This window comes from Vibrio sp. Vb1574 (assembly GCF_033338675.1).
Window position 1 is genome coordinate 1 of record NZ_JAWOTC010000040.1, and the last position, 48080, is coordinate 48080.

General features: G+C 43.6%; 47 protein-coding genes. 26 read left to right on the forward strand and 21 right to left on the reverse strand.

The features are described from left to right. The coding region (locus R7O12_RS19090; protein WP_318074770.1) for a citrate synthase at positions 1-1005 on the forward strand (1005 nt) is incomplete at its 5' end. A gap of 93 nt (positions 1006-1098) precedes the next feature. Here R7O12_RS19090 and R7O12_RS19095 read toward each other — a convergent pair. Next, positions 1099-1857: a Nif3-like dinuclear metal center hexameric protein gene (locus R7O12_RS19095; RefSeq protein WP_139060338.1), complete on the reverse strand. Its 759-nt coding sequence runs from the start codon at positions 1855-1857 to the stop codon at positions 1099-1101. Between the two features lie 232 nt (positions 1858-2089). On the opposite strand from R7O12_RS19095, the gene R7O12_RS19100 reads away from it, so the two are divergent. After that, positions 2090-2863, forward strand: coding sequence for a DUF1853 family protein (locus R7O12_RS19100; protein ID WP_318105037.1), 774 nt, complete (start codon positions 2090-2092; stop codon positions 2861-2863). 61 nt (positions 2864-2924) lie between these two features. Here the strand turns inward: R7O12_RS19100 and pgm are convergent, their stop codons facing one another. Together pgm and seqA are read right to left on the reverse strand one after the other, a co-directional pair. Continuing rightward, positions 2925-4571: a phosphoglucomutase (alpha-D-glucose-1,6-bisphosphate-dependent) gene (gene pgm / locus R7O12_RS19105; RefSeq protein ID WP_318105039.1), complete on the reverse strand. Its 1647-nt coding sequence runs from the start codon at positions 4569-4571 to the stop codon at positions 2925-2927. A gap of 92 nt (positions 4572-4663) precedes the next feature. After that, complete coding sequence (seqA, locus tag R7O12_RS19110; protein ID WP_005382149.1) at positions 4664-5206, reverse strand: replication initiation negative regulator SeqA; 543 nt, start codon at positions 5204-5206, stop codon at positions 4664-4666. A 92-nt stretch (positions 5207-5298) separates the two neighbouring features. Here seqA and R7O12_RS19115 point away from each other — a divergent pair, with 92 nt between their 5' ends. From R7O12_RS19115 to fldA, 3 genes are all read left to right on the forward strand, one after another. Further along, positions 5299-6066, forward strand: a complete 768-nt coding sequence (locus tag R7O12_RS19115; RefSeq protein ID WP_017819953.1) for an alpha/beta fold hydrolase — start codon at positions 5299-5301, stop codon at positions 6064-6066. A gap of 112 nt (positions 6067-6178) precedes the next feature. Further along, positions 6179-6400, forward strand: a complete 222-nt coding sequence (locus R7O12_RS19120; RefSeq protein ID WP_005393038.1) for a DUF2788 domain-containing protein — start codon at positions 6179-6181, stop codon at positions 6398-6400. 48 nt (positions 6401-6448) lie between these two features. Continuing rightward, positions 6449-6982, forward strand: a complete 534-nt coding sequence (gene fldA, locus R7O12_RS19125; RefSeq protein ID WP_005382146.1) for a flavodoxin FldA — start codon at positions 6449-6451, stop codon at positions 6980-6982. 52 nt (positions 6983-7034) lie between these two features. On the opposite strand, the gene R7O12_RS19130 is transcribed toward fldA, so the two are convergent. After that, the gene (locus tag R7O12_RS19130; protein ID WP_005382144.1) at positions 7035-7538 is read right to left on the reverse strand and encodes a DUF4442 domain-containing protein; all 504 of its coding nucleotides are present in this window, start codon (positions 7536-7538) and stop codon (positions 7035-7037) included. A gap of 200 nt (positions 7539-7738) precedes the next feature. On the opposite strand from R7O12_RS19130, the gene fcrX reads away from it, so the two are divergent. Next, positions 7739-8188, forward strand: coding sequence for a ferric iron uptake transcriptional regulator FcrX (gene fcrX / locus R7O12_RS19135; RefSeq protein WP_005382141.1), 450 nt, complete (start codon positions 7739-7741; stop codon positions 8186-8188). Between the two features lie 222 nt (positions 8189-8410). On the opposite strand, the gene glnS is transcribed toward fcrX, so the two are convergent. Beyond that, positions 8411-10081, reverse strand: coding sequence for a glutamine--tRNA ligase (gene glnS, locus R7O12_RS19140; RefSeq protein ID WP_005382124.1), 1671 nt, complete (start codon positions 10079-10081; stop codon positions 8411-8413). Positions 10082-10357: 276 nt separating this feature from the next. Next, entirely contained in the window at positions 10358-11851 is a 1494-nt protein-coding gene (gene nagE / locus R7O12_RS19145) for an N-acetylglucosamine-specific PTS transporter subunit IIBC (RefSeq protein ID WP_005384985.1), read from the reverse strand. Between the two features lie 489 nt (positions 11852-12340). On the opposite strand from nagE, the gene nagA reads away from it, so the two are divergent. The 4 genes from nagA to asnB all read left to right on the forward strand — a co-directional run bounded on the left by nagA (position 12341) and on the right by asnB (position 18260). Further along, entirely contained in the window at positions 12341-13477 is a 1137-nt protein-coding gene (gene nagA / locus R7O12_RS19150; protein ID WP_005384983.1) for an N-acetylglucosamine-6-phosphate deacetylase, read from the forward strand. Positions 13478-13479: 2 nt separating this feature from the next. Next, entirely contained in the window at positions 13480-14694 is a 1215-nt protein-coding gene (gene nagC, locus R7O12_RS19155) for a DNA-binding transcriptional regulator NagC (protein ID WP_053307520.1), read from the forward strand. Between the two features lie 81 nt (positions 14695-14775). Further along, positions 14776-16365, forward strand: a complete 1590-nt coding sequence (locus R7O12_RS19160; RefSeq protein WP_047102890.1) for a cation:proton antiporter family protein — start codon at positions 14776-14778, stop codon at positions 16363-16365. A 230-nt stretch (positions 16366-16595) separates the two neighbouring features. Beyond that, positions 16596-18260 (forward strand): asparagine synthase B, encoded by a 1665-nt coding sequence (asnB, locus tag R7O12_RS19165; RefSeq protein ID WP_005384979.1) that lies wholly within the window; start codon positions 16596-16598, stop codon positions 18258-18260. A 129-nt stretch (positions 18261-18389) separates the two neighbouring features. Here the strand turns inward: asnB and rfaH are convergent, their stop codons facing one another. Then, positions 18390-18890, reverse strand: coding sequence for a transcription/translation regulatory transformer protein RfaH (gene rfaH, locus R7O12_RS19170; RefSeq protein WP_005382098.1), 501 nt, complete (start codon positions 18888-18890; stop codon positions 18390-18392). 333 nt (positions 18891-19223) lie between these two features. On the opposite strand from rfaH, the gene R7O12_RS19175 reads away from it, so the two are divergent. Then, positions 19224-20612, forward strand: coding sequence for a peptide MFS transporter (locus R7O12_RS19175; RefSeq protein ID WP_005382097.1), 1389 nt, complete (start codon positions 19224-19226; stop codon positions 20610-20612). A 49-nt stretch (positions 20613-20661) separates the two neighbouring features. Here the strand turns inward: R7O12_RS19175 and hemH are convergent, their stop codons facing one another. From hemH to htpG, 3 genes are all read right to left on the reverse strand, one after another. Further along, on the reverse strand, positions 20662-21624 hold the full coding sequence (hemH, locus tag R7O12_RS19180; RefSeq protein WP_151514579.1) for a ferrochelatase: 963 nt from the start codon (positions 21622-21624) through the stop codon (positions 20662-20664). A gap of 167 nt (positions 21625-21791) precedes the next feature. Further along, entirely contained in the window at positions 21792-22436 is a 645-nt protein-coding gene (gene adk / locus R7O12_RS19185; RefSeq protein WP_005382094.1) for an adenylate kinase, read from the reverse strand. A 320-nt stretch (positions 22437-22756) separates the two neighbouring features. Continuing rightward, entirely contained in the window at positions 22757-24661 is a 1905-nt protein-coding gene (gene htpG, locus R7O12_RS19190) for a molecular chaperone HtpG (RefSeq protein ID WP_017819957.1), read from the reverse strand. Positions 24662-24932: 271 nt separating this feature from the next. On the opposite strand from htpG, the gene R7O12_RS19195 reads away from it, so the two are divergent. The 4 genes from R7O12_RS19195 to R7O12_RS19210 are packed head-to-tail and all read left to right on the forward strand — an operon-like array spanning position 24933 to position 27440. Next, positions 24933-25811, forward strand: a complete 879-nt coding sequence (locus R7O12_RS19195) for a transcriptional regulator (RefSeq protein ID WP_017819958.1) — start codon at positions 24933-24935, stop codon at positions 25809-25811. A gap of 11 nt (positions 25812-25822) precedes the next feature. Continuing rightward, positions 25823-26338, forward strand: coding sequence for a transmembrane regulator ToxS (toxS, locus tag R7O12_RS19200; protein ID WP_005382091.1), 516 nt, complete (start codon positions 25823-25825; stop codon positions 26336-26338). A 46-nt stretch (positions 26339-26384) separates the two neighbouring features. Next, positions 26385-27140, forward strand: coding sequence for a sulfite exporter TauE/SafE family protein (locus R7O12_RS19205; protein ID WP_315956901.1), 756 nt, complete (start codon positions 26385-26387; stop codon positions 27138-27140). Between the two features lie 21 nt (positions 27141-27161). Continuing rightward, positions 27162-27440 carry a SelT/SelW/SelH family protein gene (locus R7O12_RS19210; protein WP_151514577.1) on the forward strand — a complete coding sequence of 93 codons (279 nt, stop codon included), beginning with the start codon at positions 27162-27164 and terminating at the stop codon, positions 27438-27440. Between the two features lie 39 nt (positions 27441-27479). On the opposite strand, the gene yfcE is transcribed toward R7O12_RS19210, so the two are convergent. From yfcE to R7O12_RS19240, 6 genes are all read right to left on the reverse strand, one after another. Continuing rightward, complete coding sequence (gene yfcE / locus R7O12_RS19215) at positions 27480-28025, reverse strand: phosphodiesterase (RefSeq protein WP_138939153.1); 546 nt, start codon at positions 28023-28025, stop codon at positions 27480-27482. A 75-nt stretch (positions 28026-28100) separates the two neighbouring features. Further along, complete coding sequence (locus tag R7O12_RS19220; RefSeq protein WP_005382086.1) at positions 28101-28310, reverse strand: hypothetical protein; 210 nt, start codon at positions 28308-28310, stop codon at positions 28101-28103. 149 nt (positions 28311-28459) lie between these two features. Further along, entirely contained in the window at positions 28460-28867 is a 408-nt protein-coding gene (locus tag R7O12_RS19225; protein ID WP_031781352.1) for a CBS domain-containing protein, read from the reverse strand. Then, positions 28864-29214, reverse strand: coding sequence for a P-II family nitrogen regulator (locus R7O12_RS19230; RefSeq protein WP_054578025.1), 351 nt, complete (start codon positions 29212-29214; stop codon positions 28864-28866). Before R7O12_RS19230 ends, R7O12_RS19225 begins: the two co-directional genes overlap by 4 nt. Then, complete coding sequence (locus tag R7O12_RS19235) at positions 29204-29995, reverse strand: DUF1538 domain-containing protein (protein WP_005382078.1); 792 nt, start codon at positions 29993-29995, stop codon at positions 29204-29206. Before R7O12_RS19235 ends, R7O12_RS19230 begins: the two co-directional genes overlap by 11 nt. Then, complete coding sequence (locus R7O12_RS19240) at positions 29992-30726, reverse strand: DUF1538 domain-containing protein (RefSeq protein WP_005382077.1); 735 nt, start codon at positions 30724-30726, stop codon at positions 29992-29994. The genes R7O12_RS19235 and R7O12_RS19240 overlap by 4 nt, the downstream gene beginning before the upstream one ends. A gap of 255 nt (positions 30727-30981) precedes the next feature. Here R7O12_RS19240 and R7O12_RS19245 point away from each other — a divergent pair, with 255 nt between their 5' ends. From R7O12_RS19245 to R7O12_RS19270, 6 genes are all read left to right on the forward strand, one after another. Next, positions 30982-31896, forward strand: a complete 915-nt coding sequence (locus R7O12_RS19245; RefSeq protein ID WP_047102894.1) for a TIGR01777 family oxidoreductase — start codon at positions 30982-30984, stop codon at positions 31894-31896. 44 nt (positions 31897-31940) lie between these two features. Next, on the forward strand, positions 31941-32768 hold the full coding sequence (locus R7O12_RS19250; protein WP_025766996.1) for an SDR family oxidoreductase: 828 nt from the start codon (positions 31941-31943) through the stop codon (positions 32766-32768). Positions 32769-33240: 472 nt separating this feature from the next. Further along, the gene (locus R7O12_RS19255) at positions 33241-34095 is read left to right on the forward strand and encodes a co-chaperone YbbN (RefSeq protein WP_318126278.1); all 855 of its coding nucleotides are present in this window, start codon (positions 33241-33243) and stop codon (positions 34093-34095) included. A 159-nt stretch (positions 34096-34254) separates the two neighbouring features. Then, the gene (locus R7O12_RS19260; RefSeq protein WP_005382060.1) at positions 34255-35172 is read left to right on the forward strand and encodes an SPFH domain-containing protein; all 918 of its coding nucleotides are present in this window, start codon (positions 34255-34257) and stop codon (positions 35170-35172) included. A 3-nt stretch (positions 35173-35175) separates the two neighbouring features. Beyond that, positions 35176-35637 (forward strand): NfeD family protein, encoded by a 462-nt coding sequence (locus R7O12_RS19265; RefSeq protein WP_017634826.1) that lies wholly within the window; start codon positions 35176-35178, stop codon positions 35635-35637. Positions 35638-35961: 324 nt separating this feature from the next. Beyond that, entirely contained in the window at positions 35962-36141 is a 180-nt protein-coding gene (locus R7O12_RS19270; protein WP_086046573.1) for a hypothetical protein, read from the forward strand. Positions 36142-36477: 336 nt separating this feature from the next. On the opposite strand, the gene R7O12_RS19275 is transcribed toward R7O12_RS19270, so the two are convergent. The 3 genes from R7O12_RS19275 to zipA all read right to left on the reverse strand — a co-directional run bounded on the left by R7O12_RS19275 (position 36478) and on the right by zipA (position 41458). After that, positions 36478-37887: a hypothetical protein gene (locus R7O12_RS19275; RefSeq protein ID WP_005382055.1), complete on the reverse strand. Its 1410-nt coding sequence runs from the start codon at positions 37885-37887 to the stop codon at positions 36478-36480. 511 nt (positions 37888-38398) lie between these two features. Further along, positions 38399-40411 (reverse strand): NAD-dependent DNA ligase LigA, encoded by a 2013-nt coding sequence (ligA, locus tag R7O12_RS19280; RefSeq protein WP_086046572.1) that lies wholly within the window; start codon positions 40409-40411, stop codon positions 38399-38401. Between the two features lie 90 nt (positions 40412-40501). After that, complete coding sequence (gene zipA / locus R7O12_RS19285; protein WP_017819969.1) at positions 40502-41458, reverse strand: cell division protein ZipA; 957 nt, start codon at positions 41456-41458, stop codon at positions 40502-40504. Between the two features lie 251 nt (positions 41459-41709). Between zipA and cysZ the strand changes: the two genes are divergently transcribed. From cysZ to crr, 5 genes are all read left to right on the forward strand, one after another. Beyond that, positions 41710-42453: a sulfate transporter CysZ gene (cysZ, locus tag R7O12_RS19290; protein ID WP_025767003.1), complete on the forward strand. Its 744-nt coding sequence runs from the start codon at positions 41710-41712 to the stop codon at positions 42451-42453. Between the two features lie 164 nt (positions 42454-42617). Continuing rightward, a complete protein-coding gene (gene cysK, locus R7O12_RS19295) occupies positions 42618-43586 on the forward strand; it encodes a cysteine synthase A (RefSeq protein WP_005382045.1) in 969 nt (322 codons plus the stop codon). 300 nt (positions 43587-43886) lie between these two features. Further along, positions 43887-44144, forward strand: coding sequence for an HPr family phosphocarrier protein (locus R7O12_RS19300; protein WP_005382043.1), 258 nt, complete (start codon positions 43887-43889; stop codon positions 44142-44144). A 140-nt stretch (positions 44145-44284) separates the two neighbouring features. Further along, positions 44285-46009 (forward strand): phosphoenolpyruvate-protein phosphotransferase PtsI, encoded by a 1725-nt coding sequence (ptsI, locus tag R7O12_RS19305; protein WP_005389298.1) that lies wholly within the window; start codon positions 44285-44287, stop codon positions 46007-46009. A 121-nt stretch (positions 46010-46130) separates the two neighbouring features. Continuing rightward, positions 46131-46640 carry a PTS glucose transporter subunit IIA gene (gene crr, locus R7O12_RS19310; RefSeq protein ID WP_005382041.1) on the forward strand — a complete coding sequence of 170 codons (510 nt, stop codon included), beginning with the start codon at positions 46131-46133 and terminating at the stop codon, positions 46638-46640. Between the two features lie 94 nt (positions 46641-46734). Here crr and R7O12_RS19315 read toward each other — a convergent pair whose 3' ends face one another. Further along, positions 46735-47859: a flagellin gene (locus tag R7O12_RS19315; RefSeq protein WP_005382040.1), complete on the reverse strand. Its 1125-nt coding sequence runs from the start codon at positions 47857-47859 to the stop codon at positions 46735-46737. 116 nt (positions 47860-47975) lie between these two features. Next, a partial coding sequence (locus R7O12_RS19320) for a flagellin (RefSeq protein WP_254661342.1) occupies positions 47976-48080 on the reverse strand: 105 nt, incomplete at its 5' end.

Genomic DNA, 48080 nt, shown 5'->3' on the forward strand with positions numbered 1-48080 from the left:
CCTACCCGAGAACAATACGAGCAATTCAAAACGACCGTTACTCGTCACACGATGGTACACGAGCAAATCGCAAGCTTTTTCCATGGCTTCCGACGCGATGCTCACCCAATGGCGGTAATGTGTGGTGTAGTTGGAGCACTTGCAGCCTTCTATCACGACTCTCTTGACATTAACAACGACGAACACCGCGAAATTGCAGCGTACCGTCTGCTGTCAAAAATGCCAACACTGGCGGCGATGTGTTACAAATACTCTATCGGTCAGCCATTTATTTACCCTCGTAACGACCTTAGCTACGCAGAGAACTTCTTGCATATGATGTTCGCAAACCCTTGCGAAGAGTATGAAGTGAATCCTGTGGTTGCCCGTGCGATGGATAAGATTTTCACTCTACACGCGGATCACGAACAGAATGCGTCGACATCAACTGTTCGTCTAGCTGGCTCTTCTGGTGCGAACCCATTTGCATGTATTGCCGCTGGTATTGCATCCCTTTGGGGACCCGCTCACGGTGGTGCAAACGAAGCCTGCTTGAGAATGCTAGAAGAGATTGGCAGCGTCGATAACATCCCTGAATATGTGGACCGCGCGAAAGACAAAGATGACCCATTCCGCTTAATGGGCTTTGGTCACCGCGTTTACAAGAACTACGACCCACGTGCGACAGTAATGCGCGAAACGTGTCATGAAGTTCTCAAAGAGCTAAACATTCAAGACCCTCTGCTAGACGTTGCAATGGAACTTGAGCGCATTGCACTTTCTGATGAGTACTTCGTGTCTAAGAAGCTGTACCCGAACGTAGACTTCTACTCAGGTATCATTCTTAAAGCGATTGGTATTCCAGTTTCTATGTTTACGGTTATCTTCGCGATTTCTCGTACCATCGGCTGGATTGCTCACTGGAACGAAATGCACAGCGATCCACTGAACCGCATCGGTCGTCCTCGTCAGCTATACACTGGCGAAACACAACGTGAGTTTTCTCCACTTCACGAACGTGAATGATCTTTTAGTACGAAGATAGACAAACAAAAGGGTTGAGATTTTCGTCTCAACCCTTTTTTTCTTTTTTGCGTTTAACGTTATTAATGGAGAACGCTAAACCGGATTATCAATATCGATAAACTCCACATGTAGGCCATATTCATCCGCTAGCCATTTGCCTAAGGCCTGAACACCATAACGCTCAGTAGCATGATGACCTGCAGCAAAGTAATGAATGTCCATTTCACGAGCAGTATAAGTGGTGCGCTCTGAAATTTCTCCAGAGATAAATGCATCCAGCCCGTGCTGTACAGCAAGTTCAATGAAATCTTGCCCTCCACCAGTGCACCAACCGACTGTCTCAATCATCTTATCGGTATTCTCTGGAGCAATATGCAGTGGTTCTCTATCAAGAACTTGATTGATCTTGCTCGCAAACTCAGCACCAGACATCGGTTTTTTCAAGCGTCCAAACATGGCTACTGATTGAGGGTGTCCTTCAAGTCCACCTTCTACTTCGATTTCAAGTAAGCGAGCTAATTCAGCGTTGTTGCCTAGCTCTGGATGAATATCTAGAGGAAGGTGATAACCATATAAGTTGATATCATTTTTGATCAGGCTACGAATTCGTTTACCTTTCATGCCACGAATTGGCTCAGGCTCACCTTTCCAAAAATAGCCATGATGAACAAGTAATGCGTCTGCATTAAGCTCAATCGCTTTATCGATTAAGGCTTGAGAGGCGGTTACGCCAGTGATAACACGCTTTACCGCTGATTTCCCTTCTACCTGTAACCCATTTGGTGCGTAATCTTTAATTAACTGCGGTGACAGTTTGTCATTAAGAATCTGTTCTAGCTTTAAGTTATTCATTATTACTTCCAATTTCTAGCGCATGTAAACCTAAATAACCTCTCGATGAAATCAGACCGAGAGTGTGCAACCTAGTTGATACAACAACGTTTTGACATCTGGCACCTTGATATCATTTAGGTATTTAAAGTGTATCTCGAACCCTAATATCGATGCTAGCCACCCTACCCTCAAAAGCAAATTTAGTTACAATAACAAAGCTTGTCGCCTCACCATACATTTAGGGATACGGATGAACCAACTGCAACGCTTTTACCAATGGATCGCCACTTCACCTCCTCTTTTCAAGTTACGCCCTCCGTTTGCAACCTTAGAGGATCTTACGGTAACGCCTTTAAAGAACACTGAGCAATACAATGGTAATCCAAGATTGGGCTTTTTATATCAGCACTTATGCACTGCGGCTCTTTCTAATTCAGAACGATATCAGATTATTGCCGAAGAAATTCAGTTAAACGACGCTGAAGGTAAGACCATTGGTGCTGTCGATTTGGTGTTGAGGAATACAGAATCAAATCAGATAGAACATTGGGAAGTGGCGATTAAGTTTTATCTTCTTTACAACGGCATTTGGTATGGCCCGAATGCTCACGACCAGTTACATGCGAAATTGGATAGAATGCTCACGCATCAACTGAAAATGAGCGATCGCCCGGAATTTCAAAAAATAATTCCTTTAAACGACTCTCCAGAAGAGCGCCTAATGATGCAAGGACGACTCTATATTAATCCGTTTACTCCAGAGCCAACTCCTAAGGAGTGCTTGGGTTATGAATTAAATCCAAGTCAGATTAGTGGTTACTGGTGCTATCAAAGTCAATGGGATTTAATTAGTAAACCCCTTTATCATTTACATAAACCATGCTGGGCGACCGGTACAGACGATTTCTCTCAACCTATTGAAAAGCCTTTAGATCGATTCATACACGCACAAACGGAAGACGGTCAATTCTGGTTTGTGGTACCAGATTCATGGCCCGGAGATAAAGCTGTTCGGGGCACTTAAACATGAAAGGGTTGATGTTTTCACATCAACCCTTTGCTAGATACATTGACCATTGGATGTTTTACAAACCAGCGGCTGCAAACACTTGATTAACGATCTCTTGTGCTTCTGCTTCGATTTGTTTTAGGTGCTCTTCACCTTTGAAGCTTTCACAGTAAATCTTGTAGATGTCCTCTGTGCCTGATGGACGAGCAGCGAACCAACCGTTAGCTGTCGTTACTTTAAGGCCACCAATCGCAGCACCATTGCCTGGTGCATGCGTTAGACGAGCAGTGATCTCATCACCTGCTAGAGTTTCAGCCGCAACCATTTCTGGTGACAACTTCTTCAATACGTCTTTTTGTGGGCCATTTGCTACAGCTTGAATACGGTTGTACTTCGACTCACCGTGCTTCGCCGCTAGCTCTTCATAGTAATCTTGAGGGTTCTTACCCGTTACCGCAGTGATCTCTGCTGCTAGAAGGCATAGCAAGATGCCATCTTTGTCTGTTGACCAAGGCGTGCCATCTTTACGAAGGAATGACGCACCAGCACTTTCTTCGCCGCCGAAACCAAACTTACCAGTGTAAAGGCCATCGACAAACCACTTGAAGCCGACAGGCACTTCACACAGTTCACGACCCAAATCGGCTACTACTCGGTCGATAAGTGCACTTGAAACTAGTGTTTTACCAACAGCGACATCTTTACCCCACTCGTCACGATGACGGTACAAGTAGTCAATACAAACGGCTAAGAAATGGTTCGGGTTCATCAAACCTTTCGGCGTCACGATACCATGACGGTCATAGTCTGGGTCGTTACCAAACGCAAGATCGTATTCATCTTTCAGGGCTAGCAGACCAGCCATTGCGTATGGAGAAGAACAGTCCATACGCACAACGCCGTCTTTATCTAGCGACATGAATTGGAAAGAAGGATCGATCGATTCACTTACTAGCGTTAGGTCTAGGTTGTATGCCTGACCAATTTGACGCCAGTAATCGATACCGCTGCCACCCAATGGATCTACACCAATCTTCAGGTTCGCTTTTTGGATTGCTTCCATATCGATAACGTTCACCAGGTCATCAATGTATGGCTTCACCAAGTCCATCTCTACAAACAGATCCGATGCTTTTGCTTCTGCTAGTGGTAGACGTTTAACACCTTGTAAACCTTCAGCAATCAATTCGTTCGCACGATCTTCGATAGCTTGAGTCAACTCAGCTTCTGCAGGACCGCCATGTGTCGGATTGTATTTGATACCGCCGTCTTGTGGTGGGTTATGTGATGGGGTAATAACGATACCGTCTGCTTTTTCCTCGTGTTTGATGTTGTAAGTCAGAATCGCGTGTGAAATACCCGGTGTTGGCGTGTAACCGTTGTCTTGCTGGACAATCACTTTCACACCATTTGCAATCAATACTTCAATCACACTTGAAAAAGCAGGCTCAGATAGCGCATGCGTGTCTTTACCCACAAACAACGGGCCAATTGTGCCTTGCTCAGCACGAACTTCTGCTACCGCTTGAGCGATCGCTAAAATGTGGTTTTCGTTAAAAGTGTGCTTGTCTGAAGTACCGCGGTGGCCAGAAGTACCAAATTGAACTTTGTGTTCTGCGTTTGCCGCGTCTGGTTGAAGTAAGAAGTAGTTAGCAACGAGTGCTGGGATATTGTGAAGATCTTCCTGCTGCGCTTTTTGCCCAGCACGAGGGTGCATAGCCATGTTTGACATCCTTTCTTTAAATACAAATAAAATTAAAAAAGCCTCATAATATCCGCTCACTGCGACGCATTATGAGGCTTCTATCAGGTTTCTTAGATTGAACCTGTTACTTTTTCTATTAAGTCAGGTTGGAACCCCATGTGTGCCATCACTTGTTCAACCATCTGTCTTTTACGACTTGTATTGTTATTCGTGATAACCCAAAACGGTGTGCCAGGAATGGCTTTTGGCTTGGTCGTATTACCGTTTGCTAGCAAGGTTTCTTCATTATCTGCAAAGTACACGCGTTTGCGTCCTTTTACATTCGTAGCCTGGGCGAAACCTTCTGGATTCAATTTATGTAAGGTCGATAATACCAACATAAAGCGATCAATCGCTTTTTTTAGACCGGCAAACTCATCAGAAATAAGCAGCGAACGCATTTCTTTCACTACATCAACAGATTCCGTTTTACCCGCATCTTTACTTACTACAATCCCTTGTGGCTTCTCTACTACAGGCGCGGCTTTAGCTTCCTGCAACTGACCATCAAGGTTTAAAAGGCGTCGCAAAATATCCGAGGCGCTTTCACCGATATGCTTAGTTTGACTAGCTATATAACGGTATAGATCCTCATCAACCTCAATTGTTTTCATTCGCTTTTCACATTCTCAATGTTTAAACTCTGGGGGATTATAACGAGATCCACGCGGATACTCCACGTTAAACCCATCACGAATAAGATAAAATGTCAGCATTACTCAACTATAAGCAGGAAGGCCAAGGCCAAACAGTTGTTTTGATTCACGGATTGTTTGGTAGTTTAAGTAATCTGGGTCTACTCGCCCGCGATCTTATTAAAGATCACACGGTGATCAGTATTGATCTGAGAAATCACGGCCTCTCTTTCCACTCCGAAGTCCATAACTATACCGATATGGCAAAAGATGTGGCTCAGCTCCTTCAGCACTTAAACGTTGAGCCATCTATTGTTATTGGTCACTCCATGGGCGGAAAAGTCGCGATGGCTCTTGTGGACATTGCGCCAAATGTAGTCAAGCAGTTAGTCGTTCTCGACATGGCGCCTGTTGCCTACACTACGAACCGTCACGATAATGTTTTTAACGGCTTACATGCTGTTATTAATGAAAAACCAGCAAATCGACAGCAAGCCATGGATATCCTAGCTCAACATATTGAACTCGATGGTGTAAGACAATTTCTCTCTAAATCACTGTACAAAAATGGCGATAAGATGGATTGGCGGTTTAACGTACCGAGCCTTTTTGAGAATTATGACCAAATTATTGGCTGGCAAGAAATCACACCAACAGATATCCCAACTTTGTTTATCAAAGGCGGCGACTCTGACTACTTAATGCCAGAACATCAGCCAGCAGTGAAGCGACAATTTAACCATGCTAAAGCACACATTATCGCTGGCACTGGTCACTGGTTACACGCCGAGAAACCGACAGAAGTAATGAGAGTCATTCGAAAATACATTTCGAGTTAACAAATTCGAAAAGCAACACTAGATTATTGAAATAACCCTTCTTGTAGTGCATTAACTTTACCGTTTAACAGTGGTATAGTGCGCCCAAGATTTTTCGGCATGAAGGGCTAAAATGCTTTACGACTATATGGATATGCTCGAGTCTATTGGACTCGATCTTCTTTTTGCTGCTATCTTTTTTTTCATCGGGATGGCGATAAAAGATGTGCTAAAGCAAGGCAATGTACCTGTTTTTGGTCGTCGTATTGTGTGGTTAGTCCTTTTCCTAGGCTGTGCTGGCTTTATTGCAAAAGGTGTAATTCAGCTAACTTGGGAAGGCTCAGGGTTAGGTTAAACCCTTAGTAGCATCGCCAATAACAAACAATGTAAAGGTATAGACTCTATGGCAAGTGTAGGTATCTTCTTCGGTAGCGACACAGGTAATACTGAAGCCGTTGCAAAGATGATTCAAAAGCAACTAGGTAAACATCTAGTTCACGTTCAAGACATCGCGAAAAGCAGCAAAGAAGACATTGATAACTTCGATCTTCTTCTTCTAGGTATCCCAACTTGGTACTACGGCGAAGCACAATGTGATTGGGATGACTTCTTCCCTGAGCTTGAGCAAATCGACTTCTCTACTAAGCTAGTGGCTATCTTTGGCTGTGGCGACCAAGAAGACTACGCAGAATACTTCTGTGACGCGATGGGCACAGTCCGTGATATCGTTGAGTCTAAAGGCGGCACAATTCTTGGCCATACCTCGACAGAAGGCTACGAATTTGAAGCGTCTAAAGCACTTGTTGAAGGTGACGAAAGCCAATTCGTAGGTCTATGTATTGATGAAGACCGCCAACCAGAATTGACTGACGAGCGTGTTGAAAGCTGGGTTAAACAGATCTATGAAGAGATGTGTTTAGCTGAGCTAGAAGGCTAATCAAATTGAATGATGCAAAGACCTCCACTTGGAGGTCTTTTTGTATGTATTGTCACACAGCATCGGTAAGTACTTCCTCTTCGCGATACTGAGGTTTCTTTCTTACATAAAGCTTGCGTTGAACCTCTGAAACCACATTCCCCTGTTTATCTTTTACATGAGTAATAAACTCAGGAAAACACTTTTCTCCATTCCGTGTCATTTGATAAATGTTTTCCAGCATCCCTTCAGTGACCTCAAATTCTGCAAACAAATCACTTTGCCCCGGCTTAATAAAGTTAATGCTTGCCTCTTTATCCCACACATAATATTCCTCTCGTAGAATCCCCATCAGCATCAACGAGTAAATTGGATCAGTTAAAGAGAAAATACTGCCGCCATATTGGGTGCGATTGGCATTTTTATTCCACCAGCGAAGCTTTAAACGTACCTTTACAGTACGGAAGTCTTGAGAAATATGTAAGATTTTAATACCCGCCCCCCAAAAAGGAGGCCAAATATTGAGTGCGAACTTTACAATTCCTGGTTTGTATATCTTCGCTAGTCGCCTATTCATCGCTATCCATGCCCTCTCCAAGCTTAATGTTACATAATTGTAACTGGTCAGAGCTGTAATATAATAGACCTGTTTCTAATTTACAAAAAGATTCTATTAACCCTTTGAAGTTCGTGGTTTAATGTTCCGAACGCTTATCCTATAATGGTAGGAAGATTGAATTCTGTTAAATCGCTGCAGATGATCCAACGGGAAAGTATATGTCAGATAATAATCAGGCGCTGAAGGATGCGGGTTTAAAAGTAACCCTTCCGAGGCTAAAAATTCTAGAAGTACTTCAGCAGCCAGACTGCCAGCACATCAGTGCTGAAGATTTGTACAAAAAGTTGATTGATCTAGGTGAAGAAATTGGCCTAGCAACTGTTTACCGAGTTCTAAACCAGTTCGACGATGCTGGTATTGTAACTCGTCACCACTTTGAAGGTGGAAAGTCAGTCTTCGAATTATCGACTCAACATCACCACGACCACCTAGTGTGCCTAGACTGTGGTGAGGTAATTGAATTTTCTGACGATCTTATTGAAGAACGTCAAAAAGAGATTGCAGCTAAGTACAATGTCACACTAACAAACCACAGCTTATACTTGTACGGCAAGTGTAGCGATGGTGGTTGTAAAGACAATCCAGATGCACACAAACCGAAAAAATAAGGGTTTGTTAATTTAAAAAGTAAACGTCAGCACATGCTGGCGTTTTTTGTTTTTAGAAGTCAGTACCTTAGACGTCAGTACTTTGGTTACAGAACAAAAGCTACTAAACACCCATCTTTTTTATCCACAGTTTTGCACATCTGTATAGCACTCTGTGGGATTAGGTATAAAAAATGCCAGCGTTTGCTGGCATTTTTTCATCGTTCTCAGCATTAATTGAGATTATTGATTCTCAATTTTTGCCCAGGTATCACGTAGACCAACCGTGCGGTTGAATACTAGATTATCTGCTGAAGAGTCTTTCGAGTCTGCACAGAAGTAACCCATACGTTCAAACTGGTAACCTTTTTCTGCTTCTGCGGAAGCTAGGCTAGGCTCGACGAAGCCATTGATCACAACTAATGATTCAGGGTTGATAGTAGAAGCAAAATCTTCCGCTGCGCCTGGGTTTGGCACCGTAAATAAACGATCGTACAGACGAATTTCCGCTGGAAGAGCTTTATCAGCTGACACCCAATGAATAACGCCTTTCACTTTACGACCATCTGCTGGGTTTTTACCTAGCGTATCTGCATCGTAAGAACAGAAGATCGTTGTGATGTTGCCTTCGGCATCTTTTTCAACGCGCTCAGCTTTGATCACGTAAGCACCACGTAAACGAACTTCTTTACCTAGCACTAAACGCTTGTACTTTTTGTTCGCTTCTTCACGGAAGTCTTCACGCTCAATCCACAATTCACGCGTGAATGGCACTTCACGCACGCCCATTTCAGGTTTATTTGGGTGGTTGGCAACTGTCAAGTTTTCTACTGCGCCTGCTTCAAAGTTTTCGATAACAACTTTAACAGGATCCAGTACAGCCATTGCACGCGGAGCGTTCTCGTTTAGGTCATCACGAATACAAGATTCTAATGAACTAAACTCGATCATATTTTCTTGCTTCGTTACACCAATACGCTTACAAAACTCACGAATAGATGCAGGTGTGAAGCCACGACGACGCAGACCTGAGACAGTCGGCATACGTGGATCATCCCAACCATTAACCAGTTTTTCAGTAACTAGCTGGTTAAGCTTACGCTTAGACATCACTGTGTATTCAAGGTTTAAACGACTGAACTCGTATTGATGTGGACGGCTTTCGATCGTGATGTTGTCTAGAACCCAATCGTACAGACGACGGTTATCCATGAATTCAAGCGTACAAATAGAGTGCGTAATGCCTTCTAATGCATCAGAAATACAGTGCGTAAAGTCGTACATTGGGTAAATGCACCACTTATCACCAGTTTGGTGGTGCGTAGCAAAACGCACTCGGTATAAAACTGGATCGCGCATGACCATGAATGAAGAACCCATGTCGATTTTAGCACGAAGACACGCTTTACCTTCTTCAAATTCACCAGCGCGCATTTTTTCAAACAACGCCAAGTTCTCTTCAACAGAACGGTCACGGTATGGACTTGGTTTACCTGGCGCCTTTAGTGTGCCGCGGTATTCACGAATTTGCTCTGGACTTAGCTCATCTACGTACGCTAAGCCTTTGTTAATCAATTCAATTGCATATTCGTAAAGCTTATCGAAGTAGTTTGATGAGTAACATACTTCACCACTCCACTCAAAGCCCAACCAGTTTACATCTTTCTTGATAGACTCAACGTATTCGATGTCTTCTTTTTCAGGGTTTGTATCGTCGAAACGCAGATTACATTGACCCTGGTAGTCCTGAGCAATACCGAAGTTCAAACAGATAGACTTAGCATGACCGATATGCAGGTAGCCATTTGGCTCCGGCGGGAATCGAGTATGCACGCTAGTGTGTTTACCATCCGCTAGATCTTTATCAATGATCTGGCGAATAAAGTTTGATGGACGAGCATCAGCTTCACTCATCTATAGCACCTCAAAAATATTAGTATTGTCAGAGAAAACGGAACCCTGTATCCAAGTATGGTTTCACAGAGTACATTGTTACTAATGATCCACAATTCTAAGCAATTAGACAACAAGAACTCGCTCTAAAACGACAATATTTATCGAGTTAGCGTGAAAGCAAAGCAGATTCAAAGGGCCTAAACGAAAAAAGGCCTCCTGCGGAGGCCTTTTGCGATGTTGTAGTATCAATTGTTTGCAATACCAATAACAAACAATCACACCACTATTAAACAGTTAAGCTGGTAGCTGAACACCACTTAAGTCTTCATCTTTAGATACATTCTTCATCTCACCAGCAACAATCTCTGCTAGTGGACCAAGGATAACTTGTAGGTTGTTTGTACCTAGCTTCACAACTCCCATAGCTCCAAGATCTTTCAGAGTTTTCTCATTGATAACGCTCATATCTTTCACAGAAAGGCGCAAACGAGTAATACAGGCATCGATAGAACTTAGGTTGTCATGACCGCCAAGTGCTTTCAAGTACTGACGAGCAAGCTCTGAAGAATTGCTTGATCCAGCCACGTTAGATGAAGCTTCTTCATCATCTTCACGTCCCGGTGTTTTAAGGCCAAACTTAACAATCACGGTACGGAACACGAAGTAGTAAACCGCAAAGAAACCAAGACCTTGTACAATGAGCATGTACCAGTTTACCGCTAGCGGGTTACGAGTCGACAATACTAAGTCGACTAAACCAGCAGAGAAACCGAAACCTGCAATCCACTGCATTGATGCCGCGATATAAACTGATAGACCAGTCAGCGCTGCGTGAAGAACGTACAGTCCTGGAGCAAGGAACATGAATGCAAATTCAAGTGGTTCTGTTACACCTGTAAAGAATGAAGCAAACGCAGCTGCAATCATGATAGATGCCACTTTCTCTTTATTCTTTGATTTCGCAGTATGGTACATCGCTAGAGCAGCGCCTGGTAAACCAAACATCATGATTGGGAAGAAGCCCGCTTGGTACATCCCCGTAACACCTACCGTTGCCGTGCCTTCAGCTAATGATTTCGCACCGCCAAGGAAGTTTGGAATGTCATTAATACCAGCAACATCAAACCAGAACACTGAGTTTAGTGCATGGTGCAGACCAACAGGAATTAGAAGACGGTTGAAGAATGCGTAAACACCTGCACCTGCTTCACCCATACCTTGAATGCTTTCACCAAAACTTACCAGACCGCCGTAAACTGATGGCCAAACGTACATCAGGATGAACGCAATAACGATACCAGCAAAAGACGTTAGGATCGGTACAAGACGCTTGCCAGAGAAAAACGCCAGTGCTTTGTGCAGCTCTACGTGAGAAAAACGGTTGTACAACTCAGCAGAAACAATACCAACCAAGATACCGACGAACTGGTTATTGATTTTACCAAATGCAGCAGGTACTTCACTTGGGTCAATGCCTTGAATTTGTGATACTGCACCAGGGGCCAAAAGCGTTGTGACAACTAAGAAGCCCACGAAACCTGAAAGTGCAGCGGCGCCATCTTTGTCTTTAGACATTCCGTAAGCAACACCAACAGCGAACAATACTGACATATTGTCAATGATCGCTGCACCAGCTTTAATAAGAAATGCAGCAAGTGCACTGTTTGCGCCCCAGCCATTTGGGTCGATCCAGTAGCCAATACCCATGAGTATTGCTGCTGCAGGAAGTGTGGCAACCGGCACCATAAGCGCCTTACCCACCTTCTGGAAGTATCCGAGAATGTTCACCTTAAGTTCCCCCTATAGGATTAGATGTTATGTTGAATGACTTATTTCAGCCGTCCAATTTAGTCATCCTAAGTTTATGATATTAATTTTGCTCCGCAAATTAAAAGCTCACCGTTTGTGATCATAATCACCACAATTTGCCCTTTCGGAAGGTTTTTGCTAGCGAGATCATAAAACTTATTTTATTATACGAAAAAATGGCGTTTTAAAGATAATATTCTCGCACTTTATGCAAGGCAGAATCAGTGTTATTTTGGTATCTAGGCGGGTAAATCACTGTAACTTTGCTCTGAAAAAGAATCATAAAAAACCATACAATTATTACTTTTCAGTTAGTTACTATGACAATAACATCGATAAAACGCGACTTGCTGTATGTGACTCGTTATCTAATTCAGTGATACAAACTAAGTACCCATATGACTGAAGCAGTCTCTACTTAGATAACGATATAGAAATTGAATTCTCATCTATAAGGACTAGCTGACTATGTACGCGCTAAGTAACTGTAAAATTTATACCGGTAGTGATGTTCTTACCGATCATGCGGTCATCATCGAAAACGATCTTATTCAATCTATTGTGCCGGTTTCTGAGCTACCTCAAAGCATCGAAGTAAAAGACCTTGCAGGCGCTAATCTAAGTCCAGGCTTTATCGATCTGCAGTTGAACGGTTGTGGCGGTGTAATGCTAAACGATGCAATTACCCCTGAAACCATGCAAATCATGCACCAGGCAAACCTCAAATCTGGCTGTACTAGCTTCCTGCCAACACTCATTACATCATCTGATGAAGATATGCGAACTGCAATTGCCGCAGCTCGTGAGTACCACAACAAATATCAAAATCAATCGCTTGGTTTACACCTCGAAGGTCCTTACCTTAACGTCGCGAAAAAAGGCATCCATAACGTCGATTTTATTCGCCCATCAGACGAAAGCATGATCGACCTTATCTGCGCAAACGCCGATATCGTAGCGAAAGTAACACTAGCACCTGAGCATAACGACCCAGAGCATATTGCGCGATTAAAGGCTGCTGGCATCGTGGTTTCAATTGGCCACACAAATGCAACCTACGCCGAAGCACGTAAAAGCTTTGAAGCAGGCATTACTTTTGCTACACACCTCTTTAATGCAATGACACCAATGGTTGGTCGTGAACCAGGAGTTGTTGGTGCAATTTACGATACTCCTGACGTTTATGCTGGCATTATTGCTGATGGTTTTCACGTCGACTACGCAAACATCCGAATTGCTCATAAAATCAAAGGTGAAAAGCTTGTTTTGGTGACGGATGCCACAGCTCCAGCAGGTGCTAACATTGATCACTTTATTTTTGTCGGTAAGAAAGTATATTACCGAGATGGTAAGTGTGTTGATGAAAATGGCACGCTAGGCGGCTCAGCTTTGACAATGATTGAAGCAGTTCAGAATTCAGTTGAGCACGCGGGGATCGCTTTAGACGAAGCTCTACGAATGGCCACGTTATACCCAGCAACAGCAATTGGTGTTGAGGATCGCCTTGGCCGAGTTCGAAAAGGGATGGTTGCAAACCTGACTATTTTCGATCGTGACTTTAAAGTAAAAGCGACGGTTGTTAACGGACAATACGAGCAAAATTAAGCATGAATGGCGGACAGATTGGTAATGTAGATTTAGTAAAACAGCTTAACAGCGCTGCGGTATATAGGCTGATTGATCAGCAAGGTCCTATCTCCCGTATTCAAGTCGCGGACGTGAGTCAGCTCGCGCCTGCTAGTGTTACCAAAATAACCCGCCAACTTTTAGAGCGCGGCCTTATTAAGGAGGTCGCCCAACAAGCTTCAACTGGTGGTCGTCGTGCGATCTCTTTGACTACTGAAGTCAAACCTTTTCATTCGATTGCCGTTCGCTTAGGTCGAGATTACGTACAGTTCAGTTTATACGATTTAGGTGGTACCGCGCTGGCAGAAGATCAGCATGAACTGCACTACACTAACCAAGCAGACTTAATCGCAGGACTTATCGATTTATTAAAAGATTTCGTAAGCCGTTGCGAAGACAAAATTGATCAACTCATCGCTATCGGCATCACTTTACCGGGCCTTGTTAACCCAACAACTGGCGTGGTCGAATACATGCCTAATACCGATATCGATAATCTTGCTCTCGGTGAAATTGTTGGAGAGAAGTTTAATACAGCATGCTTTGTTGGCAACGACGTACGTGGCATGGCGTTGGCTGAGCACTACTTTGGAGCAAGCCAAGACTGCCAGGATTCTATTTTGGTTAGCGTCCACCGCGGTACTGGCGCAGGTATTATCGTTAACGGCCAGGTTTTTCTTGGTTTTAACCGCAACGTCGGTGAAATTGGTCATATCCAAATTGACCCGCTTGGTGAGCAATGCCAATGTGGAAACTTTGGCTGTTTAGAAACCGTAGCTGCAAACCCAGCGATTATTCAACGAGTGAAGCAACTGATTACTCAAGGATACGAATCAAGCTTAACCGACCTTGAAAACATCACAATTGAAGCGGTATGTCAGCACGCAATGAATGGTGATGAACTTGCGAAACAGAGTTTAGTGCGAGTGGGCAACCAGCTAGGTAAAGCGATTGCGATTACGGTTAACTTATTTAATCCACAGAAAATTGTAATTGCTGGCGATATTACTGCAGCACAAGATATTCTTTTCCCTGCAATTCAACGCAACGTAGAGAATCAATCTCTTAAAACTTTCCATAACGACCTCCCTATCGTGGCTTCTCACATTGATAAGCAGCCAACGATGGGCGCATTTGCGATGATTAAACGCGCTATGCTGAACGGAGTTTTGTTACAAAAGTTACTGGAAGACTAAGTTTATACAACCAATTGAGTTACAATCTCGGGCTGTGTTTTCACAGCCCGTTTTTGTATATCAGGAATACAGCTTAACAGTATGGAAATTATTCTAATTACAGCCGCTTTTTTAGCTGGTTTTATTGCGCTTAAATGCAGCCTCCCTCCCCTCGTTGGTTTTCTACTAGCTGGATTTGGCTTGCATGCATTTGGTTACCAAAGCAATGACGTTATCGTCACTCTCGCAGATCTTGGTGTTACTCTTCTTCTGTTTACTATTGGACTCAAACTCGATGTAAAAACCCTGCTGTCCAAAGAAATATGGGGAGGGGCAACCGCCCACAACATACTCTCTACCGCTTTTTTTGCCCTAGCGTTATCCGGCTTAAAACTACTGGGCTTGACTTCGCTAGCCAGTATGGACGGCAGCCAAATCCTGCTTTTAGCTTTTGCACTATCGTTCTCTAGTACCGTTTTTGCCGTAAAAGCATTGCAAGAAAAAGGCGAAATGAACGCGACCTACGGCACACTCGCGATCGGTATCTTGGTTATGCAAGATATTTTTGCCGTAGTATTCCTGACTGCTTCAACCGGAAAAGTCCCAGAATGGTATGCCATCGGTTTGTTCGCACTGCCTTTCCTTCGTCCTCTATTCTATAAGCTGCTCGATAAAGTTGGCCACGGTGAAATGCTAGTGCTATTCGGTATTTTCTTCGCGCTTGTTATCGGTGCTGGGCTATTCGAGTTGGTCGGGATGAAACCAGACTTGGGCGCGCTAATTTTAGGCATGCTACTCGCAGGTCACCCAAAAGCCTCAGAACTATCCAAGTCATTATTCAATATGAAGGAGCTCTTTTTAGTCTGCTTCTTTTTGAACATTGGTTTATCCGCCTCATTGAGCGTGAATGGCGTCGTTCTCGCCCTGCTATTTATCTTACTGCTACCAATCAAAGGACTCTTGTACTTCGTCACTATTAATCATTTTAAGTTTCGAGTACGTACCTCTTTGCTCGCCTCTTTATCACTATTTAACTACAGTGAGTTTGGTCTTATTGTTGCTGGGTTGGCCTATAAAATGGGCTGGATGCCAAGTGATATGCTTGCTGCGATTGCGGTTGCGGTGTCGGTATCCTTTGTAATTTCCGCGCCACTTAACCGCCTTAGCCATAAAATTTATCAACATTCAGGTAAGTGGCTGCAAGAGACAGCGGTAGAAAAGCTCAATCAACGCGACCAACTCATCAACCCAGGTCATGCCCAAGTATTGATCTTAGGTATGGGGCGTATTGGAACGGGCGCTTATGATGAGCTACGTTCACGCTATGGCAAAATTTCATTGGGTATAGAAATTCGTGAAGACGCTGCACATCATCATCGTTCAGAAGGAAGAAATGTGATTTCTGGTGATGCCACCGACCCGGATTTCTGGGAGCGAATTTTAGATACAGGTCATGTAAAACTGGTTCTGCTTGCAATGCCACATCATCAAGGTAACCAAACAGCACTTGAGCAGCTTAAACGCAGAAAATATAAGGGGCAAATTGCCGCTATCGCCGAATACCCAGATCAATTGGAAGGCTTACTTGAAAATGGCGTTGACGCAGCATTCAATATTTATAGTGAAGCTGGTAGCGGTTTTGCTCGACACGTCTGTAAACAACTTCAACCTAAATTCACACCAATTAAATAAGCAACAGCACTGATATTTTTCGGAAGGCTTTCTATTGATAGAAAGCCTTTTTTGTATAGTTTTTATACCAAACATTGATCTCATTCACCAAAACAACGGTTTAGTTAAATATTTTCCATACAAAAAGGCCTTTTATCATTTTTTTAATCACAAAACGTTGCTTTTTTTATTAGTAATGGCAAATTTAAACCATACCGATTAGAAATTGTTTAGTTTAGTAAGGATGTAGTATGTGTTCAGTATTTGGCATTTTAGACATTAAAAGCGATGCAGCCGCATTGCGCCCTATCGCATTAGAGATGTCGAAAAAACTTCGTCACCGTGGCCCAGACTGGTCTGGGATTTACTCTTCAGAGCGTGCTATTTTAGCGCACGAGCGCTTGGCGATTGTTGGTCTAAATAGTGGTGCACAGCCGCTATACAGCCCTGATAAGAAGCTCATCCTTGCCGTCAATGGTGAAATCTACAACCATAAAGAAATTCGTGCTCGTTACGAAGGAAAGTACGAATTTCAAACCGATTCAGACTGTGAAGTCATTCTTGCACTTTACCAAGATATGGGTGCAGATCTCCTTGAAGAACTAAACGGTATTTTCGCTTTTGTGCTCTACGACGAAGAAAAAGATGAGTATTTAGTCGGCCGTGACCATATTGGTATTATCCCTCTTTATCAAGGTCACGATGAGCATGGTAACTACTATGTGGCATCAGAGATGAAGGCTCTTGTTCCAGTATGTAAAACAGTAAGTGAATTCCCTCCTGGTAGCTACTACAGCTCTAAAGATACTGAGCCAACACGTTACTATGTTCGTGACTGGAACGAGTACGCAGCAGTACAAGGTAACAGCACTAGCAAAGAAGAATTGACTGAAGCGCTAGAAGCGGCTGTTAAACGCCAACTAATGACTGACGTGCCTTACGGTGTACTTCTTTCAGGCGGTCTAGATTCTTCTATTACATCTGCGGTAGCAAAACGCTTTGCAGCGATGCGTATTGAAGATGATGAAAAGTCTGAAGCTTGGTGGCCTCAACTGCACTCTTTTGCTGTTGGCCTAGAAGGCGCGCCTGACCTGAAAGCAGCTCGTGAAGTTGCCGACCAAATTGGTACCGTTCACCACGAAATGACGTACACGATTCAAGAAGGTTTGGACGCGATTCGTGACGTGATTTACCACATTGAAACGTATGACGTGACGACTATCCGCGCATCAACACCTATGTTCTTAATGGGTCGTAAGATCAAAGCGATGGGTATCAAGATGGTATTGTCTGGTGAAGGCGCTGACGAAATCTTTGGTGGCTACCTTTACTTCCACAAGGCGCCAAACGCGAAAGAGTTCCACGAGGAGACAGTGCGTAAACTGCTTGCTCTGAACATGTTCGACTGTGCTCGTGCTAACAAGTCGCTGGCAGCATGGGGAGTTGAAGGACGCGTACCTTTCCTAGATAAAGAGTTCATAGATGTAGCAATGCGCTTGAACCCAGCAGACAAGATGTGTGGCAACGGTAAAATGGAGAAACACATCCTTCGTGAGTGCTTCGAGCACTACCTGCCAGAATCGATCGCATGGCGTCAAAAAGAGCAATTCTCTGATGGCGTTGGCTACAGCTGGATCGATACGCTGAAAGAAGTCGCGGAACAGAAAGTGACAGACCAGCAGATGGAAACAGCTCAATATCGATTCCCATACAACACGCCAACGACAAAAGAAGGCTACGTGTACCGTGAAATCTTTGAAGAGTTATTCCCACTTCCATCAGCAGCAGAGTGTGTACCAGGAGGCCCTTCAGTAGCGTGTTCTTCAGCGAAGGCGATTGAATGGGATGAATCGTTCCAAAACTGTGTTGACCCATCAGGTCGTGCAGTACAGACCGTTCACAACGATTCATACTAATTCTCTACGATAAAGATAAGGGTTGGTTCGTCCAACCCTTTTAAAACAGACAAAAAATTAGATACGATCAATTAGATACGATCAAAAAGAGGTGCTTTTGCACCTCTTTTTATGTTTGATGGAATTAGGCTATTTTAAATCTAAATCACTATTGTCTATGCTGACAGGAACACGCTTGGTGATCATCTGAACTAGCATAATTGAGCGTTTCTCACCATCTTGTTCTTGGAAGATGGCATCTATGCCCGCAAATTGACCGCTTTTAACTCTAATTTGATCGCCTGGTTTTGGCATGCATTCAGAAACGGTATTGTCATTACAACACTTTTCTAGCTGCATCAATTCGAAGACCAAGTCACCTTGAACTTCTTTCGGTTGAGCACCAAAACGCACAAAGTCAACAACACCTCGAGTAGAGCGGACTGAGGTGAAGTTTGGCCCTTGCTCATAATCAAAGTAAGCGAATACGTAACAAGGAAACAGCGGTTCCTCGACTTTTTGTCTTTTCCCGCGCAAAATCTTCTCAACTTCTACAGTTGGATAAAAGCACTCTACACCTTGGTTTTCAAGGTGTTGTTTCGCCCTAACCTGCTCCCCACGTTTACAATAAAGTAGATACCAACGTTTCATCTTTTTACTAGCCAATTCTATTTTGTTTTTATCCTAGCATTAAGCCAAAGTTGAGTCATTGATATTCAGTTTATCTATAAAAGTATGATTATACATCGCTCGCATTAACGAAATTTTTCAGCAACTTACGATAAAGAAGTCCATAGGCAAAAATGGAAATTAAGTTTGTAACACAACCAATACACCATCATATAATCTGCAAATCCAACCAAAAACAGCCACTTAACAAACAAAAATAGTTGAATGGCAAAATTTTATTATTTGTCACTCGTTGAATTGCATTGTATACGTAGAAGTCGTTAAAAAATGTAATAACTATTATTAGAAGAGCTTATGTCAAACCAACATCAATATTTTGGTCATCCACGTGGCCTGTTCTTATTGTTCGGTACTGAACTGTGGGAACGCTTTTCTTACTACGCAATGCGTGCCATTCTCGTGCTTTACCTTACTGATACAACAATGAATGGCGGCCTTGGCTGGTCAACCAAAGACGCATTAGACCTATACGGCATATACACAGGGCTTGTGTATATCACGCCTCTTATCGGTGGTTACCTAGCAGATAACTATTTAGGTCAACGTCGCTCAATTTTGCTTGGTGGCGCGTTAATGGCCATCGGCCAGTTTACTCTTGCACTTCCTGCTGATGCTTTAGGTATTGGTTCGCTACACAGTTTCTATTTAGGTCTTGGCCTACTTATCACTGGTAACGGTCTCTTTAAGCCAAATATCTCAACCATGGTTGGCGACCTTTATCAAGAAGGTGACAACCGTCGTGACGGCGCATTCACTATCTTTTATATGGGTATCAACTTAGGTGCATTACTTGCCGGCGTCGTTTCTGGCTCTGTGACAACCTCTTACGGTTGGAAAGCAGGCTTTGTTGCCGCTGGTGTGGGTATGCTGGTTAGCCTAGTGATGCAAATGGTACTGGCTCAATCATGGCTTGGTGATATTGGTCGCGAACCAGCGGCGAAACGAGATCTAAATAACAAAAACGCCACCACGAAGCAGCCACTCACCAAAGAAGAAGTGAATCGACTAAAAGTAATTCTGGTCATGAGCTTATTCACTATTGTCTTCTGGGCAGGCTTTGAACAAGCAGGTGGCCTGATGAACATCTACACTCAACAATATACTGATCGCATGATTGGTGGTTTCGAAGTTCCTGCTGCGTGGTTCCAATCACTAAACCCATTTTTCATTATTACTCTAGCGCCAGTTCTGGCTGTCCTTTGGGTAAAATTGGGTAAACGTGAACCTACTTCGCCAGTGAAATTTGCGATGGCACTATTTTTCTTGGCGATTGGTTTCCTTTGTATGGTTGGCGCAGTGCTAGAACAAGGTGGAGATACAACAGTAAAAACATCGATGTTATGGTTGGTCGGCGCTTTCTTCTTCCACACATTAGGCGAGCTGTGTTTATCACCAATTGGTCTTTCATTGGTGACTAAATTAGCACCGCTTCGCTTAGCTTCACTTATGATGGGTGCATGGTTTGGCTGTAATGCGATTGCTAACTATGTTGCGGGCTATGTGGGCTCTCACGTAGGCGAGTTAGGCGCTATGGCTATCTTTAGTGGTATTGCGGTCAGCGCAACCGTAAGTGGCGTAATTTTGCTCCTATTCTCTAATACACTCGTTCGCTGGATGCATGGCGCTGAAAATACGCACAGCACGGCAGAGCAAGTAGAAGAGCAGCAAGTACAAGTTGCTTGATCGCTCAACTAAACGTAGAAAGGGTCGCTATTGCGACCCTTTTTTGTATCTAAAGTTTAGATTGAACTAACTCAACCATCATCTCGATATGAAGTTCACTATCGTTCAAACAAGGGATGTAGGTAAAGTTTTCGCCACCAGCTTCAAGGAAAATCTCTTTACACTCTTCCGAGATCTCTTCCAACGTCTCTAAACAATCTGACGAAAATGCAGGGGTCACAACATTAATATTTTTCACACCCTTTGCCGGAAGTGCCTCTAGGGTCTTATCGGTATAAGGTTGAAGCCACTCTTCTCTCCCAAATCGGGACTGATACGTCATGCCAATTTGTTGTTCGCTTAAACCTAACGCTTCCCCAAGCAAGCGAGTCGTCTCTTCACAATGCTGTGGGTAAACATCACCATTGTCAGCATAGCGTTTTGGAATACCATGATAAGAACACAGCAGGTAATCTCCCTGACCATTCTTTTGCCAATGTTCACGAACTGAATGCGCTAACGCTTCAATATATTTCGGGTGATTGTAATAATCACGAATAAAGCTAAAGCCTGGCATCATCGGCAGGTTTTTAAATGCTTTAGTGATTCCGTCAGAAACCGCTGCCGTTGTTGTGCCCGAGTATTGCGGATACAAAGGTAAAACAATGACTTCATCAACGCCTTGCGCCAATAGGGCTTCAAAGCCTGATTGCAAACTTGGGTTACCATACGTCATACCAAGTTCTACAGGTATATCAAGCTTTTGTGCTAACTTTTCCGTTTGGCGTTGAGAGTACACCATCAACGGCGAGCCCTCTTCCATCCATACTGATTGATAGAGTTTGGCAACTTTAGGAGCTCGGATAGGAAGGATAACGCCGTGCAATAGTGGACACCAAAGCCATCGAGTCATGTCTACCACTCGGTGATCATGAAGAAACTGACTTAAAAAGCGCTTTACGGCAGGAGCGGTTGGTGCGTCAGGAGTTCCCAGGTTAACTAGGAGTACACCCTGTTTATTATTCTCTTTCATAACATCCTATTCATGGTAAACGGCTTGGTTCATATATTTAAGTAACCTCGAAGTAACGAATAGCCGAGCTGAAGTTAATTAGATATATGTTTACGAGTAAACTAAAAAAAGCGACCACTTGGGCCGCTTTCAATATATCAAAATATTAAATTTTTGACTTCAGCAAATTAAGATAGTGCTTTCTCGATATCCGCACTAACTTCAGCTACTTGCTTAGTACCATCAAACTTAAGGTACTTAGTCTTGCCTGCTTCAGCTTCTTTGCCGTAGTAGTTGATTAGCGGTGCAGTTTGCTCGTGGTAAACACCTAGACGAGCACGTACTGTTTCTTCTTTGTCGTCATCACGAACAACAAGATCTTCACCAGTTACATCATCTTTACCTTCCACTTTAGGCGGGTTGTAAACCACGTGGTAAGTACGACCAGAAGGAAGGTGAGCACGACGACCAGCCATACGCTCAACAATTACATCGTCTGCAACGTCAAATTCGATAACGTAGTCTACGTCTACGCCCATTTCTTTTAGGCCGTCAGCTTGAGGGATAGTACGTGGGAAACCATCTAGTAGGAAACCGTTTGCACAGTCTTCTTGAGCGATACGCTCTTTGATAAGACCAAGGATGATTTCATCAGAAACTAGCTGACCAGCGTCAATAACAGCTTTAGCTTGTTTACCAAGCTCTGTACCTGCTTTGATAGCAGCACGAAGCATATCACCAGTAGAGATTTGTGGAATACCGTATTTTTCCATGATGAAGTTTGCTTGTGTGCCTTTACCTGCACCTGGAGCACCTAGAAGAATGATGCGCATGATTTATCCTCTTTAATATTTAAGATTTATACCGAAGCTCACAATATCTGACCTCTTAGACATCAAACCTGAGAAGCACCTGCAACGATAAGTTTCGGTATAACGTATATAGGCGAGCAAAAATACACGCCTTATTACTCACATTCAAGTCGCAGATTCTATCACAGGTTCTCTGAGCAAAGAGTGTATTAAGACTAAAGAATGTTAACAGTACCCTCTTTCACGCCCTATTGATTATTAACTCAGCACTTGAGATGCAAAATTTTGCGACAACAAACAAAAAGCTCGCGAAATGCGAGCTTTTTGATTTGCAGAGGTTATTACACCTTAGTCAAAAGTTGATTAACGGCTCCTAAGAACTCTGTTGGATCCTCAATAGAGCCTCGCTCCGCTAGCATTGCCTGACCAAGCAGAACTTCAACCCAGCGACCAAACGCTTCTTCATCGGCTTCGTCAGCCATACGCTTAACCAATTCGTGCTCAGGGTTTAGCTCAAAGATGTATTTCACTTCCGGCACAGCTTGACCAGCTGCCGCAAGAAGCTTCGCCATTTGAGTGCCCATTTCGTAATCGTCCGTTACCACAACAGCAGGCGTAGATGCGAGTTTGAAGGTCGTACGAACTTCTTTCACACGATCGCCTAGGTAAGACTTCGTGCGCTCTACAACCGACTTAAACTCTTCTTCGGTTTCTTTTTGCTTCTCTTTTTCTGCTTCATCTTCAAACTGACTTAGATCAAGCCCAGCTTTAGTGATTGACTGGAACTGTTTACCATCAAACTCAGTTAAGTAGTTCATCAGCCACTCATCAATGCGGTCGTACATCAAAATAACTTCAATGCCTTTCGCTTTGAACTGTTCTAAGTGAGGGCTGTTTTTCGCAGCTGCATAGCTGTCTGCCGTCAAGTAGTAGATCTTATCTTGACCTTCTTTCATGCGCTCAACGTAAGACGCCAAGCCCACAGTTTGCTCAGAAGAGTCCACTTCAGTTGAGGCAAAGCGCAATAAACCTGCAACTTTCTCTTTGTTTGCAAAGTCCTCCGCAGGGCCCTCTTTCATCACAAGACCAAACTCTTTCCAGAATGATTGGTATTTCTCTTCGTCATTCTTGGCCATACGCTCGAGCATCGTTAGCACGCGCTTAGTACAAGCATTACGTAGAGACTGAGTCACTTTATTGTCCTGTAAGATCTCACGCGATACGTTTAGCGGTAAATCGTTTGAGTCTATTAAACCACGTACGAAGCGTAAGTATGACGGCATAAATTGCTCTGCATCGTCCATAATGAATACGCGCTGTACGTACAGTTTCAAGCCTGATTTGTGGTCGCGGTTCATCATATCCCAAGGTGCTTTCGATGGGATGTATAGTAAGCTCGTGTAGTCGTTTTTACCTTCTACACGGTTATGACTCCAGACCAAGGGATCGGCAAAGTCATGTGATACGTGCTTGTAGAACTCTTGATACTCTTCTTCTGAAATATCAGATTTGTTACGCGTCCACAGTGCTTGGGCTTTGTTGATTTGCTCCCACTTCTTCTCATCCGTTTCCTTGCCTTCGTCATCACGAACAACAGTTTGGATTGAAACAGGAATGCCGATGTGATCAGAGTACTTACTGATAACGTCACGTAGACGCCACTCATTCAAAAACTCTTTACCCTCTTCACGCATATGAAGAATGATGTCGGTACCACGTGACTCTTTGGTAATGTTTTCGATGGTGTACTCACCTTCACCCGCTGAGTGCCATTGTACCGCTTCATCAGCGGCTAGACCCGCAGCGCGAGTGCGCACGGTAACGGCGTCAGCAACGATAAATGCCGAGTAGAAACCAACACCAAACTGACCAATAAGCTGAGAGTCTTTGCTCTGCTCTTCAGATAGCTTTGAGAAAAACTCGGCTGTTCCAGATTTTGCGATTGTTCCTAAGTGCTCAATCACATCATCACGGCTCATACCGATACCGTTATCAGAAATGGTTAAGGTATTTGCGCTTTCATCAAACGACAGTTTCACGCAAAGGTCTGCATTACCTTCGTATAGATCTGGGTTAGATAACGCCTGAAAGCGCAGTTTGTCTGATGCATCTGATGCGTTAGAGATCAGCTCGCGCAAAAAGATCTCTTTATTTGAATAAAGAGAATGGATCATTAAATGCAGTAGTTGTTTTACTTCTGATTGAAAACCACGAGTTTCTTTATTTTGAGATACGGTTTCGCTCATGTGTGCTCCATAACATCTAAACTAATTGGCTTTTTCATAGGGACAAGTTTGTGACTTTCCCCTTGAAATCACCTTACCGAGATGTCATTTAACATGTGGCTGACAAATGTAAATTCAAGGTCAATATTGCTAAAAACGGTGTTTTTTTAGAAAATTTTAATTATCCTACCCGTCTAAAAGCATCTAAAATGTCGTGCGCACTCCAAGCGCCCCGGTAATTTTGTGACATAAATCACCATAATTACAACATCATCCATCTAAGAAGAACTAAATGACTAACATTGGCACCAAATTTCTACTTGCTCAAAGGTTCACCTTTGATCCAAATAGTAATTCGCTCGCTGACCAACAAAACGGCAACGACGTTGTACGATTAGGAAGCAACGAAAGCCGTATACTTCTGATGTTGGCAGAGAGACCAAACGAAGTTTTAACCCGTAACGAGCTTCACGAGTTTGTTTGGCGTGAGCAAGGTTTTGAGGTGGATGACTCAAGCCTGACTCAAGCGATTTCTACTCTGCGTAAGATGTTGAAGGATTCAACAAAATCTCCAGAGTTTGTTAAAACGGTACCTAAACGTGGCTACCAACTCATTTGTTCAGTGGAACGCTTGAGCCCATTTTCTACTGACTCTAACACTGACGTTGAAGAAACCGCTTCTGAACACGAAGCGCCAGCAGTGGAGTTAGAAGCGAGCGATACACCACCAACAGAGATAGTGACCGATACTACTGCTGATCTTGAGCCTCAAGTAGAGCCGACTAAAACTCAGCCGAAGCCAGCATCTAACACGATTAACTGGCTACCGCGTGTCATTATCTTTTTGTCTCTGCTGCTTCCTGTTTGCGTATTGTTATTCACGAACCCTGCGGAATCCCAATTCCGTCAGATTGGTGAGTATCAAAATGTACCAGTAATGACACCTGTAAATCACCCTCAAATCAACAACTGGTTGCCTTCAATAGAGCAATGCATTGAGCGCTACGTGAAGCACCATGCAGAAGACTCGTTGCCAGTTGAAGTGATTGCCACTGGTGGACAAAATAACCAGCTGATTCTGAACTACATTCATGACAGTAACCACTCTTACGAGAACGTAACACTGCGTATTTTCGCAGGTCAAAACGATCCAACAGACATCTGCAAATAAAGGAGGCCAATATGAAGATTAAATTAGCATCTGCGGTTTTGGCCGTATCCGTTCTTTTCAGTAGTTGGTTGTATTGGGGAAGTGACCTAAAAGTGGAGCAGCTCCTCACAGCAAACGAATGGCAGTCGACCATGGTGACAGTCATTACAGACAGCTTGCCTGACGATACTGTCGGCCCACTACGCCGAGTTAATGTTGAATCAAACGTGAAATATCTCCCTAATGGTGACTATATTCGCGTAGCAAATATCAAACTATTCGCTCAAGGTTCAACCGCAGAATCAACGATAAATATCTCGGAAAAAGGCCGCTGGGAAGTAAGTGACAACTATTTGTTGGTCTCGCCTTCGGAGTTTAAAGATATTTCATCTTCTCAATCAAAAGACTTTTCCGAAGCACAGCTACGTTTGATTACTCAAATTTTTAAGCTAGATGCGGAGCAAAGTCGTCGTATTGACGTCGTGAACGAAAAAACACTATTGCTCACTAGCTTGAACCACGGTTCTTCGGTACTGTTTAAAAACTAATTTTGATTGGATGATAAGGGGGCAAGACGCCCCCTTTGTTTTGCTTATGGATTGGCTAGATACCCTTACCCTTTTTTTCGGTTCACTAATCGCCAACACGCTGGCTTCACTTTCCGGTGGCGGAGCAGGCTTGCTTCAATTCCCTTTACTCATCTTTCTCGGCTTACCGTTCTCCGTTGCGCTAGGCACACATAAAGTGGCTTCGGTCGCTTTAGGCTTAGGCGCAGCAAGCACGCATTTAAGATCAGGCACTATTAAATGGAAAATCGCGCTCTACCTTATCTTGTCCGGTAGTATTGGCGTGATTTTAGGGGCTAACTTAATTGTACAGATCCCTGATGGTATCGCGGAAAAGATGCTCGGTACGATGATCCTAGCGCTAGGTATCTACTCGCGATTTAAGACATCGCTAGGCCAAGCTGAAGTAATACGCAACCGTCATCCTATTGGTTGGGTTATTGGTGGAATTGGCTTACTGTTTATCGGCATCATCAACGGATCTCTTACCGCAGGTTCTGGTTTGCTCGTGACACTATTTTTGGTGCGCTGGTTTGGTTACAACTACAAACAAGCCGTTGCTTACACCATGATTTGTGTCGGCCTGTTTTGGAATGGCATTGGAGGCATTGCCGTCGTACAGGCAGGGGCCCCTATTCACTGGGCTTGGCTGCCTGTTTTATTGTTAAGCTCATTTCTAGGCGGCAGTTTAGGCGCATGGGCCGCGACTCGATACAGTAACAGAGTGATTAAAGTTGCATTCGAAATTCTCACGTTTGCCGTGGGCATCAAGTTGCTGGTTTAAAAAGATTAAAAGGAAAGTTTCATGGATAAAGCAATCATTGATATTTATTACTGCCGCCAGTGCAACTGGATGTTGCGTTCAACTTGGCTATCGCAAGAATTACTGCATACTTTTAGCGAAGAAATAGAAACAATCAGGTTACACCCAGACACAGGTGGTCGCTTCGAAATTTTCTGTAATGGCCAACAAATTTGGGAACGGAAAAAAGACAGCGGCTTTCCTGAAGCCAAGGTGCTAAAACAGCGCGTTAGAGACATTATCGACCCAGAACGCGATTTAGGACATTCAGACACAAAATAGGGAGCAATTCGCTCCCTATTTTTTTACTTAGTAAAACCGTTAAATCATGGTTTGTGCTAATACTTCGCCTTCTGGCGTTTTTACCGTTAGCTTATTGTCTTCTAGAGTACCAAAGCTTCTCGGTAAGCCATTACGTGGGAATGTCATCGAGCCTGGGTTGAATATAATGGCTCCATCTTGCATCTCTGCGACGGGAACATGTGTATGCCCGTGGGCGATGATATCACCTTCGCGCAGTGGCGGCCGTTTTTCAGAGTTGTACAAGTGACCATGAGTCAAAAAGATTCTCTTGCCAGATTCAAGTAGCACCCATGAGTAATCCATCATCATTGGAAACTTCAATAGCATTTGGTCCACTTCACTATCACAGTTGCCACGTACAGAAATAATTTGATCACTGTATTGGTTCAATAAGTCTGCTACCTGTGGAGGGTTGTAGCCTTCCGGAATAGGGTTTCGCGGCCCATGGTTTAGCGTATCTCCTAGCAAAATCATGTGGTGCGCACCAGAGGCCAGAAATAGCTCAATGGTTTCTTTAGTTGCTGGCAAAGAGCCATGCAGGTCTGAGGCAAAAAATAGTTTCACGACATTGTCTCCTCAAAAAGTATGAGGTCATTCTACGGCATTTTTTTAGCAGCTCAACCTACGACGGTTTGAATACTACTGATAGCGCAATGATTCAATGACCATAGGCAAAACATAGAACCATGCTGCATACGCTGTTCCAACCAACACCAGTATCCAAAACACCATCGACATAAATTTTGATTTGGCTAGATGGTGCAGCGGATCGGGCTCTCCGCATCCTGGACATGCATGAGCGCGTTTTGAGATTTGTTTCTCACACACGGGGCAAGAGACTAAAGGCATGATACAGATTCCTCGACATTAGGCTTAGGGCGCAAAGAATAATGGTGAATTAACACATATGCAACCTAACATATATTAAATATTTTAGTTCTTTGTAACAGTCGCTGACTTGAGAAAAAATTCGTTGATTTTTCATTTATATCAACCTATTACACTTCTTCTCGCACCATACCGTTGATGACAATATTGTTATAACTCACCATCCCAATGACCTCGCCACTTTCAATGACCGGCGCTCTGCTTATGCCAAATCGCTCAAACAAACGTGCACAATATTTTACGTTCATATCTGGTTCGACACACAAAGCGGGCTTGGTCATGATTTCATAAATATTTGTGCGCTGAGGAGAACGATTATTCGCCAGCACCTTTTTGGCGATATCATTCATCAACACGATGCCATATTCATCATTATCATCTCGCTTTTTCACCACCAGCGCTTTGACTTGGTATTTTTTCGCTAGCGTTATGCCTTCGTATACGGTCATCAGTCCATCAACCATTACATACGTTGCCGCCATAACATCTCGAACTCTAATTATCGTTTGACTGCTCATAATTCATCCTCGACTACTTTGGTCAATGTCTCGACTTGATGCGCGACACCGACTGCATCTTCAATATCGATCTGAACAGCAATCCCCTGTCCCGACTCTCTGTCAAATTCACCAACCTCATTAATGGTCTCTAATATGTGTCGAGATAGATGTTCCTCGACCACAAACAGCAGCACATCTTTTTGCACTTCTAGCGTTAAACCAAAAAACGTTCGCTTTTGATTTAAACCTTGCCCGCGAGCATTGTTAATCACTGTTGCACCGGTCGCACCAGCATCGCGTGCAGCGTCCAACACCTTGTCTGTTTTGCTGTCTTCAACAAACGCAAGTATCAATTTAAAGCGCATTTTCTTCTTCCTCCGAGACGTTTTTATTCAGCCACTGGGTTATTTGCGCATAGCCCATCACAGAGATCATAGGAAATAGACTGGCAAACGCGATCAAGCCAAAGCCATCAATCATTGGGTTTCTTCCAGGGACGGTCGAAGCAAGCCCTAACCCTAATGCAGTTACAAGTGGGACAGTGACGGTAGAAGTTGTTACGCCTCCAGAATCGTAGGCGAGTGGAACAATAAGCTTAGGAGCGTAAAACGTTTGAATCACAACGACGATGTAACCCGCGATGATGTAATAATGAATGGGATCGCCCACGACAATCCGGTAACTCCCTAATGCAATACCAATTGCCACCCCAAACGCAACGGCTACGCGCAAGCCGTTAATACTGATACTGCCTCCAGAGACTTGGTTTGCTTTTATCGCTACAGCGATTAAAGAAGGCTCTGCAATCGTGGTACTAAAGCCTATAAAAAAGGCGAAGGTGTAAACCCAATAATAGTCGACCCACATTAAGGCTTTCCCTACCGATACTTTGAACTCTTGTAAAAACTCCGGCGCCGTTAATTGCACAGCCATCGTCTCCCCAAGTGGAAACAACGCCATTTCTAATCCAAGTAAAAAAAGAGCTAACCCGAAAATCACATAAACGAACCCAAGCAAAACTTTCTTAAGGTTGCTAACAGGACGCCTTAACACCGCTAACTGAAAACCAAAAATAATGCTGGCGATGGGAACGACGTCTCGAACGGTCGATAACAAAGTGTCTAGGAAATGATCAATTGAAATCATGTTACGACCATTCCGTAAACCATCACAAACATCATCGGTAACAGCGAGGCAAAAGCGATTAAACCAAAGCCATCCACCATAGGGTTACGCCCTTTAATAGAAGACGCTAAACCGACACCCAGTGCAGTGACCAAAGGTACTGTTATGGTGGACGTGGTTACACCTCCTGAATCGTAAGCGACGCCAATAATGGCTTCAGGTGCAAACCACGTCAGTATTACAACGCCGACGTAGCCACCAATGATCATGTAATGAATCGGCCACCCTTTTAAGATACGCAAAACGCCGATAACGATGGCTATCCCCACAGAGAGAGCTACTGTTACTCGAAGTCCTTCTCCGTAATCCTGCATGGACTGCTCTGAGTTAGCGATCATTCCGCCCTCTGCCGCAACTTCTGAGGCTTCTTCCGCTACCGCGGTTAATGCAGGTTCAGCTATCGTGGTGCCAAACCCCAAACAAAACGCAAAGACTAATAACCAAAACACGCTGCCTTTTTTTGCAAAGGCTTGAGCCATACTCTCTCCGATAGGAAAAAGACCAAGTTCTAGGCCAAAGATAAAAAAGGTTAATCCTAAAACGACAAGCAACAAGCCAAAAAGAATGGAGACCAGGTTGGGCAGCGGCTCTTGCAAAACGACTAATTGGAAAAAAGTGATAACAATGATGATGGGTAATAAGTCACGAGCACTATTGAGGAGCGCTCGAAAAAGCGCAACAAATGCTTCCATGCCTATCCTCCTTGATTGTGCAAACTGATTACGCTCGTTCCAATGAGCGATAACTTCTAGTCTGGCATAGATTTCACTCTTCTACCGTGAATGCACTAGCGCCATCTATAACATTTAGTTACATATTTTCTAATATGTGAAGTTAATAGTATCTCTGCCAGCTTGTCACTATCCCAGAAATAATGGTGTTGAGATGATCAAGCTAAGCACAAAACGACTATAATGTTCTAATACGTGTACATTCAAAGAGATAACATGAAGATATTACTCACAGGTGGCACTGGGTTTATTGGCTCGGAGTTGCTCAAGCTGCTATCAACTCACCAAGTTATGCTACTTACACGCTCTCCAGAGCGAGCAAAACAACGCCTACAGCATGCTGATCTGGGTAATATCGAATACCTTGACTCGCTCGAGTCGTTCGCCGATCTCAATCACGTTGATGCCGTCATTAATCTTGCAGGTGAGCCTATTGCGGATAAAAGGTGGACCAGCGAGCAAAAAGAAAAAATCTGCAAAAGTCGTTGGAAAATTACCGAGCAAATTGTTGAGCTGATCCACGCAAGTACCGAACCTCCCTCTGTTTTTATTAGTGGCTCGGCAGTTGGCTACTATGGTGATCAACAAGACCATCCGTTTGATGAGTGCTTACATGTTAATAGCGACGACTTTCCTCACGAGGTTTGTGCAAAGTGGGAGCAAATAGCCAAGCGCGCAGAGTCGGAGCAAACTCGGGTTTGTCTAATGAGAACTGGCGTGGTACTCGGCCTTAATGGTGGTGCGTTGGCAAAGATGCTATTACCTTACAAGCTTGGCGTAGGCGGCCCACTTGGGAACGGTAATCAGTACATGCCTTGGATTCACATCCTAGATATGGTCCGCGCCATCATGTACTTGCTTGAAACACCACATGCCCACGGTGCATTCAATATGTGCGCCCCCCATCCTGTGACTAATCGTATATTCAGCGGCACACTAGCTAAAACGCTAAAACGTCCGCATATCTTGTTCACGCCTAAATGGGCGATGGAACTCCTAATGGGAGAATCTTCCTGCTTATTGTTTGATAGCATGAGAGCCAAACCCAAAAAACTCACCGAACTGGGCTTTAAATTTAGCTACTCCAGAATAGAGCCAGCACTCAAGCACTTGCTTCATGACCGGAGCTGATGAATGATGGCTCTAATCAAGGTTTCTGAGTCTTAAATTAAATTATGAAAAAGTCGATTCTTATTACGGGTTGTTCAACCGGCATCGGTTACGTGTGCGCTCACGCCCTACAAAACAAGGGATTTAATGTCATTGCATCTTGTAGGAAAGAACAAGATGTCCAGCGCCTAATTAATGAAGGGCTAACCTGCATCAATCTAGACCTAAATAGCCCAGAAAGCATTTCTTCGGGCGTGAAGCAAGCGCTAGAGTTAGCAGAAGGTAAGCTTTACGCAGTGTTCAATAATGGTGCCTATGGTCAGCCCGGAGCATTGGAAGACTTACCCACCGAGGCTCTTCAAGATCAATTTCAGACCAACTTTTTTGGTTGGCACCAGTTGGTCAGAGAGGTGCTTCCTCATATGCGCCAGCAAGGCGAAGGACGCATCATACAAAACAGCTCTGTTCTTGGTTTTGCCGCAATGAAATACCGTGGTGCCTATAATGCATCAAAATTTGCCTTAGAAGGCTGGACAGATACGCTCAGGCTAGAGCTTGCGGATACGAATATCAAAGTGGCATTGATAGAACCAGGACCGATCGAAACTCAATTTAGAAACAATGCATTACGAGCCTTTGAGAAGTGGGTTGATATTGAATCTAGCCCCCATCGTCATGCTTATGAAGGACAAAGAGAGCGACTCAACAACGACAAGTCTAATAATCGATTTGTTTTGCCTGCAGAGTCTTGCATCGCACCAGTTCTTCATGCATTAACTAGCGTTTCACCGAAAATTCGTTATCGAATTACTACACCGACTAAATTATTCGCAGTCTTGAAAAGACTATTACCAACCCGTGTACTTGATAAAATTTTGCGACAGGCTGCATAAAAAAGTTTTGTCGAAATGTAATTTCACCGTAACAATGTGATGTCATTATGAACATGTAGGTTAAAAAAACCTCAACTAAACGAATCAATTTCTACGCAATTCAGCGGGGATTCTTTCGCCCAAAGTGATTGAGTTGCTTAGATTTGGTATCGCCACCCATTACGTTTTGTAGCAATGTTTATACTACTGCGAGGCAACAATGACATTAAATCAGCTTAACTGGCTTAGTGTGGGTGTAGTGTTGACCATGTTCATCCTATTTTGATACCGCACTAACAAATAGCATTAGAATTGCGCTGCTTCGGCAGCGTTTTCTTTTTATCTAACACCTGAGCAGCAATAACCTCACTCTATTACCTCACGTTTTCTCAAAATAGAATGATTCATTATTGATGGTGAATTTCGCTTGAATTTCACCTAAATCAACTCCATATCTAATATCAACGACAAGACACAAGGCAAGGATACTCTGATGCAATCCCCATTTATCGTTGAGATAACAGAACAGAACTTTCGCGAAACGCTTGAAGGATCAATGAACACGCCCGTTTTGATCCACTTTTGGGCCAACGCTCAGCCAGAAAGCGCACAGATACTCCCTGAGTTGCAATCTCTTGCTCAACAGTACAACGGTGCATTTACGCTTGCTCTACTAAATTGTGAAGATCAGCCCGCTTTAGCGTCTCAATTTGGCGTGCAAGTATTGCCAACTATCGCGCTGTTTATAAATGGTCAAGCCGTCGATGGTCTGGGAGGCCCCCAGCCAATTGATGCCATTGCTACCATGCTACAAAAGCATTTGCCAAGCCCAGATGAACAACTATTAAAACAAGTCAGTGAACTTCTTCAGCAAGGTGAGCATGCTCAGGCTTTGAGCATCATCCACACTTTGCCGCCAGAGCTGCAAGAGCGTGGTGATGTGAAACTCGCGATGGCTGATTGTTTGCTAGAAACCAAACAATTTGATATTGCCCAAGAACTACTGAACGCTATCCCTCTCGAGTATCAAGATAACTACTACAAGAGCCTAATAGCCAAGCTCGAGCTGCATTTGCAGGCTGCAGATAGCCCTGAGTTACAGCGACTAGAACAAGCATACGCAGCAGACATGGCAAACTTCGAACTCGCTTGTGAATTGGCGGTACAATACAACCAAGTTGGTCGGGATGAAGAAGCGTTGGAACTGCTGTGGAATATTCTTAAAAAAGACTTGGGCGCCAAAGACGGTGAAGTGAAGAAGACTTTTATGGATATTCTCAGTGCGCTAGGTCAAGGTAACGCATTAGCAAGCAAATATCGTCGCCAGCTTTACTCAATTTTGTACTAAGCGTCGCATTCTTCTAGGAAGAAGACAACAAAGGCCGGTGTTTCCGGCCTTTGTCATATAAAAAACCAATAACCTCTCAAAGGTCTCAGAACTTCAATTGTCTATTGTCTATAAATAGGTAAAAATGGATCGAACATTATGCACTTAAGGGAATAACTCATGCCAATTGATTCACTGATCACCATCGGTATTTTCGTCGTTCTTGCTGTCGTTATCTTATCTTCAGCCATTAAAACGGTTCCGCAAGGAAACAACTGGACAGTTGAACGCTTCGGACGCTACACCCACACATTAAAGCCGGGTTTAAACTTGATCATTCCATTCGTTGATAAAGTTGGTCAAAAAGTAAATATGATGGAGCGCGTTCTCGATATTCCTGCGCAAGAGGTCATTTCAAAAGATAACGCTAACGTGGTTATTGACGCTGTCGGATTTGTTCAAGTGATCGATGCTGCCAAAGCGGCTTATGAAGTCAACGATTTAGAACACGCTATTAGAAACTTGACCCTTACCAACATTCGTACCGTTTTAGGTTCAATGGAACTGGACGAAATGCTGAGCCAACGCGACATGATCAACTCTAAGCTGTTGGCGATTGTTGACCAAGCAACAAACCCTTGGGGCGTAAAAGTCACACGAATTGAGATTAAAGATGTCCAGCCACCAGCCGATCTGACCGCTGCAATGAATGCGCAAATGAAAGCCGAGCGTAATAAGCGTGCGGAAATTCTTGAAGCAGAAGGGGTTCGCCAAGCTGAGATATTAAAGGCCGAAGGTCATAAACAATCAGAGATATTAAAAGCTGAAGGCGAAAAGCAGTCTGCTATTCTCCATGCAGAAGCACGTGAGCGTGCCGCGCAAGCAGAAGCAAAAGCGACTTACATGGTTTCCGAAGCCATTGCAAAAGGTGACATGCAAGCCGTCAATTACTTCATTGCACAGGGTTATACCGAAGCGATCAAAAGCATTGGTCAAGCCGAAAATGGTAAAATCATTATGCTTCCATTAGAAGCAACCGGACTAATGGGCTCGGTTGCAGGGATAGCAGAAATGTTTAAACAGCAAGATAAAGAATAATTTATGGACTTTTTTAGTTTGTTGGAAGGTATCTCTTTCTGGCATTGGCTAGCGTTTGGCTTTGCTCTTTTAGCAGTTGAGCTACTTGGTACCGCAGGGTATTTTCTCTGGCTCGGGATGTCTGCACTTATCGTTGGAGCACTCATGACCGTTTTGCCAATGAGCTGGCAATTGCAATGGCTTTGCTTTGCAAGCTTCAGCTTAATCACCACCTGGCTTTGGTGGCGACGACAATGGTCTAAAGACAAGCAAGAAGACCAAGAAAGAGATCTGAACCAAAAGTACAAGCAGTTAATTGGGCGTACTCTTATCCTTGAAGAAGACTTTTCCGTCGGGCTCAATCGCATCAAGGTAGCCGATACCACATGGTCCGCACAATCGGATCAAGCACTTCCAGCCGGTACCCGCGTAAGAATCACCGATGTTGAAGGTATTATTTTAATCATTGAGCCTGATTCAAATTAATTTATGCCAAAGTAATGGGGCAAATCATGCTCCATTACTTTAATCTAAACAACTGCTTTCATTTCATTACCTTAATTAAAATCGAGAAAAAAATAAGTATTAGTAATATTATTAATACCCTACCTACCATTTCCTATTATTTAATTATTCAACACACGACAATCAATAAGATAGAAATATATCTAGGTAAATTATCGATCTAAATTTATTTTAAAAAATAAAACTTTATTGAATTATTTTTTGATCTTTTTATCCTCGGATACATACTTAACGCATAAGCATTTAAGTTGAGTGCTTTTTATTTGGTAAGTAAGAGGATGTACTATGAATAAGCTTCTCTTTTTAATGATGTGCGGTATTTTTTCTTTTTCTTCCTTTGCCTACAACAACGGAAACGGCGGTACAACTAATTTGGGACCTATAGTCGAATGTAAGATGCCAAGTGGCGACGTTACGAATATTCCAAGTGAAATGTGTCGATTTAGAGGTGGGGAATGGGAATAGTAAAGAAGTAAGAGCTTAGTTTGATATAAGAGCCCTTTTCAACCTTACCTTTCTGCGTAGTCACGGTTTATACAAGTACGTAGATATTTAAAGTTTATATTGAGGTGATGATTATGAGATTTTTATCTGGTCTATTAGTAATATCTTTTGCCATAATTCCGTTAACCACTCATGCTAATGGTGCATCCGGTGGTCGTACGATAGGCCCAGAGATAAAGTGTGAGTTGCCAAACGGTAATGTACATATGTTGCCACCGTTATATTGCAAAATATACGACGGCCGAGAAGTGAAATAGAAAAGGAGCCTAGCGGCTCCTTTTATTATTTCACTAAGTATTAGTGGAAGCTGTAAGGGATAAGAACTTGTAGACGTAAGTCTGTTTCATCCGCATCGCCAGCACCTGCGTACTCATCACGTTCTAGGATTGTACCGTGTAAACGAATGGTAGAACCTTTAAGCGCGCCACTTTGTAGTGAGTAAGATACTGTTGCGTTAACTGCGTATTCGCTTTCGTAATCCCAGTCACCTGATGCTCCGCTTGCTGCAGAGTCAGCGCCAGTACCGTAACCAAAGCCTAGGTAGTAGTTCCAGCCGTTACCTTGGTTGTAAGATAGACGGTTGTACCATGCTAGCTCACCCGCTTTGTTCCAGTCAGATAGCGCGTCCCACCACTGAGACCAAGTACCATTGTTCATACCATATGTATGAATAGTACGAGGAACGAAGTCCGCACGGTTATCTGTGTCTGTGTAGCGCAACTCAGACATCCAAGCTAGCTTGCCGAAAGATTGATTCAAAGATAGACCAGTGTGGAAACCTAGACCATCGTATTTCACATCATCGTCAACACCGTAGAAATCAAATGCTAGAGTTGTACGGTCACTAACAGTGTACTTCAAGTAAGCCTTGTAAGAAGTGTTGTCAGTTTCGTTGTGGTAGCTAGTTACTTGACCTGCACCCCAGTCAACACCATTTGCATATTGAACGCCAGTAGCTTGACCCAAACCAAGTTGCATAAACAAGCTGTCAGTTAGGTTACCGTTTAGGCCTAGAGAGTGTAGGTAGCTCCATGAAGTGTCAGACCAAAGCGCTGGTGCGTAATCATCTTCGTGAAGCAGCCAAGGTGCTGTAAATTGGTCTGCGCCAAAGTAGCTTAGGTTGAAATCACCAAGTTTAGCGTTCAGTTCGAAACCACGGTAAGTACCAGGTACAAAGCTCCAAACGTTACCGATTGTACCGTTACCACCAGCCTGTAACATACCAAAACGAGCATTAAAGTTTTCGTTTGCTTTGAATTTCAGCGCTGCTTTGTAAACTTTAAGCTGCTGACCATCACCTGCACCCCAGTCTAGGTTGTTACAAGTTGAGATTTCGTTACATAGGTAGCCTTCGTTTGAATTGTAAAGACTATCGTTGTAAAGATCGCCAGAGTAGTAAGCCGCAACATCTGCGCCCACCCAACCATCGTGGTAGCCAGAAGTGAAGTCTAAAATTGCGTTGTAAGAAGAGTAGTTTAGACGACTCCAACGGTCACCATTTTCACCGCCGGGCTTACCTGTTGTACGAGTTCGTGAACGAGTATCAACTATGAATAATGCATTCAGACTTGAGTCTTGCATAAATTCGTTCACTTTCTCTACGTACTCGCCACCTGCTGCACTTTCAGTAGACGCTGTAGCTGGAGCGACAGCAACAACACCAAACATTGCTGCGGTTAACGCTGAAACCTTAAAAAATTTGTCCATGGAAAAACTCCTAAAAATGGATATAGCTGTATTTTTCTATCTCACCTTTAGTTGGCCGCCGAAGGAGAGAAGTAAATTCCTGATCAAACCTCATTATTTCTAATTTGGCTTTTTTTAGTTCCTGCATACACACCGTGTATCCACGTGATTAAGACTAACTTCGCAGCTAAAAACATCCAAATGGAACTTATTTTTTTTCTAAAAAAATATGAGCCACTCCAAAGTTCCATATAACTTATTGATCCAGATCTTATTTTTAACAACACCAACACAACTCAACAAAATATCATTTAAAATCAAACATTTAAATTTAGCCTGAAAGTATCAACTTGAAGTCACTCGCAGACTAAAAAAGCCAAAAAAACCAATAACCCAAGGTTCGATCTTGATCACTGAAAAGAACAAAGGCATCAATTACTCAATAAAAAAACACTTAATTATGAACAAGAAAAAGCCCCGCATGCTTACCATACGGGGCTTTTAGTTATTTTTTTAGCTTTTTTGAGAAGACTTAATTCATCAATTCGAGTAAGTCTTGTTCTGTTTTAATTTCGATACCCAGTTCTTGTGCCTTTGCGAGCTTCGAACCTGCATTTTCACCAGCAAACAAAATATCGGTTTTCTTAGAAACACTACCCGTCACTTTAGCCCCCAGTGCTTGGAGGGCTTCTTTGGCTTCTGTACGCCCCAGTTGAGAAAGTGTTCCCGTTAATACTACTGTTTTACCTTCTAATGGTAATTCCCCCACCTGCTCAGTAGTATTAATCTCTGGCCAATGAATTCCTTGTTCAAGCAAATCTTTAACCACCGCTTGGTTCTGTTCTTCACTAAAGAAAGTCGTAATATGTTGAGCAACCACAGCACCGATGTCTTGCACTTCAATCAACTGCTCTTCGGTAGCATTTTGGATCGCTCCCAACGTTTTAAAGTGCATTGCTAAGTTTGCTGCGGTTGCCTCGCCAACTTCACGGATCCCCAGTGAATACAAAAACCGAGGTAAAGTTGTTTCTTTGGATTTTTCTAACGCATTCACAATATTCTGCGCAGACTTTGGCCCCATGCGATCTAGTACGGTTAAAATCCCCGCTGATAACTTAAATAAGTCAGCAGGAGTTTTCACCATCTCACGATCAACAAGCTGCTCGATCACTTTATCGCCTAAACCGTCAACGTCTAACGCTTTACGAGAAACAAAGTGTTTTAGCGCTTGTTTGCGTTGGGCTTGGCAAACTAAGCCCCCCATACAACGTGTTACCGCTTCTCCTTCGATCCGCTCAACATGCGAACCACAAACAGGACACTGAGTTGGGAAAACAATATCTCGAGCTGTTTCTGGTCGACGCTCTTTGATGACAGAAACGACTTGCGGAATAACATCGCCAGCACGGCGGATCACAACGTGATCACCAATCTTGACTTGCAGACGTTCTATCTCATCTGCGTTATGAAGCGTCGCATTACTTACCGTTACCCCACCAACAAATACAGGCTCTAGTTTAGCAACAGGTGTAATCGCACCAGTGCGACCGACTTGGAACTCCACTTCATTCAGTGTCGTCATTTCTTCCTGAGCTGGAAATTTGTAGGCAATCGCCCAACGTGGAGCGCGAGCAACAAAACCCAGACGCTCTTGCACGGCAATATCGTCAATTTTAATAACGACACCATCGATCTCATAAGGGAGGGCATCACGACGCTGCAATATATCTTGGTAGTAAGCTTTTACATCCGCCAAGCTTTCAACTCGCTTAGTTTCCTGACACATTGGCAGTCCCCAAGATTTGATTTGCAAAAAGCGTTCGTAATGACTTGCTGCCAATTCTGCACCTTGCACCACGCCTACACTGTATGCATAGAAGCTAAGCGGACGAGAAGCCGTAATACGTGAATCCAATTGTCGTAAGCTACCTGCCGCAGCGTTACGTGGATTAACAAAGATTTTCTCGCCTTTCTTCCTTGCTAATTCATTGAGCTTTTCAAACCCAGCTTTCGGCATAAAGACTTCACCACGAACTTCAAGACGATTTGGCCAGTCATTACCTCTGAGTTTTAAAGGAATAGCTTTAATCGTACGCACATTCTCTGTGATGTTTTCACCCGTAGTACCATCGCCTCGAGTGGCCGCCTGAACTAAAACGCCATTCTCATATAACAAACTTACGGCGAGTCCATCCAATTTAGGCTCACAACAGTATTCTTTCACACTCTGGCTGCCCACGCGCTCTTGTGCGCGCTTGTGGAAACTATCGAGTTCACTATCATCAAACGCGTTATCAAGCGAAAGCATCGGTACTTCATGTGTCACTTGGCTAAACGCAGAGAGAGGTTGCCCACCGACACGTTGGCTTGGCGAGTCTACGGTTATTAAGTCAGGGTTCTCAGCTTCAATATCCAGTAACTCTCGCATTAAACGGTCGTACTCGGCATCAGGGATCTCTGGGTTATCTTCCACGTAGTAACGCACAGCGTGGTAATGCAACGACTCTTTTAGTTCTTCTAGTCGCTGAAGTACTGATTCAGACATAGTAAAGCCCCGTGTATTTTCAATCGGTGAGGTTGGGAAATCCAAGAAAAAGGGCTCCATCCGGAGCCCTATTATTATTTGCTGTTAAGATTATGCGTTAGCGGCATTAAACTCAACTATTTGACGTCGATAAGATGCTAAACGATCTGGCGTCATTAAGTTGCGCTGGTCATCAAGTACGTTACCACCTAAGTCATCAGCAATTTGCTGCGCAGTTCGGAGCATTAAGTTGAAGTTCTGTTCAGCCTCGCCATAACAAGGCAATGTCATGAAGAATGAAATACCCTTCGTTGTAAACTCAGCAGGATCAGCATGTTCAAACGTACCAGGGTGCATCATATTAGCGACGCTAAACAGCACTTTGCCGTTACCGGACAAGTCGACATGACGATGGAAAATATCCATCTCGCCATAAATTAGACCGTTTTGTTGCATACTTTCAAATAAAGCAGTACCAACAAATGGCTCTTCACCAGCACAGTGCACATTCAATACAATCACTTGCATTTCAGGTTCTGGCTTTGGCTCTTCCTTAGGCTCTGCAACGACAGGCTCACTAACCGTTTCGACTTGCTGTTCTTTCTCCGTAATATCAAACGCGGCGGGAATAACTTCTTCTTCCACAGCAGGCTGGAATGGCTCTTCAGCTACTGTTGCTTGAACAACAGGCTCAACGTCCTCTTCTTTATCTTTTTCTGCAACAAATGAAGGGATGTCATCCGGCTCCTGCTGCGTCTGTTTGACTTCAGATGGACCACCGAATAACGGGTCAGATTCAAACTTGTTGTCGAAAGAACTCGCCATCCCAAAATCTGGTTCTTTGCGATCTTTGCGAATGATCTCAAAGTCATCTTCAGGAGCGGGAGCGAAGTCTCGTTCTTTCTCAACAAGATCATTTTTGTCTTCTTGGTCAACATCCAGCTTACCAAGTGGCTTGTTACCAAACTTTGCTTTGCCTTCTTTTTTACTGCTCCATAAACCATGAAACAGTAATGCCGCGATGGCTAATGCGCCAACAACAATGAGTACGAATCGCAATTCCTGCATTATTTACTCTCAATATACTTGTTTTTACTACTCGCAGTTCCTTGAGCAGCAACCCAAGTGCAATAAATCTGAATGATACGTTTACTTTACCAAAACTATATGTAGATTTAGAACAACTTAATGCAAGAAGTTCCGTTTTTTGTTGTGATTCTTGCCACGATTCCACTTAACAAGACGTCATTTGTCAGGGCTTTGAAAGAAAAGTCCTCACAGGTACAATGAGTTTTCATTTACACGAAGCCAAAATAGACATGAAGAAAAACAATCAGCAGAGAACCGGGTTCGGTTATTTTCTATACGGGATACAATTGGCACTAGCCCCTAAAATCAGGCGCTTTGTCATCTTACCTCTACTTGCAAATATCTTGCTTGTAGGTGGTGCCATCTTCTATCTATTTTCAAACCTTAATATATGGATAGAAGGCTGGATTGGGCAGCTGCCTGAGTTTTTATCCTGGTTAACTTACATTCTTTGGCCTTTACTCGCTCTAACGATACTCGCTACCTTCTCCTATTTTTTCAGCACGCTCGCGAACTTTATCGCCGCGCCATTCAATGGCCTCTTGGCTGAAAAAGTGGAAGAGTACTTAACGGGACAAAAAGTAAATGATGATGGTTTCACTGCCGTCCTGAAAGATGTTCCTCGCGTTTTAGCTCGTGAGTGGAGAAAGCTCCTTTACATTTTACCTAAAGCAATAGGCCTATTCCTGTTATTGCTCATCCCTGCCCTTGGACAAACAGTAGGCCCATTTTTATGGTTTATCTTTACCGCCTGGATGCTCGCGATTCAATATTGTGACTACCCGTTTGATAACCACAAAATCCCATTTAACGACATGCGTTACAAATTGAAACAAAAGCAAGGTAAGGCCTATGGCTTTGGGGTATTGGTGTCTGTATTTACGACGATCCCAATTTTGAACCTCATTGTCATGCCTGTAGCAATATGTGGTGCAACCGCTATGTGGGTCGCGGAGTTTAAGCACCAACGATAGTCGATTAGAGATTAAGGAAAGGGATCAGCGCCAGCTTTTCCCTTTTCTTTTATCAAGTTCTGGGCCAACCTAATAAGATATAACTTTTTAATCCTTTTCCCTTTTTTTCATACCGCATATTCTTCTATCCATATTCACACAACGTGTAATGAAGGAACATCACTATGAGCAAAATCTACGAAGATAACTCTCTTACTATTGGTAATACACCTCTCGTTCGTCTAAACAAAGTAAGTAAAGGCAAAGTTCTCGCGAAAATTGAAGCGCGTAACCCTAGCTTCAGTGTTAAGTGCCGTATCGGTGCAAACATGATTTGGGAAGCAGAGAAAGCGGGCCTTCTTAAGCCAGGTGTAGAGCTTGTAGAACCTACCAGTGGTAACACAGGTGTTGCTCTAGCATTCGTAGCGGCTGCTCGCGGTTACAAGCTAACATTGACCATGCCTGAATCAATGAGCCTAGAACGCCGTAAGCTACTAAAAGCACTAGGCGCGAACCTTGAGCTGACTGAAGCGGCGAAAGGCATGAAAGGGGCGATTGCTAAAGCAGAAGAAATCGTAGCAAGCAACCCTGAGAAGTACCTACTTCTTCAACAATTTGACAACCCAGCGAACCCAGAAATCCACGAAAAGACTACGGGCCCTGAGATTTGGGAAGCGACAGACGGTGAAATCGACGTATTCGTTGCTGGTGTTGGTACGGGCGGTACTATCACAGGTACAAGCCGTTACATCAAAGGTGAAAAAGGCAAAGCCATCACTTCTGTTGCAGTTGAGCCAGCAGAGTCTCCGGTTATTGCACAAGCACTTGCTGGCGAAGAAATCCAACCTGCCCCACACAAAATTCAAGGTATCGGTGCTGGTTTCATCCCTGGTAACCTCGATTTAGACATTATTGACCGTGTTGAGCAAGTTACCTCAGAAGAAGCGATTGAGATGGCTCGTCGCCTAATGGAAGAGGAAGGTATCCTAGCTGGTATCTCATCTGGCGCAGCGGTTGTTGCAGCGAACCGACTTGCAGAACTACCTGAATTTGAAGGAAAAACAATTGTAACTGTCTTGCCAAGTTCCGGTGAGCGTTACCTAAGTACAGCACTCTTTGCAGGTATCTTTACCGAAAAAGAGAACCAACAATAATATGTGTTCAAATCAATTTTTAGTTTAAAAAAGCCCCGTTTAGGGGCTTTTTTGTTGATCCCTGCCCTACCTTTGGTAATATCAGGGTGTTTTATTTCTAGCTTCAAAATAAAGAAGCAGAACACAAAAAGGTTTCAAAGTGATTACGCACGCAAACAGTTGCGTAGTTACCAAACTTTTGACTAGTATCAGAACTGACGCGCTTTGAACTCTTCCCGTGCTAGCGCACAAGATGTAAAGCAGTTAAGCTAAAATCTGGTCACAAACTAACAAAAAAATACATTTATTGGGGTATATCACATGTACGAGAAGCAAGTAGAAATCACAGCAGAAAACGGCCTTCACACTCGTCCAGCTGCACAGTTTGTTAAAGAAGCAAAAGCATTCGACGCAGACATCACTGTGACTTCTAACGGTAAAAGCGCTAGCGCTAAGAGCCTGTTCAAACTACAAACACTAGGCCTAGTAAAAGGTACTCAAGTTACTATTTCTGCTGAAGGCCCACAAGCTCAGCAAGCAGTTGACCACCTAGTTGCTCTAATGGACCAACTACACTAATCCGGTCTCCTACTCCAGAAGCCATTTTGTGAAAGCAAAATGGCTTCGTTGGAAATAGGCTCAAAACTAAGCTAAAACTATTCGTTAGCGCACCCATTATTCTCCCGTTTTATAAAGTTGACCAAACTTAAGGTAAGGCTATGATTTCAGGCATCCTAGCATCTCCTGGTATTGCAATCGGTAAAGCACTACTACTTCAAGAAGATGAAATTGTCCTAAACACAAACACTATTTCTGACGATCAAGTAGAAGCTGAAGTTCAGCGTTTCTTTGACGCTCGTAACAAATCTGCAGCTCAGCTAGAAACTATCAAGCAAAAAGCGCTTGAAACGTTTGGCGAAGAAAAAGAAGCGATCTTTGAAGGTCACATCATGCTTCTTGAAGACGAAGAGCTAGAAGAGGAAATCCTAGCACTTATCAAAAACGACAAGATGACTGCTGATCACGCTATCCACTCAGTGATCGAAGAGCAAGCATGTGCTCTTGAGTCTCTAGACGACGAATACTTAAAAGAGCGTGCAACTGACATCCGCGATATCGGTTCTCGTTTTGTTAAGAACGCACTAGGCATCAACATTGTTTCGCTTAGCGATATCAACGAAGAAGTAATTCTTGTTGCTTACGACCTAACGCCATCTGAAACTGCACAAATCAACCTAGACTACGTGCTTGGTTTTGCTTGTGATATCGGCGGTCGTACATCTCACACTTCAATCATGGCTCGCTCACTTGAGCTTCCAGCTATCGTTGGTACTAACGACATCACGAAGAAAGTTAAGAATGGCGACATGCTGATTCTTGACGCAATGAACAACAAGATTGTTGTTAACCCATCAGAAGCTGAGCTAGAAGAAGCGAAAGCGGTTAAAGCAGCATTCCTAGCTGAAAAAGAAGAGCTAGCGAAACTGAAAGACCTACACGCAGAAACGACTGACGGTCACCGTGTAGAAGTTTGCGGTAACATCGGTACAGTGAAAGACTGTGACGGTATCCTTCGTAACGGCGGTGAAGGTGTTGGTCTGTACCGTACTGAATTCCTATTTATGGACCGTACTGCGCTACCAACTGAAGAAGAACAGTACCAAGCGTACAAAGAAGTTGCGGAAGCAATGAACGGTCAAGCTGTGATCATCCGTACTATGGATATCGGCGGCGATAAAGATCTCCCATACATGGATCTTCCAAAAGAGATGAACCCATTCCTAGGCTGGCGCGCTGTACGTATCAGTCTGGATCGTCGTGAAATCCTTCGTGATCAGCTACGTGGCATTCTACGTGCTTCTGCACACGGCAAACTGCGTATCATGTTCCCAATGATCATCTCTGTCGAAGAAATCCGTGAGCTTAAGAAAGCGATCGAAGAGTACAAAGAAGAGCTACGCGCTGAAGGCCACGCGTTCGACGAAAACATCGAAATCGGTGTTATGGTTGAAACTCCTGCTGCTGCTGCGATCGCACACCACTTAGCGAAGGAAGTGTCTTTCTTCTCTATCGGTACAAACGACCTAACTCAGTACACGCTAGCAGTTGACCGTGGTAACGAGATGATTTCTCACCTATACAACCCACTATCACCAGCTGTACTTACAGTGATCAAGCAAGTTATCGACGCATCTCACGCAGAAGGTAAATGGACTGGTATGTGTGGTGAACTTGCAGGTGACGAGCGTGCAACACTTCTACTTCTAGGTATGGGTCTGGACGAGTTCTCAATGAGCGGTATTTCAATCCCTAAAGTGAAGAAAGTAGTTCGTAACTCTAACTTCGCAGAAGTGAAAGCAATGGCTGAAGAAGCCCTTTCTCTACCGACAGCAGAAGAAATCGAAGCCGTGGTAGAAAAGTTTATTGCTGAGAAAGCTCAGTAATCGGTAGTACCAAGTAATTCAATACTTAATGGCCATTAGACGGCGAAAAAAGTCGTCTAATGAGCTATATTGGTATACTATAATTCGACAGAATAAAACCAAACCTTAGGAGCATGACACAATGGGTCTGTTTGACAAACTTAAGAAGCTTGTATCTGATGACAGCGCTGACGCTGGTGCTATCGAAATCATCGCGCCACTTTCTGGTGAGATTGTAAACATCGAAGACGTGCCAGATGTTGTTTTCGCTGAGAAAATCGTTGGTGACGGTATTGCTATCAAGCCAGCAGGCAACAAAATGGTAGCTCCTGTAAACGGTACTATCGGTAAGATCTTCGAAACTAACCATGCGTTCTCTATCGAGTCTGACGACGGTGTTGAGCTTTTCGTTCACTTCGGTATCGACACAGTTGAACTAAAAGGCGAAGGCTTCACGCGTATCGCTGAAGAAGGTCAAACTGTTAAAGCTGGCGACACTGTAATTGAATTCGATCTAGCTCTTCTAGAAGAGAAAGCGAAGTCAACGCTAACTCCAGTTGTTATCTCTAACATGGACGAAATCAAAGAGCTAAACAAGCTTTCTGGTTCTGTAACTGTTGGTGAAACTCCAGTTCTACGTGTAACTAAGTAATTTTTACTTAATCGAACACGAAAAAAACGCTGCCAATGGCAGCGTTTTTTATTATCTGACTTTTTTCTGAGCGATGTGCATCGCTGAAACACGTTCAACTGAGCAAGCCTAGTGCTGAGCTCGGCCTTTGCTTCGCTTGAGCGAGTAATGCAGTTGTCGCATCTTGGAGCACTTGAGAACGCACCATTTCCGTAGATTCTCTTGCGAAGTCTGTATCTCTTATTCGACTCTTGGATTCTGTAACACTCCGATTCACAGTATTTAAGTTATCCATCGAGCCGTTTACACGGTTCTGAAAGCTGCCAATTTCACTCCGGTGCGAATCAACATACTTAATTGCTGCATCAATCACCCCAATTGAAAGCTGCGCCTTACCTGCCGTCGACATATCGATGTCATCCATTGTGACTAATTGACCAGCGCTCACATCAAGCTCATCCGCTAAACTCCCATCGAGAACCACACCCTCTGGCGCCTTCATCGTAGAAGCGAAGAATTGCAGTTCGTTGTTTTCCGTTACTGAAGCATTCACTATCGATTGTTGAGCATTGATGTAAGTGGCGACCTGTTCTATACGGTCACCCAATTTGAGTCCAATGGATTCCGTTTGGGTTTGCCCTTTACTGTCTTGGTATTCGACTTTTAGGGTTTGGTTATCTTTAGTGACTCGCCAATCTTTATCGACCGCATCACCAACATAATGCTGCCCTCCCATCTCTGGGATATGGCTACGCATGTTACGTAACGTCAAAGAGATTGAATTAGCGTTCGCGCCAATATGGAAACTTTGTGAACCGTAAGATCCATCAAACAGGTTTTTATCCGCAAATGTTGTCGTGATCGCGACACGATCAAGCTCATCTTGCAGCGCTACGACCTCATATTGAATACTTTGCCGATCACTTGAGTCATAACTGCCGTTTGCTGCTTGAAGCCCCAGAGAGCGTAAGCGTTGCAATATGTCACTGCTTTCGTGCAATGCTCCCTCCGCTGTTTGAGCAACAGAAAAAGCGTCGTGTGCATTTCTTAAGGCGACATCAAGCCCTCTCGTTTGTACATGGAGAGTATTCGATATCTGTAAACCTGCCGCATCATCGCTCGCCGAGTTGATTCGAAATCCCGAAGTTAGGTTGCGTTGTGACTCAACATTTTGCGCAGCTGCTTGACTCAGGTGTCTCTGCGCCACCATCGCAGAAACATTGGAATTTAAAGAGATCATCTAATCGATATGAATGCCTTATCGAACATACTGTCAGGACATATCTGAATCGTTATAGCCAATAAGCAAAAAGCCAGGGATGAGCCTGGCTTTGGTTTCTTGCTTTGTTAAATTGATTAACCTAGCAGACTTAGCGCTGAGTTAGGCGCTTGTTTCGCTTGCGCAAGGATTGAGCTTGACGCTTGCGATAGAATTTGTGATTTGGTCATTGCCGTCGTTTC

Excerpts from the sequence above, each read along its gene's own strand:
- R7O12_RS19095 (WP_139060338.1), bottom strand. The coding sequence starts at position 1,857 with ATGAATAACTTAAAGCTAGAACAGATTCTTAATGACAAACTGTCACCG.
- R7O12_RS19100 (WP_318105037.1), top strand. The coding sequence starts at position 2,090 with ATGAACCAACTGCAACGCTTTTACCAATGGATCGCCACTTCACCTCCT.
- pgm (WP_318105039.1), bottom strand. The coding sequence starts at position 4,571 with ATGGCTATGCACCCTCGTGCTGGGCAAAAAGCGCAGCAGGAAGATCTT.
- seqA (WP_005382149.1), bottom strand. The coding sequence starts at position 5,206 with ATGAAAACAATTGAGGTTGATGAGGATCTATACCGTTATATAGCTAGT.
- R7O12_RS19115 (WP_017819953.1), top strand. The coding sequence starts at position 5,299 with ATGTCAGCATTACTCAACTATAAGCAGGAAGGCCAAGGCCAAACAGTT.
- R7O12_RS19120 (WP_005393038.1), top strand. The coding sequence starts at position 6,179 with ATGCTTTACGACTATATGGATATGCTCGAGTCTATTGGACTCGATCTT.
- fldA (WP_005382146.1), top strand. The coding sequence starts at position 6,449 with ATGGCAAGTGTAGGTATCTTCTTCGGTAGCGACACAGGTAATACTGAA.
- R7O12_RS19130 (WP_005382144.1), bottom strand. The coding sequence starts at position 7,538 with ATGAATAGGCGACTAGCGAAGATATACAAACCAGGAATTGTAAAGTTC.
- fcrX (WP_005382141.1), top strand. The coding sequence starts at position 7,739 with ATGTCAGATAATAATCAGGCGCTGAAGGATGCGGGTTTAAAAGTAACC.
- glnS (WP_005382124.1), bottom strand. The coding sequence starts at position 10,081 with ATGAGTGAAGCTGATGCTCGTCCATCAAACTTTATTCGCCAGATCATT.
- nagA (WP_005384983.1), top strand. The coding sequence starts at position 12,341 with ATGTACGCGCTAAGTAACTGTAAAATTTATACCGGTAGTGATGTTCTT.
- nagC (WP_053307520.1), top strand. The coding sequence starts at position 13,480 with ATGAATGGCGGACAGATTGGTAATGTAGATTTAGTAAAACAGCTTAAC.
- R7O12_RS19160 (WP_047102890.1), top strand. The coding sequence starts at position 14,776 with ATGGAAATTATTCTAATTACAGCCGCTTTTTTAGCTGGTTTTATTGCG.
- asnB (WP_005384979.1), top strand. The coding sequence starts at position 16,596 with ATGTGTTCAGTATTTGGCATTTTAGACATTAAAAGCGATGCAGCCGCA.
- rfaH (WP_005382098.1), bottom strand. The coding sequence starts at position 18,890 with ATGAAACGTTGGTATCTACTTTATTGTAAACGTGGGGAGCAGGTTAGG.
- R7O12_RS19175 (WP_005382097.1), top strand. The coding sequence starts at position 19,224 with ATGTCAAACCAACATCAATATTTTGGTCATCCACGTGGCCTGTTCTTA.
- hemH (WP_151514579.1), bottom strand. The coding sequence starts at position 21,624 with ATGAAAGAGAATAATAAACAGGGTGTACTCCTAGTTAACCTGGGAACT.
- adk (WP_005382094.1), bottom strand. The coding sequence starts at position 22,436 with ATGCGCATCATTCTTCTAGGTGCTCCAGGTGCAGGTAAAGGCACACAA.
- htpG (WP_017819957.1), bottom strand. The coding sequence starts at position 24,661 with ATGAGCGAAACCGTATCTCAAAATAAAGAAACTCGTGGTTTTCAATCA.
- R7O12_RS19195 (WP_017819958.1), top strand. The coding sequence starts at position 24,933 with ATGACTAACATTGGCACCAAATTTCTACTTGCTCAAAGGTTCACCTTT.
- toxS (WP_005382091.1), top strand. The coding sequence starts at position 25,823 with ATGAAGATTAAATTAGCATCTGCGGTTTTGGCCGTATCCGTTCTTTTC.
- R7O12_RS19205 (WP_315956901.1), top strand. The coding sequence starts at position 26,385 with ATGGATTGGCTAGATACCCTTACCCTTTTTTTCGGTTCACTAATCGCC.
- R7O12_RS19210 (WP_151514577.1), top strand. The coding sequence starts at position 27,162 with ATGGATAAAGCAATCATTGATATTTATTACTGCCGCCAGTGCAACTGG.
- R7O12_RS19220 (WP_005382086.1), bottom strand. The coding sequence starts at position 28,310 with ATGCCTTTAGTCTCTTGCCCCGTGTGTGAGAAACAAATCTCAAAACGC.
- R7O12_RS19225 (WP_031781352.1), bottom strand. The coding sequence starts at position 28,867 with ATGAGCAGTCAAACGATAATTAGAGTTCGAGATGTTATGGCGGCAACG.
- R7O12_RS19230 (WP_054578025.1), bottom strand. The coding sequence starts at position 29,214 with ATGCGCTTTAAATTGATACTTGCGTTTGTTGAAGACAGCAAAACAGAC.
- R7O12_RS19235 (WP_005382078.1), bottom strand. The coding sequence starts at position 29,995 with ATGATTTCAATTGATCATTTCCTAGACACTTTGTTATCGACCGTTCGA.
- R7O12_RS19240 (WP_005382077.1), bottom strand. The coding sequence starts at position 30,726 with ATGGAAGCATTTGTTGCGCTTTTTCGAGCGCTCCTCAATAGTGCTCGT.
- R7O12_RS19245 (WP_047102894.1), top strand. The coding sequence starts at position 30,982 with ATGAAGATATTACTCACAGGTGGCACTGGGTTTATTGGCTCGGAGTTG.
- R7O12_RS19250 (WP_025766996.1), top strand. The coding sequence starts at position 31,941 with ATGAAAAAGTCGATTCTTATTACGGGTTGTTCAACCGGCATCGGTTAC.
- R7O12_RS19255 (WP_318126278.1), top strand. The coding sequence starts at position 33,241 with ATGCAATCCCCATTTATCGTTGAGATAACAGAACAGAACTTTCGCGAA.
- R7O12_RS19260 (WP_005382060.1), top strand. The coding sequence starts at position 34,255 with ATGCCAATTGATTCACTGATCACCATCGGTATTTTCGTCGTTCTTGCT.
- R7O12_RS19265 (WP_017634826.1), top strand. The coding sequence starts at position 35,176 with ATGGACTTTTTTAGTTTGTTGGAAGGTATCTCTTTCTGGCATTGGCTA.
- R7O12_RS19270 (WP_086046573.1), top strand. The coding sequence starts at position 35,962 with ATGAATAAGCTTCTCTTTTTAATGATGTGCGGTATTTTTTCTTTTTCT.
- R7O12_RS19275 (WP_005382055.1), bottom strand. The coding sequence starts at position 37,887 with ATGGACAAATTTTTTAAGGTTTCAGCGTTAACCGCAGCAATGTTTGGT.
- ligA (WP_086046572.1), bottom strand. The coding sequence starts at position 40,411 with ATGTCTGAATCAGTACTTCAGCGACTAGAAGAACTAAAAGAGTCGTTG.
- zipA (WP_017819969.1), bottom strand. The coding sequence starts at position 41,458 with ATGCAGGAATTGCGATTCGTACTCATTGTTGTTGGCGCATTAGCCATC.
- cysZ (WP_025767003.1), top strand. The coding sequence starts at position 41,710 with ATGAAGAAAAACAATCAGCAGAGAACCGGGTTCGGTTATTTTCTATAC.
- cysK (WP_005382045.1), top strand. The coding sequence starts at position 42,618 with ATGAGCAAAATCTACGAAGATAACTCTCTTACTATTGGTAATACACCT.
- R7O12_RS19300 (WP_005382043.1), top strand. The coding sequence starts at position 43,887 with ATGTACGAGAAGCAAGTAGAAATCACAGCAGAAAACGGCCTTCACACT.
- ptsI (WP_005389298.1), top strand. The coding sequence starts at position 44,285 with ATGATTTCAGGCATCCTAGCATCTCCTGGTATTGCAATCGGTAAAGCA.
- crr (WP_005382041.1), top strand. The coding sequence starts at position 46,131 with ATGGGTCTGTTTGACAAACTTAAGAAGCTTGTATCTGATGACAGCGCT.
- R7O12_RS19315 (WP_005382040.1), bottom strand. The coding sequence starts at position 47,859 with ATGATCTCTTTAAATTCCAATGTTTCTGCGATGGTGGCGCAGAGACAC.